The following is a 55716-nucleotide window of genomic DNA, read 5'->3' on the forward strand; positions in this document are numbered from 1 at the left end:
CTGTCTCGTCCACTTTGGTGTCCGCAATAATTTGGTGGGCACCAAATTACCCAAAACCTCAATTACCCGTCCAGAACGGCCACCACGAGGCGCTTACGGACAGTGCGGCGGCCGCTACCTTCCAGCGGCGCAGCCGGTCCTCCAGCCCGTTGGTGCCGCCATTGATGCGCCGCGTCAGCGCGATGAAATCGCCGCTGTCGGCCAGCGCGTTGCAGCCGTGCGCGCGCCACCACCATGCCGCCGAGCGCGCGGCCCAGGCGTCCTGTTCGAGCAGTTCGGGTGTGGCGGTCAGGTCGACGCCCAGCGCCGCACCGCAGGCCGCGTAGTTGGCGCGGCCGGTGATCTGGATCAGCCCCCGGCCGCGGAAGCGCTTGCCGTCGCCGGGCCGCACGTTGCCGAGCGCCATGGCTTTGCGCGAAGGCGGCTCGTACAGGGTCTGCGCCGGCGTCGGTCCCCACAGCTCATGGGTGAACTGGTAGCCAAGCGACTCGTGGCCGGTCTGTGCCAGGAAGGCGGCGATGCGTGCCGCGCCCGCGATGTCGTAGGCCTGCATGGCGTCGCTCAGCCGGGGGAACCAGCGCGCGCACTGCGGCTCGCTCAGGCCGGTGGCGGCACGGAATTGTTCTGGCGTCATCTGCATCGGCTGGTCTCCTTGTTGTGATGGCTGCGGCTGTCGTTGCATGTCCGGCTAATGCGCCGGCCACGTGCCGTTGGCCACCAGGGTGTCGATGGTGTGCTGCAGCGGCTCGGCGCTGACGCTGAATTCGCCGGCGAAAGGGCGATCGACGGCGAGCAGGAAGAAGAAGGCGAGGCCGATGGTGATGGCCCACGACGTGATCAGCGCCAGGTTGAACGGCGTGGCCGGCAGCACGTACAGCAGCACGAACGACAGCGCGCTGACGATGATGATCACGCCCCACAAGGTGTTGGGCATCGCGGCGTGCAGCGTCAGGATCCGTTGCTGGCGGTACTTCACCATCTCGTTGGCGCGCGTCAGCACCTCGGCCAGCAGCACCGTCTGGCGGTCGTCCAGCGGACGGATCCGGTTGGCGAGGTCGAACATCACGTCAAAGCGGCGCTCGGTATGCGGGTCGGGTTTGCCGTGCCGCTGCATCTGCGGCCATTCGTTGCGCACCACCATCACCAGGTAGGTGCGCAAGGCCAGCGCGGTGGCATCGGCCGCGCTGCTGTCGAAGGCGGCGAGGTCGCGCGCGAGCTCGCCCGCCGCAGCGGCTTCCGCTGCCACGGTGCGGTCGGCGGAGTTGTAGGTGTCCCAGACGTTGATCGCGGCGAAAGCCACCAGCAGCGAGTTGATGGTGGTGATGATCGACACCATGGACACCGCCATCGCGCGCTGCTCGGCGTCGAGCTCGATCAGCGCGAAGCGGCGGGCGATCGCATAGCCGACCAGCACCACGGCAACGATGCCCGAGACCACGATCGCGGCCATGCCGATGCTGGGGAGGCTGTAGAGGAACAACATGTCGCTCACTCCCCGCGCTGTTCGCGCGGCCCATTGCCGCGCACCGCGGTTTCGACGATCTCGACGATCCGCTGCAGCAGGCGATGCACCGCGGTTGCGGAGAAGCCGCCCAGCATCGACAGCGCCGGCTTGCCAAAGCTGCGCATGCCGGCCGAGTCGAACAATTGCGGCGGCAGCATCTCCACCAGGATCAGCCCGGACATCACGCCGAGGATGAGCTGCGCGGCGTAGGCGGCGTCGTACTTGGGGTCATAGGTGCCCTTGGCGATATAGCCGTGCACCTGGAACAGCGAGGCAAACGAGGCACCGAGGCCCGCGCAGAACAGCAGGAACAGCATGTTGAACAGCAGCGTGCGGCCCGACGAGGCCAGGATGCCCGAGCGCATGTTTTCCATCGACACCTCGGCGGGCAGGCCGGTCAGCACCACCGCCAGCAGGCAGCCCACCGCGGTGCCGGTCAGTGCGCGCACCAGCGGCACCGGGCCCAGGAATGCCAGTGGATGCGCGCGGCGGCGTTCATCATCGAGCAGCGTGATGCATTGTGGCGTGGCCGGCGCGATGGCGTGGGCAAGGTCGTGGTGGAGTTGCGCGAGCTGCTGCGTGGACGCGGCCAGAGGGGCGGGCGAGGCCGAAGCAGCCTCGGGTGCCGTGGCTGCTGCCGGCGGAGCAGCGGCCTCAGCCGCGGCAGCATCGCGCTCGCGGCCCAGCAGCAGGATCCAGCTGCCCGGCATCGCGATACCCAGCCGCAGCGCATGGCTTGCCATGGCCTCGCATTCGCGCCGCAGTTGTCCGTCAAGCGGCAGCAGGCAGGTGGGGCGGGGCGGCAGCTCACGCGGCAATGCCGGCGCCGAATTGGCCGCCACCGGGTTTGCCGCCACCGAATTTGCCGCGGCGGAAGCGGCGCGCCGCAGCGGCGCCGAAGTGAAGTCGAGAGTGCGCATGATGTCAGGGGACGGAGGAGGCGGCCCGGCGCACCGGGCCGCGTGGCCAGCGAAGGGAGCGCGTCGAGCTACTGCGGCCGGCCCAGCAGGCGCTGCAGGTTCTGCACCTGAGGTAACCCGCCACCGAAGCGGTTCTCAGGATCGTGCGCGACGATCGGCGAACTGATGGCGCGGATAAGCTGGAACAGCGCCGCGACGCGGCGCGGTCCGCGCGGCCCCATCCATGCGGCCAACTGCGGATCGGACAGCAGCAGCGCAGCCAGCCCCGCGATATGTGGCGCGGCCATCGACGTACCGGAGTCGGGCATGAAGGCCGCGCCGGGCACGGTGGAGATGATGCCCACGCCCGGCCCGCATACGGCAATCTGCGGGCCGAAGCAGGAGAACGTCGGCGCAAACAGCCCGGCGCGCGTGGCGGCGTGCTGCACCACCTGCGTACGCTCCCAGACGTCATGCGGCAGCTCGCTCTGCAGGCCCAGCGCCGATACGGCCAGCACCGACGGTGAGGCCGCCGGGTACTGCACCGGCCCGCCCGAGTTGCCGGCGGCGACGATGCAGGCCACCCCGCTATGCACCGCCTCGATCAGTTTCTGCTCCACCGCCTGCGACGGCTGCGGCGCGCCAAGGCTCAGGTTGACCACATCGATATCGTGGTCGATGCAGTAGTCGAGCGCCTGCAGCAGCGTGCTGAACTGACCGCCGGGGAAGATCTTGAGCGCGTGGATTTCAGCTTCGGGCGCGAAGCCGAGCATGGTGGCCTGGGCCTCGGCGCTGGCGCGACCAGGTTCCGTCGGCTGCGGCCGCGCGCCGATCACGCCGGCGCAGTGCGAGCCATGGCCGATGGTGTCGAGGCGCCAGGTGTCGTCGGTGCCGGTGCCGGTCAGGTCCATGCCGTTGCGGATATGCGCCAGCAGCGGATGCGCGGCATCGGCGCCGGAGTCGACCACCGCCACGCGCACGCCGCGGCCGCCGAAGCTGCGCGTGAGCCGGTCCAGCCCCATCAGCCGCTGGCCCCAGCCAAAGCGCGCCTGCGGCGGTACGTCGGGATTGGGCTGCGACAGCGGCGTCACGCGCACCACGTTGGGCTGGCCCGACACCACCTGGGGCGAGAGCAGGTACTTGTTCCAGTAGCCGCTGAGCGGCCGCACGAACAGCGAGCGCGCCGGGCCCGGCTGCTGCTGCACCAGCGTCAGCGTCGCTTCGCCGCTGGCGTTGGTGGTGGCGGTGGCGGGAAAGCCGTCGCCCGCCAGGGTGATGGCCACGCCCGCCAGCGGCGTGTCGCCGGTGCCCAGCACCCGCACCAGCACCTGGCGCGACACCGGGGCGTCGAAGGCCGACTGCGGATGCAGCCGGTCGGAGGTCTCGACTTCCGCCTTGCGGCCATAGCCGAGCGGATGGTCCTCCTCGACGATCATGTGCGGCGGCGCCGTGGCGTGCAGCATCTGCGCATGCGAGGCGTCGAGCTTGACCACGTAGGTATGGGCGGCCTCGTCGGGCCGCACCGAATGCAGGTGCGTGTTCTTGTGGCCTTCCACCACATGCACGACTTCAACGCCGGGCAGTTGCGTGACCGTGCTGTGCAGTTCGCCGGCCGACATCGGCGTGACGCCCGCCTGTTGCGCCAGCGCATGGCGCCGCGGCGCGATCAGATATTGCTTGCGGCCGGCGTCCAGCGCAACGGCATCGCTGCCGGCCGAGCCGCCATGGCCGTCGCCGCCGGCGCGCGTGGCGGCGCCTTTCTTCTCTCGTTCCATTTGCTTTCTCCACCGCGGCGCCGTGCGGCGCGCGACTTGTTCGGGCGGGCCGGCGCGGTTGCGCCGGCCCGCGGGTGAGGGCCCGTGGGAGCGCCGTCAGGCGCCTTTCGTCATGCGCAGGGCGTCATGCGTAGACCACCTGCGGCTGGGCCGAGAACGGCAGCAGGCCGCTCAGATGGCCAGCCACGGTGCCGATCTGCTGGCCCACGCTGGCGTTTCCGAGCAGCCCGCCCACGGCATGGCCGAGGGTGGGGGCCACCGCGCCGATCAGCGAGCCAAAGACGCCCTGCGGTGCCAGCGCAACCTGCGGCTGGGCCGAGAACGGCAGCAGGCCGCCGAGGTGGCCGGCCACGGTGCCGATCTGCTGGCCCACATTGGCGTTGCCCAGCAGGCCGCCGACGGCATGGCCGATGGTCGGGGCCACCGCACCGATCAGCGAGCCAAAGACGCCCTGGGGTGCCAGCGCGCCTTGCGGTGCCAGCGCAACCTGCGGCTGGGCCGAGAACGGCAGCAGGCCGCCGAGATGGCCGGCCACGGTGCCGATCTGCTGGCCCACATTGGCGTTGCCCAGCAGGCCGCCGACGGCATGGCCGATGGTCGGAGCCACCGCGCCGATCAGCGAGCCGAAGACGCCCTGAGGTGCCAGCGTGACCGTAGGCACCGCGGAGAACGGCAGGTAGCGTGCGGCTTCGCGGACGATGTTGCCGCCGTGAATGCCCACCGTCGGATAGCCCACTGCAGTGCCGGCTCCCTGGATGAGCGCCGGGGCATGCGCCGAGATGGCGGTGCCGATGGGACCGGTATGGCCTGCGTCGGGGAAGGGAATATGCTGGGCCAGCGATCCGGCTGCTGCGCCGGCGACATGGCCGAAGACCGGATGGCCGTAGTGCGTGAACACGGCCTGCACGCCGTCACGCACAGCCGGTGCCACCGCGTCGTTCATCGCGCTTTGCGGCACCAGCATCGGCTGCGCGGAGAACGGCAGCAAACTGCCCAGGCCGCTGACGAGATTGCCGAGAACGCCCTGCGGCGCCAGTACGGCGGTGTGGATGGGGTAGGTCATGACGACTCCTCTGAGTAACTGAGTTGGCTAAGAGCGGGCCGCGCCTGCATTTGCGCGGATGCCGCGCCTGCCGCGCTGCTGCGCATTTGCGGCAATCACGGGGCAGGCGGAATCATTCTTGGTTTTCCAGCGAGGCTGTCGCCATTGGGCAAATGCGGTATTGGCTGTGGATAATGCCGGGCAACAATCAGAATTAAATATCCCGCAGCATGAATAAGCTTTTAAATACAAAAGCCAGCACCTAGAATTCGCCTCTGCTGCCTGCATCCGGAAATTCCGGATCGCACTGTCGGGAAGTGCGAACCACCATGCCGGCGCAACACCGCAAGACATCAAAAACAAAGCAGTGATCTGGAGCCCGACCGGGCTTACCCCGGTTCCGCTCGTAGGTCCGAACTAGCCTTGCACTAAGGGTCCTGTGATGCACTGATGCACAGATAGACGCGCGGCTGCCGCTCCTGCGACGGAACCATTCGTTCCAACGCAACCGGAGCCCTCCGCATGAACCTCACCACTCGGGAAGAGACGGTGCTTGCCTGCATTGCCCGCGGCATGAGCGATCGCGAGATCGCCGCTCGTCTTTCTTTCTCCGTATCCACGGCGCGCAAGCACCGCGAGCATCTGCTCGCGAAAATGCAATTGCGAAAATCGTCGCAACTGACCATGTACTATCTCGCGCGCCATCGCGAGCTGTTTAAAAAAGCGGGCCGGATCCTGCGGATAATCCATTCTCGGAGCGGGAGCGCGAATACCTGCAATGGCTCGCGCGCGGCCTGAGCGACAAGGAAATCGGGCGCGCGCTCGGCATCAGCGACCAGACCGCGCGCACGCACCGGGCGCGGCTGCTGCAGAAGACGGGCGCAGGCAATGTCTGCGCCCTGCTTTTTTTGTGCGTGGAGAAGGGATGGCTGGAACTGCCGCAGGACGAGGCATGCGGAGCCTGGTGTGCGTAACGAATGCCCGGCACTGTTGCGCAGTACCGCATTTGCCCAATGGCACGGCGCAGTCGTGGCTTTCGACAATGGACCATGCAGCCGCCGCATGGCGACTAGCGTGCTGCGCGCCGGCGCCTGGCCGGTCTTCCGATCCCCGTCGCCGTGCAGGAGCCATCATGAATCGATGCAAGCCAACCGCCCGCTACCGCGTACTTGCCGCCGCCTGCGCGCTCGGCGCCAGCGCGGGCGCGGCCGCGCAGACGCTGCCCGCGCTGGGCGCGGACCTGGCGCAGACCTCCGTGTCCGGGCTGTCGTCCGGCGCGTTCATGGCAACGCAGTTCCACGTTGCCTATTCGGGCACGATGGTCGGCGCCGGCGTGGTCGCGGGCGGGCCGTTCTACTGTGCCGGCCTGTTCGCGCCCACGCCGCCCGCCACCGCGGCGGCAACGCAATGCATGCAACCGATGGGCGATACCGGCCCGGACGGGCAGGCCGCGCTGGACGCGGCGCGCACCTTCGCGCGCGATGGCCGCATCGACGCCGTGCAGAACCTGGCGCGCCAGCGCGTCTATGTGTTTGCCGGCACGCAGGACAAGACCGTGCTGCCGCGCGTGGCCGCGCAGGTGGGGCGCTTCTACACGCTCGCCGGCGTGCCGGCATCGCACCTGCAATACGTGGCCGACGTCGCGGCCGGCCATGCCTTCATCACCAACCAGGCCAGCGATGCCACATGCGCGGTCAGCGCGTCGCCCTACATCAACAACTGCGGGCTCGAGCAGGCACGGCAGATCCTGCAGTGGATCTATGGCGACCTGAAGCCGGCGGCGCGCCCATCGGGCGAGTTGCTGCGCTTTGACCAGCGCGCCTTCGATGCCGGCGGCAAGGCGCTGCTCGCCGACAGCGGCTATGTCTACGTGCCGGGCCAGTGCGGCAAGGGCGCTGCCGAAGGCGGCGCGGGTTGCCGCGTCCACGTTGCCTTCCATGGATGCCTGCAGGGCGCGCCCGCGATCGGTGAGCGCTTTGTGCGCGGCGCAGGCTACCTGGAGAGTGCCGACGCCAACCGCATCGTGGTGCTGTTCCCGCAGGTGGGCGCGTCCCGGCACAACCCGCTCGGCTGCTGGGACTTCTGGGGCTACACCAGCGACGACCCGGCACAGCCGGACTTCTTCTCGCGCGAAGCGCCGCAGATGGCCGCGGTCATGCGCATGGTCCGGCAACTCGGCGCGGCGCGCCAGTGAGCGCGGCCCGTCCGGGCCCGTCCGATGCATTGTTCAACCCGCAAGGAGATCCGCCATGCTGTCTATCCTGCAAGCCCAATGGGAGAGCGCCAGCCGTACCGCGCTGGACCTGACCCTGTGCCAGATGCAAGCCGCCACCGCGCTCGCGCAGGCGCCGTTCGGTGCCGCCGACCCACGGCTGGCGAGGACGCTGGCGCGCCAGATGCTGGCCACGCTGAACCGGTATGCCGAGGAGCGTGCCGCGCAGCAGTCGCAATGGTGGCGCGCCGAGCGCGACCGCCTCGATCTCGCCGCCGTCGCGCATGCCTGGCGCGGCCTCGACGCGATGGAAGCCGACCTGGCCGCGCGCACGTCGCAGGCCAGGGGCGCCTACAACGATGCCGTGCGCGAGGCGCTGGCGCGCTACCTGGAGGACGTGGGCGATGCGCGCGACGGCAACGACATCGGCCTGGCAACGCTGCGCGCGCTGACCGACTGGCAGGAGGCCGCCAAGACCTGCGCCACGCAGGCCGGCGCGATGGGCGCTGCGATCGTGCCCGCATGGACGCGATGGCTGCAGTCGGCGCTGGCGGAACCTGTGGCGGGGAGTGCGGTGGCGGGAGGGAAGGCGGAAGGAGGCTGAGCGCGGCGCTCAGGCGCTTGGTGCCGGTGCAGTCTAAGGCTTCGTAAACCAGCGCCGTGGATCAGGCCGCTACCCCTGGTGCACGCTCCCCTCTCCCGCGCGCGGGAGAGGGGTGGGGGTGAGGGCCGGAGCGTCAACGAAGCAAAACGCGTCGGTATGCCACCGCCTGCCCAGCCCGTCTCCCGCAAGCGGAAGAGGGGAGAAAACCGGCAGCATGGACGGCCCCTCAGCGCCGATCCCCCAGCACCGTCGCCCTGGTGAAATCCTCGATATTGTCCAGCAGCGCATCCAGCGCCTTGCCGGCCCCATCGATATCGCCTCTGGCGATCGCCGCCGCCACATTGGCATGCAGCTTGGCCATCTGCGGCAGGTCGGCCGCTTCCTTGTAATGCAAGTACCAGAAGCGCCGCGACAGCCCGTGCATCAGCCGCATCGCGCCTTCGGCGAACTCGTTGCGCGCGGCAGCCAGGCACAGTTCATTGAACTCGCGGTCGGCCCGCACGAACGAAACGTCGTCGCCGTTCTTGGCCGACCGGGCGAAATCTGTGGCCAGCCGCTTGAAGTGAGCCCGTTCGTCGGCGCTGGCGCGGCGCGCGGCGCTGCGGCAGATCAGCCGTTCGACTTCGCGGCGGGTTTCCAGCAGCCGTAGTTGCTTGCCCACGTCGATGGGCGGCACCAGCAGGCCGCGCTGCGGCAGCACCACGACCAGGTGTTCGCGCGCCAGGCGCTGGATGGCCTCGCGGATCGGCGTGCGGCCGATGCCGGTCATCTCGCTGAGCTGCAGTTCCGAGATCGACGAGCCGGGCGCCAGCCGCAGCGTGATGATGGCTTCCTCGATCTGTTCGTAGGCGAGGTCGGTCAGCCGGCCGCGCAGTCCGGGGGATTGCTCGGCCGCTTCGTCCTCGGCCGGAGGCGGGGCTGCCTTCTTGCGGGTTGCCATCTTGCCAGTCATTGCCGTCGGTAGAGTGCGCACCGGGCCAATTGTATATGACGTTCCGTGCAGTTCAGCGGTGGCGACGGCGCGGGCGGTGTTCGTATTCTTCATTGCCATATTCCTCCGTACTGCTATGATACAACTAATATATTAGGTGTGCGGAGACAGGATATGGATATTTTGCGCACCGGCGAGGGGCCGGTACGGGTCGTGGCGGTCCACGGCATCCAGGGCACCAACGCCGCGTGGCTGCCGCTGGCGCAGGCGCTGCGGCGCGAATGCCGCTTTGTGCTGCCGAACCTCTGGGGGCGCGGGACAGCGCCACGGCCGGCCTCGCCAGCCCACTGCACGCTGGAAAGCTATGGTGCGATGCTGCGCGAGGTGATCGATGCCGAAGTGGGCGATCAGCCCTATGTGCTGGCGGGCTGGAGCATGGGCGTCTCGGTGGCGCTGTGGCAAGCGGCGCATAGCCTGCGCCGCGGGCGCTGTCCCACCGGCCTGCTGTTGCTTTCCGGCTCCCCGCAACTGAGCGCGGCACCATGGTTCCGCGCCACCGAAGCGCCGCAACTGCTGGCCGAGATCGCCGCACGTGAGCGGCGCCTGGGGCTCACGCAGGCCGCCGACCACACTACCGTGGCATGGACCTGGCAGGCATTGCGCAGCGCCGACCAGCGCAAGCTGCTGCCGTCGCTGCGCCTGCCCGCGCTCGTTGTGCATGGCGACAGCGATGTCGATTGCCCCGCGCACCATGCGCGCGCGCTGGCCACGGGCCTGCCCGAGGCCACCCTGTTGATGCTGCCCGGTGCCGGCCACGGCATCCTGACCGCTAATACCGCCGCAGTCGCCGCCGCCGTGCGCGCCCAGCTGCCGCGCCTTGCGGCTGCCCCGGCTGTCGGAACCTATTTCCCAAGGAGTCAATCATGAGAGTTGAAGACCTGGTGTTCTTCTGCGCGCCTTCGCGCCTGATCGTCGGCCCCGGAACGCGCGCCGGGCTGCCGGCGCTGCTGGCGCAGCTCGGCTATCGCAGCGGGGTGCTGGTGACCGATACGTTCTTCACCGGCCACACCGCGTGGGTGCTGGAGTACGTAGATGCCGCACAGGCCATCGGCATCGAGACCGTGGTCTACGACGGCGGCATCCCCGATCCCACCACGACGCTGTGCGATGAAGCCACGGCAACGGTGCGCGCAAGCCTGGCAGGCCGTGCGCCCGACCATGTGATCGCGCTTGGCGGCGGCAGCAATATCGACCTCGCCAAGGCCCTGTGCCTGACGCTTCCCGCCGGCCGCGCCATCGGCAACTTCGCGGGCGCCATCGACAGCGCCACGCCGGTGCTGCCGCTGGTGGCGCTGCCGACCACCGCAGGCACCGGCTCCGAAGCGACGCCCGGCGCCATCCTGGTCGATCCCGCCAATGCCACCAAGATCGCCGTGATGGATAACCGGCTGCGCCCCGCGATCGCGCTGGTCGACCCTGAGTTCACCTACACCTGCCCGCCGCGCGTCACCGCCGATGCCGGCATCGACGCGCTGACGCACGCGATAGAGTCCTACCTGACCATCGATTCGTCCGCCTATGACCGCGCCGGCAATGCCGACCCCGGCTACAGCGGCCGCAACGGCATCACCATGCTGTTCGCGCGCGAGTCGATCAGGCTGTGCGCGCGCTATCTGCTGCGGGTGTACCGCGACGGCAGCGATACCGAGGCGCGCGTGGGCATGGCCTATGCCAGCCTGTATGCGGCGCTGTCGTATGGCAGCGCCGGGCTGAACGCCGTCCACGGCATTGCCTACGGCGTGGCTGGCATTACCCACAAGTCGCACGGCAGCACCAATGCGGTGGTATTGCCCTATGTGCTCGATGCGCTGGCCCACGAGCGTCATGCAGAGCTGCTGGAAGTGGCCGAGCTGTTCGGCATCGGGCACGGCAGCGAGGCCGAGCGCGTGCGGCGCCTGCCGGTAGTGATCAGGGAGCTGGTCGAGGCGCTGGGCATTCCGGGCAACATGGCCGAATTCGGCATCGCACAGGAGCAGCTTCCCATGCTGGTGCGCGACGCGCTGGGCGTGACGCGGCTGGCCAAGGCATTGCCGGTGGCGGACGTGGCGCAGCGCTATAGCGCGATCGTTCACAACGCCTGGCACGGCACGCTGCAAGGCGCGGCCGTCGCGGCCGACGACTCGCGACAGGCAGCCTGAGCGGCTCTGGCGGCCCCGGCTGCCGTTGCGGCACACCGGCGGGCCCTGCATGGGCCCGCCTTCACATCTCCAAAACCCATCCATCCGAGCCCACGGGGTTTTCCCTGAAAGCCGATGTTTATCACTTGCATGCTTCTACGATGCAACTAATATATTAGATAGATGGCGCCCCCGCGATGCCGTCATAGACTACACAGGAGACAGACATGGATATGTCGGCAGGCAGCCTCAGGCTGAGCGCCGGGATCGCTGCCCGGTTGGAACGCTTGCCCATGACGGGCTACCAGCGTTCGTTGTTTGGCATCATTGCCACGGCATGGTTCTTCGATTCGATGGACCTTGGCCTGATGACCTTCGTGCTCGGCTCGATCAAGGCAGAGTTCGGGCTCAGCGCGGCGCAGGCCGGCCTGCTCGCCAGCGCCAGCTTCCTCGGCATGTTCGGCGGCGCGGCCTCGGCCGGCATGCTGGCCGACCGCTTCGGGCGCAAGCCGGTGTTCCAGATCAGCATGATCTTCTGGGGCGTGGGCAGCCTGATGTGCGGGCTGGCTGACAGCGTCACGGCGCTGATGCTGTATCGCGTGCTGCTCGGTTTCGGCATGGGCATGGAATTCCCGATCGGGCTGTCGATGGTGTCGGAGATCGTGCCGGCCAAGAGCCGCGGCAAGTATGTGGCGATCCTGGAAGGGTTCTGGCCGATCGGCTTTATCGCGGCCGGCGTGCTGACTTATTTCCTGCTGCCGGTGATCGGCTGGCGCGGCATCTTTATCGCACTGTCGGTGCCGGCGATCTTTGTCTTCGTGGTGCGCCGCCGCGTGCCCGAGTCGCCGCGCTGGCTCGAAGAGGTGGGACGCAACCGTGAGGCCGACCACATCATGACGAACATCGAAAGCCACGTGCAGCGCGCCAGCGGCAAGCCGCTGCCGCCGGTCGACGATACCTTCGCGCCGCCGCAGCCGCGCGCACGCAAGGCGCTGTTTGCCGAGCTCTGGCATGGACCTTACGCAAAGCGCACGCTGATGCTGTGGACGGTCTGGTTCTTCGCGCTGCTCGGCTACTACGGCCTCACCACGTGGCTGGGCGCGCTGCTGCAGCAAGCCGGCTATGCCGTCACCAAGTCCGTGCTGTACACGGTCTATATCTCGCTGGCGGGCATCCCCGGTTTTCTGTTCTCGGCGTGGCTGCTGGAGAAGTGGGGGCGCAAGCCGACCTGTGCGCTGATGCTGATCGGCAGCGCGCTGGCCGCGTATGCCTACGGGCAGGCCGCGGTGCACCGGCTGCCGGTGGAGCAGCTCATCGCCGCCGGATTGTGCATGCAGTTCTTCCTGTTCGGCATGTGGTCGGTGCTGTATGCCTATACGCCGGAGCTGTATCCGACGCGCTCTCGCGGCACCGGCTCGGGCTTTGCGTCATCGATCGGCCGCGTGGGCTCGCTGGCCGGGCCCTATCTGGTTGGCGTGCTGCTGCCGGTGGCGGGGCAGGGCGGCGTGTTCACCATGGGTGCTTTGTCCTTTGCGGTGGCGGCCGTGGCCGTGATGCTGTTCGGGGTCGAGACCAAGGGCAAGGCGCTGGAGGAAGTCTCGCACTAGTCCGTTCCAACTGACTTATATGGCCCCTGGCGCAAGCCAGGGGCCTTTTTTGGCCATCTGGCGACCCCTTCGCCATTCCCATGACAACACCTCTGCCAGGGCCTGCATTCGCCTTGACACCCCATGATATCCGACTAATATATTAGTTACGTATCACCGAAAACGAGGAGACGACCATGATGACAGAACGCCAGCGCAAATTCCGCGAACAGTACAAGGCCGATATCAGCCCGCTCTACAACGGCCTGCTGCATATCGCGGTGATCTACGGCGTCGGCGCCGCCGCGCTGTATTACGGCTTCGGGCAGTTGCAGCATGCCGGCTGGGAGTGGGCGCTGGTGCTGCCCGTCTTCCTGGCAGGCAACTTCGTCGAATGGGCGATGCACAAATACGTAATGCATCGTCGCATCGACGTGTTCGCGCTGCGCGCGATCTACGAGCGCCACACGCGCCAGCACCACCAGTACTTCACCGATGAAGAGCCCACCATCGACACCACCCGCGAATTCCGCATCGTGTTCTTCCCGTGGCGCGTGCTGGCCACGCTGGGGGTCGGCGGCGGCGCGCTCGGCTATCTGGCCTCAGTGCTGATCAACAGCAATGCCGGCTGGATCGTGTTCATGACGATGGTGGCGCAGTACCTGGTCTACGAGACCTTCCACTACTGCTGCCACGTGCATGAAAACTGGTTCGTGCGCAATATGCCCTTTATCAACACGATCCGCCGCCACCATACCGCGCATCACAACATGGGCATCATGATGAAGTACAACATGAACCTGACGTTCCCGATCGCCGACTGGTTCATGGGGACCAGCGACCTGCGCCGCGGGCTGCTCGGGCACCTGTTCAACGGCTACAGTGAGAAGCACGTCAAGGAAGAGCTCAAGCCGATCATCAGCAAGTTCCGGCACGACCATTCGCGCGTTACGCTGGACGGTCCGGAGTTGACTGATGATGAGCGCAGTGTGATGGCGGCATGAGTGTTGGCTGTTGTTTGAAAAATGCCTGGCGCTAGCGGGTCTACTGAGCCGCCGATCATAGCCTCTGATCGGCGGCTCGCGCTGTTGGTGACATGTTGTCGTTGCTTGAGCGCTCTTGTTGTCTCTGATTGAGGGCTCGCGCCGTTGGTGACATGTTGTCGTCGGTCAACCGCCTGGTTCCGCCCCCCTGGGCGGGTCACTTTTTGTCCGAGTCCTCCATGTCAGGATAGATGTCGCCCCGCCGCCTTTCGATGAAGGACAATGGAGGGCGGAACCAAGCGGTTGACCGACGACAACATTGTCATCAAGAGCGTGAGCCGTCGATCATAGACAACGACAGCGGCAGAACAACGTCAACATGTCACCAACAGCGAGAGCCGTCGATTATCAAACAAGACCGCAATGCACTATCGTAATCAAACGCGGGCAGGCGGCTGCTGCATTGCTGCCACCTGCCCATTCGTTCAACCCGATCAGGAGTCAGTCAATGTCCTATATCGACGGATTCGTGCTGGCCGTCCCCCAGGCCAATCGCGAAACCTATCGCCAGGTGGCGCAGAAGGCGGCGGCGGTGTTCAAGGAGCACGGCGCGCTGAAGGTAGTGGAATGCTGGGGCGACGATGTGCCCGAAGGCAAGGTGACGTCCTTTACGATGGCGGTGCAGCGCAAGGACGATGAAGCGGTGGTGTTCGCGTGGATCATGTGGCCCTCGCGCGAGAAGCGCGATACCGGCATGAAGGCGGCGATGGAGGACCCGCGCCTGAAGGAAGGCATGGACCCGATGCCGTTCGATGGCCAGCGAATGATCTTCGGTGGCTTCGAGGTGATTGTCGAGGCGTAGGGCGTCGCTGAGAGGCAGCGCCGGCGTGGCAACGCCGGCGCGCGGGAAAGCCAGTTCAGATCAGATGGAAGACCATGCCAAGGGCGATCGCGCCGCCCAGGGTTTCCACTGCTGCGAGGGCAAGAAGGTTCTTCAGTACGAACGTTTCTTCTTTCTTCGTCACCATGGTCTGTCTCCCGGTCATTGGAATCGTTCTGGAGCCATCGACTACGCCATCGATTGCAGCAGGCTGTCGATGTGATGCCAGTAGACCGCAAGCGCGGGCGGCCCGGTAGCTGGCGAAAACCCGCTTGGAGAAAACCCCGATACCGCGAGGGTAGGGCAAAGGTGATGATTGATGGGCTTTAGCGGCCGGGCATGCCGCGTGCGCCGCTGGGCAGTGTTGCAGCGGCCCGCATTTGGGTGATGCCGGTCATTGCGCGATACGCCAAGATCGACGCGTGGGTGGTCGAATGATTTCCCCCGCTACCACTGCGCCCCGCTGCCTTCCCCGGCATGCGGGGCTTTTCTCTTTCCGAAGCGGCGCGACACCACAAAAAAACGGAGACAGCGATGAGGGTGATCACCGCACGCGAAGCGGCTGGCCTGGTACAGGACGGCTGGACCGTGGCCAGCGCGGGCTTCGTAGGCGCCGGCCATGCCGAGGCCGTGACCGAGGCGCTGGAGCAGCGTTTCCTGCACAGCGGCCTGCCGCGCGACCTGACGCTGGTGTATTCGGCCGGCCAGGGCGATCGCGGCGCGCGCGGCGTCAACCACTTCGGCAATGCCGGCATGACCGCCAGCATCGTCGGCGGCCACTGGCGCTCGGCCACGCGGCTGGCGACGCTGGCGATGGCGGAGCAGTGCGAAGGCTACAACCTGCCGCAGGGCGTGCTGACGCACCTGTACCGCGCCATTGCGGGCGGCAAGCCCGGCGTGATGACCAAGATCGGCCTGCACACGTTCGTCGATCCGCGCACCGCGCAGGATCCGCGCTACCACGGCGGCGCCGTCAACGAGCGCGCGCGCCAGGCGCTGGCCGGCGGCAAGGCGTGCTGGGTCGAGGCGGTCGACTTCCGCGGCGACGAGTACCTGTTCTACCCCAGCTTTCGCATCGACTGCGCGCTGATCCGCTGCACCGCGGCCGATACGCGCGGCAACCTCAGCACGCACCGCGAGGCCTTCCACCACGAACTGCTGGCCATGGCGCAGGCGGCCCACAACTCGGGCGGCATCGTGATCGCGCAGGTCGAAAGCCTGGTCGACCATCACGAGATCCTGCAGGCAATCCATGTACCCGGCATCCTGGTGGACTACGTGGTGGTCTGCGACAACCCGGCCAATCACCAGATGACGTTCGCCGAGGCCTATAACGCGGCCTACGTAACGCCGTGGCAAGGCGAGGCGGTGCAGCCACAGTCAGAAGACGCGGTGCCCGCCGCGGCAACGCTCGACGCGCGCACCGTCGTGCAGCGCCGCGCGGTGATGGAACTGGCCCGGCGCGCGCCGCGCGTGGTCAACCTGGGCGTCGGCATGCCGGCCGCGGTCGGCGCGCTGGCGCACCAGGCCGGCCTGGGCGGCTTCACGCTGACCGTCGAGGCGGGGCCGATCGGCGGCACGCCTGCCGATGGCCTGAGCTTTGGCGCCTCCGCCTATCCCGAGGCGGTGGTCGACCAGCCCGCCCAATTCGATTTCTACGAGGGCGGCGGCATCGACCTGGCCATTCTTGGCCTGGCCGAGCTCGATGGCCATGGCAACGTCAACGTCAGCAAATTCGGCGAAGGCGAGGGCGCGCTGATCGCGGGCGTCGGCGGCTTTATCAACATCACGCAGAGTGCGCGCGCGGTGGTCTTCATGGGCACGCTGACGGCGGGCGGGCTCGAAGTGCGCGCCGGGGACGGCCGGCTGGAGATCGTGCGCGAGGGCCGCGTGAAGAAGATCGTGCCCGAGGTCTCGCACCTGAGCTTCAACGGTCCCTATGTCTCATCGCTGGGCATCCCGGTGCTGTACATCACCGAGCGCGCGGTGTTCGAGATGCGCGCTGGCGACGATGGCGAGGCCCGCCTCACGCTGGTCGAGATTGCGCCGGGCGTGGACTTGCAGCGCGACGTGCTCGACCAGTGCGCCACCCCGGTGGCGGTGGCGCCGGACCTGCGCGAGATGGATGCGCGGCTGTTCCAGGCTGGCACCATGCGCCTGTAAGCCGCGCCGCAAACAACCGATCGATCAGGCGGGCCGGACTAGACCGGTCCGCATGCGCGGCGCCCTGTTGGCCGCCATATGGAGCTCAGGCCGGCTGCTGCCCGTGAGAGCGCGGCTGGCCCGGCTGCAGCGCAGGCAGTGACGGCAGCGCGGGTCCTTGCAGAGACGGCTGGCAAGCCGCTGCGGCCAGGCCAAGGAACTGGCTGGATGTGCGCAGGAACTGCTGGCAGGTCTGGCGGAAAAGCTCGAAATCCATGTGGTTCTCGGTTGACTTGGGCTGGCGCGAACCGGTAACAGCCAAAGCCGTCGCGCCGCCGGCATCATCCGTTGCCGATATGACAGTTTCTTGAAAACCCGCCAGACTACGGCGGCGTTGTCGCGCCAGGCGTACGGCCGCGCCGTGCTGGTCACTGCGCCGGCAGGGTGCTAAAATGTAAGTCTTTGATTCTCTTGGCCAAATGCTGCAAGCAGCATGGCCGCGCCGAAACCCCCTGCGGCGCAGGCGAGAGCCAGGGCGAGATGAGTTCCAGACGCGTATCCGTTTGTGCCGGGTTCGCCTCCCGCCAGACAACGATACCCATGACCACTACGACCGCACCAGAACCAATTAGCGCCGGCCAGTCCGAGGCGCAGACCGCCGTGCAGACCTTCGAGAGCTTCGGCCTCGACGCCCGCATCCTGCGCGCCTTGTCCGATCAGGGCTACACCACGCCCACGCCGATCCAGGCGCAGGCCATCCCCGTCGTGCTGCTCGGCAAGGACGTGATGGGCGCCGCGCAGACCGGCACCGGCAAGACCGCCGGCTTCGCGCTGCCGATCATCCAGCGCCTGCTGCCGATGGCCAACGCCAGCGCCTCGCCGGCGCGCCACCCGGTGCGCGCGCTGATGCTGACGCCCACGCGCGAGCTGGCCGACCAGGTCTACGACAATGTCGCGCGCTACGCCAAGCACACCGACCTGCGCAGCACCGTGGTGTTCGGCGGTGTCGACATGAACCCCCAGACCGATGCCCTGCGCCGCGGCGTTGAGATCCTGGTGGCCACGCCGGGCCGCCTGCTCGACCACGTGCAGCAGAAGTCTGTCAACCTGTCGCAGGTGCAGATGCTGGTGCTGGACGAGGCCGACCGCATGCTCGACATGGGCTTCCTGCCGGACCTGCAGCGCATCATCAACCTGCTGCCGGCACAGCGCCAGACGCTGCTGTTCTCGGCCACGTTCTCGCCGGAAATCAAGCGGCTGGCCGCCAGCTACCTGAAGCAGCCGGTCACCATCGAAGTGGCGCGCAGCAACTCGACCAACGAGAACGTGCGCCAGGCCGTGTACCAGGTGGAGGACGGCCACAAGCAGGCCGCCGTGGTGCACCTGCTCAAGCAGCGCGCCGAGCAGGGGCTGTCGCGCCAGTGCATTGTCTTCGTCAACAGCAAGATCGGCTGCTCCCGCCTGGCGCGGCACCTGGAGCGCGAGGGCATCAATGCCGCCGCGATCCACGGCGACAAGACCCAGACCGAGCGCATGCAGACGCTGGACGGCTTCAAGAGCGGCACCATCGACGCGCTGGTCGCCACCGACGTGGCCGCGCGCGGGCTGGATATCCCCGACATGCCGTGCGTGATCAACTTCGACGTGCCGTACAGCGCCGAAGACTACGTGCACCGCATCGGCCGCACCGGCCGCGCCGGCGCCAGCGGCGACGCGCTGTCGATCTACGTGCCGGGCAACGACGAGCGCCTGCTGTCCGATATCGAGAAGCTGATCAAGCGCAGCATCCCGCGCGGCAAGCTGGAAGGCTTCGACCCGACCGGCGCGCGTGCCCGCCAGGCTGACACCGAGCGCCGCCGCGAACGTGGCGATGTGCGCCGCCCGCGCAATGGCGACACCGAAGAGCGTCCACGCCGTCACGAACATGCCGGCAGCCGCCAGGTGTTCCGTCCCTCGGACGATCCTTTCTTTTCGCGCCCGTACGAGCCCAGCGCCAGCAGCACGCAGACCAGGCAGGCCGAAGAAGTCGCTGCCGCGCTGACCCGCGGGCGGCAGGCGCCCAAGCGGCCGGTGGCCGCCCTGCTGGGCGGCGTGCCGCGCAAGTCCTGATCCTGCCGTTGCCTGCAAATGGCAAAAAGCAAATGGCCCGCCTGTGCGGGCCATTTGCTTTTGTGGCGCACGGAACTGTCGGCTAGGCCCCCGGGGGCTGCGGCAGGGCCTCGAGCCGCTGGCGCCACGCCTCGGTGGCGCTTGCCAGCCAGTCCTTCACCCTTCCTTCGTGGTTGGCCACCCCCAGGTGGCTGCCGGCCTCGCGCAGCGCGTCCAGTGGCGCGCTGGTGTCGATCGGCTGCGCGCCGCTCTGCTTGCTGAGCTTTTCGCCGATCTCGTTGACCACCACCGGCACGTGCAGGTAAGCCGGCGTGGGCAGGCCCAGCAGGTGCTGCAGATGGATCTGGCGCGGCGTGGAGTCGAGCAGGTCGGCGCCGCGCACGATATGGGTGATGCCCTGGAGCCCGTCGTCGACCACCACCGCAAGCTGGTACGCCCATAAGCCGTCGGCGCGGCGCAGCACGAAATCGCCCAGCTCGGTTTCCAGGTCCTGGCATTGCCGGCCCTGCCAGCGGTCGTCGAAGCAGATGGTGGCGGCCGGGCCCTCCGGCACGCGTACCCGCCAGGCGCGCGGCAGCTTGCCGTTCAGCCCGTGGCGGCAGGTGCCGGGGTAGGCCAGGGTCTGGTGGCGCTCGCGCACATGCACCAGCGAATCGGCGATCTCCTTGCGCGAGCAGCCGCAGGCATAGAGCTGGCCAGCCGCGTCGAGCCGTCGCAGCGCGTCGGCGTAGTGCGGCTCGCGCCGGCTCTGCCACACCGGTGGCTCGTCCGGTGTCAGGCCCAGGCGCTCCAGCGTATGCAGGATGTCGTCGTCGGCGCCACGCACGCAGCGCGGCATGTCGATGTCCTCGATGCGCACCAGCCACTGCCCGCCGTGCGCGCGGGCATCCAGCCAGCTTGCCAGCGCGGTGACCAGCGAGCCCATATGCAGCGGCCCGGTGGGCGAGGGCGCAAAGCGGCCGCGATAGCCGCCGGTGATGACCGCCATGGCCTGCCCTCAGCCGGCGAATTCGGGTTGCTGCAGCAGCGCCTGCGCCAGGCGCGGGTCTTCCAGCTTGTTGGCCCACCACTGCAGCGCCTTGCCGCGGTTGCTGGTGCGCCAGGCTACCTTGAAGTTGCCGGGCGCGCGCACCTCCACGGTCTCGCGCGCCTGCAGCACACCGCTCTCGATATGCGGCTGCGCCATCGGCGCCGGCAGCCAGCCACAGCCCAGGCCGCGGATCTGCGCCTCGAGCTTGTCGCGCATGGTCGGCACCACCAGCACGTCCTGGCCGGCCAGCACGCCATGGGTGCGCGCCGGGAGGTTGCGCGAGGTATCGCCCACCGCGACGATGCGGTGCTTCGCGATCTGGAGGGTGGTCAGCGGCCCTTCCTCGGTCGCCAGCGGATGGTGCGCGGCCACCGCAAACACGAACGGCACCGACCCCAGCGGACGGATCTGGAAGCCCTGCGTGCTGGGCGCATCGTAGGCGCCGCCGATCACCAGGTCGGCGCGGTTGCTGACCAGCGCATCCCAGGCGCCGCCCAGCACCTCCTTGGAGAAGCGCAGCCGGGTGGCGGTGTTCTCGGCATAGAAGTCGTGGATCACCGGCAGCAGCGCGCGGAAGTTGATCAGGTCGTCGGCGACGATGGTCAGCGTCGCCTCCCAGCCGGTGGCCAGCCGCTTGACGCGGCGCGCCAGGTCGTCGGCGGCGTGCAGCAGGTGGCGGCCTTCGTCGAGCAGCGCGCGGCCGGCCGGCGTCAGCTCGGCACGGTGGCGGCGCCGGTCGAACAGCAGCACATCCAGGTCTTCTTCTAGCTTGCGCACCACGTAGGTCAGCGCGGAGGGGACTTTGCCCATCTCGTGCGCGGCAGCGGCGAAGCTGCCCTTGCGTTCGATGGCGTCGAGGACTTCGAGGGATTCTAGCGAGAGGGCCATGTTCAGAAATTCTGAATGACTGCTTCTAAGGTGGTTCCCGTAAATATACGCCTCAAGGCCTAAACTGCCTAGCATCAACAGCGAAACACATGCCACATCACGGTTACCCAGCCGGTGCTGACGGCAAGACGGGCCAAGGAGGGCCATCAAAATGATTGAAATCAGAAAGTCCGCAGAGCGCGGTTATGCCGACCACGGCTGGCTGAAGTCCTTTCATTCGTTCTCGTTCGCCGACTACTACGATCCCCAGCATGTGCAGTACGGGCCGCTGCGCGTGATCAACGAAGACCGCGTCGCGCCGGGCATGGGCTTCGGCACGCACGGCCATCGCGACATGGAGATCATCAGCTATGTGCTGGAAGGCGAGCTGGCTCACAAGGACAGCATGGGCAACGGCAGCGTGATCCGTCCCGGCGACGTGCAGCGCATGAGCGCGGGCACCGGCGTGCGGCACTCGGAATACAACCACGCCCAGCACGATACGACGCATTTCCTGCAGATCTGGATCATGCCTGACCAGAACGGCATCGAGCCGGGCTACGAGGAAAAGCACTTCGACGCGGCCGACAAGCGCGGCAAGCTGCGCCTGGTGGCCAGCCGCGATGGGACCGACGGTTCGGTGGTGGTGCACCAGGACGTGCGGTTGTATGCCGGGCTGTTCGATGGCGACGAAGCCGCGACGCTGGCGCTGGCCGCGGGCCGCCGTGCCTATGTGCATGTGGCGCGGGGGCGGGTGACGGTCAACGACAAGGTGCTGGAAGCGGGCGATGCGGCCAGGCTGGAGGCTGTGGGTGAGGTCGCGCTGTCTGGTGGGGATAATGCGGAGGTGTTGGTGTTTGATCTGCCTTGATCCCCTGCATGCTGCCGGTTTGCTCCCCTCTCCCGCTGGCGGGAGGGAGGAGCGTTCACCAGGGATGGTGGCTTGCGAACAGCCACTCTGTAGTCGGTACCCCGAAGCCCGCCACTCCGGCGGGTTTTTGCTTTTTACGCCGCCGCGGACAGGCACAGGTACCGCTGTGCTATCTTCTCGCTATGCATTGCGCCTGCACCGGCACATCGACCGCAGGCCAGCACGGGTCTATTCCCCTGATCACGACAGGGGGCGTCCCCGTGCCGACGCCCCCTTGGAACACCCTGTACCAAGATGACCTTTGTTTCCATTCTCCTGGCGCTGATCGCAGAGCAGTTCCGCGCCCTGGGCCGCAACAACCCGATCTACGAGATCGTGCGCGCGCTCGGCGAACGCGCCGAACACGCCTTCGACACCGGTCGGCCGCGCGATGCCGCGCTGGCCTGGTTCACCGTGGTGCTGCCGCTGACGCTGGCGGTGATCGTGGTGCACTACCTGCTGGCGTCGATCAGCGTGGCGCTGACGCTCGCGTGGAACGTGCTGGTGCTGTACATGACGCTGGGCTTTCGCCAGTTCAGCCATTACTTCACCGACATCCATGAAGCGCTGAACCGCGACGACGTCCATACCGCGCGCATGCTGCTGCACGAGTGGACCGGGCTCGACACCGTGGAGATGCCCGTCACCGAGATCGTGCGGCATACGCTTGAAGCCGCGATCATCGCCGTGCACCGGCATGTGTTCGGCGTGTTCTTCTGGTTCCTGGTGCCGATCGGTCCCGGCGGCGTGGTGCTGTACCGCACGGCCGAATACCTGGGCCGCCAGTGGAACCTGCCCTCGGCCGAGCGCAGCCCCGCGCTGGGCCGCTTCGCGGCGCGTGCTTTCTACTTGCTCGACTGGATTCCCTCGCGGCTGACCGCGATCGGCTTTGCCATCGTCGGCAACTTCGAGGATGCGGTCTACGCCTGGCGCAACCACGCGCGCAAGTGGAACGATGCGGTCAACGGCATCCTGCTTGCCAGCGGCGGCGGGGCGCTTGGCGTGCGGCTGGGCACGCCGCTGGCCGAGGACGATTCCACCGTGGTGCTGCGCGCCAGCGTGGCCGGCCCGGCGGTGGACTATGCGCCCGGCATGGAAGAGGACAACGGCGGTCCCGAGCCGGCCGCGCCCGAATTCGGCGCCGAGCCCGGCGTGCGCACGCTGCAGTCAGCCGTGGGCCTGGTATGGCGCGCGGTGGTACTGTGGATGCTGCTGCTGGCGATGCTGTCGCTGGCGCTGTGGGTGGGCTGAAACCTGGGTTTCAAAAAGAGGGGGGCGCGCGCTAGTCGCGGGCCGCGCCGCAGCGCCAGCAGGCGCCGAACTGCGACTCGTGCCATTCATGGCAGTGGCGGCATTGCCAGCTCGGACCCGGCACGGGATTGGCGGCGGCATTGAGCGCCGCCCACGCCTGCGCCTCCATCTCGTCATCGACCAGCCACACCTGTGGCGCGCTTTCGCGGAACGGGATTTCGCCGGTCGCGCCGGACAGCCAGGTATTACGCAATTCCGCCCGGATGCCGGCCGCCTGCAAGACGTTCTGGCAATGGGCCGCATGGACCAGCGAGGTGGCGGAAAGTAGCAGTTTCATAACAGCGCACCGCAATGATGCAGGTGCGCTTACCTTACCACGGCTTTACCAAGGTTTCTGCTGGCTGGATTCGTGCAGCAGCTGCGTATAGAGCTGGTGGCGGCGCTCGGAAATCGCGCCGGATTCGATCGCGGCCAGCACCCCGCACCCCGGCTCGTTCACATGGTGGCAGTTGTAGAAACGGCACTCGGTCAGGCGCGGCCTGAACTCGGGGAAGGCGCGCTCGAGCATGCCCTCGCTGAGGTGATACAGGCCGAACTCCTGGAAGCCCGGTGAATCGATCAGCGCACCCTGGCGGCCGTCGACCGTGCCCCAGTCCGCGGGCAGGTGATAGAGCCGCGTGAAGGTGGTGGTGTGCTTGCCGGAGTCGAGCTTGGCCGAGATCTCGCGGGTCTGTGCATCGACGCCCGGGATCAGCAGGTTCAGCAGCGACGACTTGCCCATGCCCGACTGGCCGATCAGGATGCTGGCCAGCCCCGCAAGGCGCGGCTTAAGCGTGGCCAGCGCTTGCGCCGGGTCGGCGCGCACCGACAGTTCCAGCATGTCGTAGCCCAGCCCGCGGTACAGCGCGAGGCGCCCACGCGCCTCTTCCAGCCTGTCAGGCAGGTCGGTCTTGTTGAGCACGATCAGCGGCCGGATCTCCATCGCCTCGGCCGACACCAGCGCACGCCCCAGCAGGTCTTCGGAGAAGCCCGGCTCGGTCGCCAGCACGATGATGACCTGGTCGATATTGGCGGCCAGCAGCTTGGACTTGAACTGGTCGGAGCGGTGCAGCAGGTTCTTGCGCGCCGAGACTTTGGTGATGACGCACTGGTCGGCGGCGGCGCGTTCCACGCTGACGTGGTCGCCCACGGCGCAGTCGCTTTTCTTGCCGCGCGGGAACGCATGCATGCGCGTGCCGTCGCCCAGCTCGACCACATAGTGGCGGCCGTGCGCGGCGATGATCAGTGCGGTTTCTGCGCTGGTACCGGCATTGCTGCCGCCGCCGGCGTTGCGGTGACGCGTGGCGCGGCTCATGCGTGCGCCAGCAGGCGGTCGATCCGCTGCGCGGCGGGCGGATGCGAGTAGTAGAAGGCGCTGTAAAGCGGATCGGGCGTCAGCGTCGAGGCGTTGTCCTTGTACAGCTTCACCAGCGCCGATACCAGGTGGCTGGCGTTGGTCTGGTCGGCGGCAAAGGCGTCGGCCTCGAACTCATGGCGGCGCGACGACTGGCTCGACAGCGGCCCCAGCAGGAAGGTGAACACCGGCAGCGTCAGGAAAAACAGCACCAGCGCCAGCGCGTTGTTGGACACGCCCAGGTTGGGCACCACGCCCAGCCCGGTGTAGAACCACGAGCGCGTGGCCAGCCAGCCCAGCAGCGCCAGGAACACCAGGCTCAGTGCAAAGGTGACGGCAATACGCTTGGCTACATGGCGGCGCTTGAAGTGCCCCAGTTCATGCGCCAGCACCGCCTCGATCTCGTCCCCCGACAGCCGCGCCAGCAGCGTATCGAAGAAGACGATACGCTTGGCCGCGCCAAAGCCGGTGAAGTAGGCGTTGCCGTGGGCGCTGCGCTTGCTGCCGTCCATCACGAACAGGCCCTTGCTGGCAAAGCCGCAGCGCTTCATCAGGGCCTCGATGCGCTCGCGCAGCGATTCGTCGGTGAGCGGCTCGAACTTGTTGAACAGCGGCGCGATGAAGGTCGGGAAGATCACCAGCAGGAACAGGTTGAACGCCATCCACACCAGCCAGGTCCACAGCCACCACAGCGAGCCGGCGCGCTCCATCAGCCACAGCACCGCCAGCAGCAGCGGCAGGCCGAGCGCGCACGCCACCACCAGCATCTTGACCATGTCGGCCAGCCACAGGCCAAAGGTCATCTTGTTGAAGCCGAAGCGCTCTTCGATGCCGAACTGGCCGTACAGCGAGAAGGGCAGGTCGACCAGCCCGCCGATCAGCGCCACGCTGGCCACCAGCGCCACGCTGTAGGCATAGCCCGGCCCGAACATATCGAGCCAGAACTGGTTGAGCCACTGCAGCCCGCCCAGCATGGTGAAGCCGATCAGCACCGCGGCGCCGGCCAGCACTTCTAGCATCGACAGGCGGGTGCGGGCGATGGTGTAGTCCGCGGCCTTCTGGTGCGAGGCCAGCGTGATGGTGTCGGCAAAACGCTCCGGCACCGCGTTGCGGTGCTGCGCCACATGGCGGACCTGGCGGGCGGCGAGCCAGAGCTTGGTCAGCACCATCAGCACCAGCGCGGCGAGAAAGACAATCGTGAACATCGGCAACAGCCTTGTGGGTTCGGGCGCCCGGCGTCGTGCGCGCGGGCGGCCGTGGGGACCGTGCAATCCGGGGCAGGATTGCCGGCGGTCCGGAATATCCGGGAAGGCTGGCAAACTGTGCGCCAGCGGGCATCCCGGACGGATATGCGAGAATTATAAATTGTTCGCGCCCCGCCCCGCCGCGGCCGCATCCCCCAATCCTTATCTTGCGCAGTCCCGATGACCACCCACGCCACCGCCAAATCCGTAAAAAGTGAAAACAACCTGATCTGGCTGGACATGGAAATGACCGGCCTGTCGCCGGACACCGACCGCATCATCGAGGTGGCGATCGTGGTCACCGACTCCGAACTCAATATCCTGGCCGAGGGCCCGGTGCTGGTGATCCACCAGAGCGACGCCGTGCTCGACGGCATGGACAACTGGAACAAGGGCACCCACGGCCGCTCGGGCCTGATCGACAAGGTCAAGGCTTCGACGCTGACCGAAGAGCAGGCCGAGGCTGAGCTGCTGGCCTTCCTCAAGCGCTGGGTGCCGGCCAACAAGTCGCCGATGTGCGGCAACTCCATCTGCCAGGACCGCCGCTTCATGGCGCGTTACATGCCCAGGCTGGAGGCGTTCTTCCACTACCGCAACCTGGACGTGTCGACGCTGAAGGAGCTGTGCAAGCGCTGGGAGCCGGTGATCCACAAGGGCTTCGTCAAGCGCCAGCTGCACACCGCGCTGGCCGACATCCTGGAATCGGTCGAGGAACTGCGCTACTACCGCACGCACTTTATCCGCCACATGGCGCCCGGTGCCGCGCCGGCCGCCGACGCGCCTTCAGCGGAGGCACCGGCTGCCGGCACGCCCGCCGAATAACCCGGGTCAGCCGCCACCCTCGATAACAACAACTCACCACCAGCGACGGGCCGCGCGCATTGCGGGGCCTGATTGCCGCTGCCGGGCGCCGCACGGTCCCCGGCGCGCTGCCCGTCCCGCCAGCCATGCTCGAGCGCATTGTCTCCATCATCACGCCGGTCATCCTGATCATCCTGGTCGGGTGGCTGTACGGGCGCAAGGCACATCCGGACATGGCCGGCATCAACCGCGCCACGCTGGACGTGATCGCGCCGCTGCTGGTGGTGTCGGCCTTTGTCAGCAAGGACTTCGTGCTGGCCGACCAACTCGTGCTGCTGGGCTGCGCGGTGGCGGTGGTGCTGGGCTCGGGCGTGCTGGCGTGGGGGCTGGCGCGGCTGCTCAGGGCCGATCCGCGCACCTTCGTGCCGCCGATGATGTTCAACAACTGCGGCAACATGGGCCTGCCGCTTTCGGTGTTTGCCTTCGGCCCGGCCGGGCTGGCGCCGGCGGTGGCGCTGTTCGCGGCGTCGAACCTGATGCACTTTACGCTCGGCATGAAGATCGTCAACCGGCACGCGTCGATGGCGCAGATCGCGCGCAACCCGATGGTGCTGGCCACCGTGGCGGGCGTGGGGCTGTCCCTGGCGCGGCCATGGTTCACGCTGCCCGACCCGGTCTACCAGTCAGTCAAGCTGCTGGGCGATGCCACCGTGCCGCTGATGCTGTTCGCGCTGGGCGTGCGCATGAAGGATGTGAGCCTGCGCAACTGGGGCATGGGACTGGTCGGCGCGGTGGCGTGCCCGCTGGCCGGCATTGCGGTGGCGCTGCTGCTGGTGCAGTGGGTGCCGCTGACGGAACTGCAGCGCGGGCTGCTGTTCGTGTTTGCGGCGCTGCCGCCGGCGGTGCTGAACTTCCTGGTGGCGGACCACTTCCGGCAGGAGCCGGACCAGGTGGCGTCGATCGTGCTGCTGGGCAATATCGCCGCGGTGGTGTTCGTGCCGGTGGGGTTGTACCTGGGGTTGCGCTGAGCGTGGAGAAAGGAAAGGCCCGCGCGGCTTGCGCCGGCGGGCCGGGTAGAGGGGGTAGCGGTGGGGTAGCGGCCGGGCGACTTACGCCGCGGGTTTGGCCCGCACCGCGTTCTTCGGCCGCCAGGCCTTGACCACCGCCTCGTCGGTTTCGATATACGGCCCGCCGATCAGGTCGATGCAATACGGCACCGCAGCAAAGATCCCTTGCACCACCGTCTTGCCGTCGGCGTCGCGCAGGCCTTCCAGCGTCTCGCGGATCGCGCGCGGCTGGCCTGGCAGGTTGATGATCAGCGCGGCGCGGCTGGCAGTCTCGCGGACCACCGCCACCTGGCGCGACAGGATCGCGGTCGGCACGAAATGCAGGCTGACCTGTCGCATCTGCTCGCCGAAGCCCGGCATTTCCTTGGTCGCCACGGCCAGCGTGGCCTCGGGCGTCACGTCGCGGCGCGCCGGACCGGTGCCGCCGGTGGTCAGCACCAGGTCGCAGCCGGCCACGTCGACCAGGTCGATCAGCGTGCGCGAGATCTGGGTCTGCTCGTCCGGGATCAGCCGCTCCACCGCCTGCCACGGCGTGGTCAGCGTGCGCCCGAACCAGTCGCGCAGCGCCGGGATGCCTTCGTCCTGGTAGGTGCCGGCCGAGGCCCGGTCCGAAATCGACACGAAGCCGACCACCAGTTCGTCGGGATGGTTGCGGGCGATCGGCTGCGTGGGCTGCGTGGGCTGCGTGGGCTGCGTGGGCTGCGTGGTCTGGGTCATGCTTCGGACTCCGGGGTAGGGGGTTGGTCCTCGGCGGCGCCGCGGTTGCCATCCTTGTCTTCGAGCGCCGTCTTGATCGCCTGGAACAGCTCGCGGAAATAGCGCGGCGGCTTGCCTTGCTCTTTTTCCCGGCGCGCGTTGCGGATGGTGTTGCGCAGCGCCTGCACGTCGATGCCGGGATGCTCGCCCAGGAAGCGCGTCAGCGCCGCGTCGTCGGCCAGCAGCAGTTCGCGCCAGCGCTCGATCAGGTGCATGCGTGCGGTCTCGGCCTTGCTGGTGCCCTTGAAGCCTTCCAGCGCGCGGCGGATGACCTCGACTTCGTCGTCGTCCAGGCCGCGCATGACCTTGCCGACATACTGCATCTGGCGGCGCTTGCCTTCGTGGCTGGTGATGCGGCGCGCCTGGTGGATGGCGTCGGCCAGCGCTTCGGGCATGGGCACACGCGCCAAACGGTCCTTGGCCAGGCCTTCCAGCTCGGCGCCAAGGTCCTGCAGGGCGGTCATGTCGCGCTTGCGCTGCGACTTGCTTTTCGGTTCGTCGTCTTCCGGTTCCGGCGCAAAGCCTCCAGGAAAGCGCGAGCCGTTCGGATTACGGGAATTTCGCGTCATGCCCGGCATTTTATCTTGCTATGATTGCCGCTTGGACTTTTGATGACACCCGCCCAGCATGGATCAGATCGCAGAACAGACCGCGCACTTCACCTACACCCAGGCCCAGCTCAAAGAGATGGCCGCCGATGTGCTGCGTGTGGCACGCGAACTGGGGGCGACCGACGCCGCCACCGAGATCTCCGAAGGCAGCGGCCTGTCGGTGTCGGTGCGCAAGGGGCAGGTGGAGACCATCGAGCAGAACCGCGACAAGGTGATCGGCGTCACGGTGATGATCGGCAAGCGCCGCGGCAACGCCAGCACCTCCGATTTCTCGCCGGCCGCGCTGCGCGCCACCGCCGAGGCCGCGTACAACATCGCCCGCTTCACCGCCGAGGATGAATGCGCCGGGCTGGCCGAGGAAGAACTGCTGGAGCGCGACCCGCAGGACCTGGACCTGTTCCACCCCTGGGCCCTCGACGCCGAAGCCGCGATCGATATCGCCACCCGCGCCGAGGCCGCCGCCTTCGCGGTATCGCCGCGCATCCGCAACAGCGACGGCGCCAGCGTGTCGGCGCAGCACTCGCAGTTCGTGCTGGCCACCACGCGCGGCTTCTCCGGCGGCTACCCGTATTCGCGCCACTTTATCTCGTGCGCGCCGATCGCCGGCAGCGGCAGCGGCATGCAGCGCGACGACTGGTACTCGTCCAAGCGCTCGCCGCTGACACTGGCCGCGCCTGAAGACATCGGCAAGTACGCCGCAGAGCGCGCGCTGGCGCGGCTGCAGGCGCGCAAGCTGACCACGCGCCGCTGCCCGGTGCTGTTCGAAGCGCCGCTGGCCGCGGGCCTGCTGGGCGCCTTCGTGCAGGCGGTTTCGGGCGGCGCGCTGTACCGCAAGTCGACCTTCCTGTGCGACTCGCTGGGCCAGACGGTATTCGCCCCGCACGTGCAGATCCATGAGCAGCCGCATACCCCCGGCGCCATGGGCAGCGCCCCGTTCGACGAAGAAGGCGTGCGCACCCACGAGCGCGACGTGGTCCTCGACGGCGTGGTGCAGGGCTACTTCCTGTCGACGTATTCCGCGCGCAAGCTCGGCATGAAGACCACCGGCAACGCCGGCGGCTCGCACAACCTGACGCTGTCGAGCAGCCTGACCGAGCCCGGCGACGACTTCCCCGCCATGCTGCGCAAGCTCGGCACCGGCCTGCTGGTGACAGAGCTGATGGGGCAGGGCGTCAACTACGTGACCGGCGACTACTCGCGCGGCGCGTCGGGCTACTGGGTCGAGAACGGCGTGATCCAGTACCCGGTCGAGGAAATCACCATCGCGGGCAATATGGGCGAGATGTTCAGGCAGATCGTTGCGATCGGGGCGGATGCGCTGGTGCGGGGGACCAAGGAAACGGGGTCGGTGCTGATCGAGCAGATGACGATTGCGGGGAATTGAGTACCGGTGTGTCAGCAAAACAAAAAAACAGGCCATGTGGCCTGTTTTTTTGTTAGCCAGCGGCATGACAACCGCTGGCGGTTTGCTCCCTCTCCCGCCTGCGTCGCCTGCGGGAGAGGGAGCACACAGACGGTCAGGCAAACGCCGCGGCATCGACCCGCGAATTACGATGCTTCCGAAGCCGGCCGCTCATACGTGACGAACGCATAGTCGAAGCCATTCGCCTCCGAATGATGCGTCTCCCGCGACGTCTCGATCCATTGCGAGCGGTCGATCGGCGGAAAGAACGCATCGCCTTGCACGTCGGCATCGATCTCGGTCACCACCAGCCGGTCGGCGCACGGCAGCGCCTCGGCATAAAGCTGCGCGCCGCCGATCAGGAAGATCTCGTCGACGCCCACGCACAGACGCTGGGCATCTTCCAGCGAGCCGGCCACCTCCGCGCCTTCGATGCGCAGGCCGGGGTTGCGGCTGACCACGATATTGCGCCGGCCCGGCAACGGACGGCCAAGCGAGTCCCAGGTCTTGCGCCCCATGATGATGGGGGCGCCCATGGTGGTGCGCTTGAAGTGGGCCAGGTCTTCCGGCAGGCGCCACGGCAGCTTGTTGTCGCGGCCGATGGTGTTGTTGCGGGCCTTGGCGACGACCAGTGTCAGCAGCGTCATACGGCCACCGGTGCCTTGATGGCGGCGTGCGACTGGTAGCCGGCCAGCTCGAAGTCTTCGTAGCGGTAGCCGAAGAGGCTGTCGGGCTGGCGCAGGATCTTCAGCTGCGGCAGCGGCAGCGGCTCGCGCGCGAGCTGGGTCTGCACCTGCGCGAAGTGGTTGTTGTAGAGATGGCAGTCGCCGCCGGTCCAGATGAAGTCGCCCACTTCCAGCCCGGCCTGCTGCGCGATCATGTGCGTGAGCAGCGCGTAGCTGGCGATATTGAACGGCACGCCCAGGAAGATATCGGCGCTGCGCTGGTAGAGCTGGCACGAGAGCCGGCCGTCGGCCACATAGAACTGGAAGAACGCATGGCAGGGCGGCAGTTTCATACGCGGGATGTCGGCCACGTTCCATGCCGACACAATCAGCCGGCGCGAATCCGGGTTGGCACGGATCTGCGCCATCACCTCCGTGATCTGGTCGATATGGCGGCCGTCCGGCGTGGGCCACGAGCGCCACTGCGAACCGTAGACCGGACCCAGTTCGCCGTTCTCGTCGGCCCATTCGTCCCAGATGGTGACGCCGTGCTCCTGCAGCCAGCGCACATTGGTCGAACCCTGCAGGAACCACAGCAGTTCATAGATGATCGACTTCAGGTGCAGCTTCTTGGTGGTGACCACCGGGAAGCCTTCGCGCAGGTCGAAGCGCATCTGGTAGCCGAATACCGAGCGCGTGCCGGTGCCGGTGCGGTCGGCCTTGTCGGTGCCATGCTCGTACACATGGCGCATGAAGTCGAGATACTGTTTCATCGGCGCGGGGCGGGACGGAAAGTGGCGCGGGCGCGGGCCCGCAAAGCACGCATTCTAAAGCAAAAGGGCCGCCCCTCCGGGCAGCCCTTGTTGCGCTGGCCGGGGCGCCTGCCCCGGCATCAAGCTCGGCCAGCCTTAGTGGCTTTCGACCGGTTGCTGCTGCTCGCGGCGCTTCTGCACCAGGTAGCCGGCGCCCAGCACGCCGCCGACGATCAGCACGTACAGGCCCCAGTTGACCACCGGGTTGGCCTCGAAGAAGGCCTTGACCAGCGGCTCGTGCACGATCATCTTGACCGCGGTGAACGCCAGCACGCCCGCGCCCAGGTAAATGATGATCGGGTAGCGGCTCATCAGCTTGAGCACCAGGCTCGAGCCCCACACCACGATGGGGATGCTGATCAGCAGGCCCAGCACCACCAGCAGGAAGCTGCCGTGCGCGGCGCCGGCCACGGCCAGCACGTTGTCAACGCCCATCACCGCGTCGGCGATGATGATGGTCTTCATCGCGCCCCACAGGGTCGACGCGCCCGAGCCGTGCGCGTCGCCGTCGCCCTCGTCGGACAGCAGCTTGTAGGCAATCCACACCAGCGCCACGCCGCCGATCAGCATCAGCCCCGGAACCTTCAGCAGCCAGACCACGCCGATCGTCATGGCCGAGCGGACCACCACGGCACCGACGGTACCCCAGATGATGGCCTTCTTCTGCAGGTGGGCGGGCAGGTTGCGCGCCGCCAGGGCGATCACGATGGCATTGTCGCCAGCCAGCACCAGGTCAATGACGACGATGGACAGCAACGCCGTCAGAAACTGCATCGTGAACAGATCGGTAAACTCCATGAATTCTCCTAAGGGTACGAATCAGCGCAAGCGCACAAATTGGGTTCGCCTGGATTCACGGAGCACGGGAGCGTGGGGCCGCCTTTGCAAACCATGAAATGCCAGGTTGCAAAGGTCTTGCTCGACCACTGGCGCGGTATGCGCACCGGTAGTCAGCACAACCGGAGACTGCGGTCCCGGAATGACGATTGTGCTAAGGGCATTGGGCCCCGGAGCTACTCCCCTTTGAGGACACGGCCCCACTGGGGCCGCGCTGGGCGGGATTATAAACGAACTGCACGCCATCTGGCCCATTGGGGGAGATACTGACTCAAGGTTTTTGAGTGCTGTATGGGCCGCACACTGGCATCCGGCGCTGCACGATCCGGCGGATGGGCCTATCCTTGAATCTCGGCTCCGCCCGATGCGTCCCGGACGGCACAGGCACGCGTTGCGGAGACCGGCGCGCACGACATGCACAGCGCGGCCTTGGGGAATACGCAGTGAAGCAGTAAACATTCGCGACCACACAAGGAAACGTCATGCCGGCTGTCCCGAACTCGCCGAACTCCCTCGCCCCTCAGAACAAGACCCCGCAGACCCCCCTTCGCAACCACCACCATAACGGCCACGCCAGCGCCCCGCCGCCCGTCGGGCAGCCCGCGCTGGTCGCACTGGCCAACGGCCATGCGCATCGCGCGCCGCCGCAGCCGGAATTCATGCAGCAGTACCGCGAGGACAGCGGCGCGCTGCGTGAGCAGGTGCTGACCGGGCTGCGCGCCCGGCACGCCGCGATCAGCCCCAAGTTCTTCTACGACGTACTGGGCTCGCGCCTGTTCGAGGCCATCACCGACCTGCCCGAGTACTACCCGACCCGCACCGAGGCTGCGATTTTCGCCAGCGCGGCGCCGGCCATCGCCGCGCGCGCAGGCAGCGGCTGCGTGCTGGTGGACCTGGGCGCCGGCAACTGCGAGAAGGCGGCGCGGCTCTTTGCCAGCCTGCGCCCGGCGCAGTACGTGGCGGTCGATATCTCGATCGAATTCGTGCGCGCGACGCTGTCGACGCTGCAGCAGCAGCATCCGGAGATTCCGATGCTGGGCCTGGGCGCCGACCTGTGCGCGCCGTTCGACCTGCCGTCTAGCGTCAGGCGCGGCAGGCGCCTGTTTTTCTATCCGGGCTCGAGCATCGGCAACTTCGCCCCGATGGAAGCACTGGCGCTGCTGCAGCGCCTGCGCGGTGCGGCCGGGCGGGGCGACGGCGTGCTGATCGGCGTGGACCTGCACAAGGACGAAGCCACGCTGGTGTCGGCCTATGACGATGCGCTGGGTGTCACCGCCGCGTTCAACCGCAACGTGCTGCGCAACGTGAACCGCATCGTCGGCACGGATTTCGTGCTGTCAGACTGGCGGCATGTGGCGAGCTTCGACCGCGAGGCCTCGCGCATCCAGATGCACCTGCAGGCCTGCCGCGACGTGCGCGTGCAGTGGGACGGCGGCGCGCGCGAGTTTGCCGCCGGTGAGCGCATCCATACCGAGGACTCGTACAAGTACCGGCCCGAGGATTTCGCGCTGCTGCTCGAAGCCGCCGGGTTTGACGACCCGGTGTACTGGACCGATCCGCGCGGCTGGTTCGCGGTGTTCCACGCGCGCGGCTGAGCGCCGCAGTTGGGCGGTCTGCCCCGGGGAACGCCGGCGGCAGGGGCGCCGGGCAGGGCAGGCGGGTAGTGTCATAATGGCCCTCATCGCCACCAGGGGCGTGCCGCGTGCTGCGTACGCCCCGCGGCCACGGCCTGTCCACTGTTCTCTTCCTGCGCGGACCTTCCCGATGAGCGGCTTTCCCATGCTTCCCGATCTCTATTTCACCGGCGGCAAGGCGACGTGGTCCGACCCGCGCCGGCTGCCGCGCGAAGGGCTGGCGCAGGCCCTGGTCGAGTCGCGTGCGCGCACGCTGGCGTGGCTCGCGCCGTTCGGCCAGACGCGCCGCGCCTGGGACGTGCCGCGCCAGTACGATGCCGACCCGCCGCTATGGACCCTCGGGCATGTCGCCTGGCATGCGGAGTGGTGGTGCCTGCGGGGCGTGCGACAGGTCCATCGCGGGGGCGTGCCGGTACCGGTGGCCTCGGTGCCGTCGCTGCTCGACGGCGCCGACGAATGGTTCGATCCGGACCGCATCGGCCCCGACGAGCGCTGGGAAGTCACGCTACCCGATGTGTCCGTGGTCAAGCGCTATGCCGCCGAGGTGCTCGACGGCGTGCTGCGCCGGATCGCGCTGCTGCCCGATGACAACGACCTGACGCTGTACCCGTTTCGCCGCGCGCTGTTGCACGAGGATGCGCAGGGCGAGGGTGTGGCCGCGCTGTTGCAGGCGCTGGCCATGGCGCCGACCGAGCCTGTCGGCGCCGGCCTGGCGGCGGTCGGGGGCGGCACGCTGCATTTCCCCGGCGGACGCTTCACGCTGGGCTGGAGCGATCCCGATGGCTTTGCGTGGCCGGATGAGTTGCCGCCGCAACCCACTTATGTGCCGGCCTTCGAGATGGACATGGCGCTGGTCAGCAACGCGCAGTTCCTGGAGTTCGTCGAGGACCGCGGCTACGAGCATCCGGCCTGGTGGTCGGCGTCGGGGCGGCAGTGGCTGATGACGCAGGAGCGCTCGGCGCCGCGCTACTGGTCGCGCCATCCCGGCACACGTGCATGGATGGTGGAGCGCTTCGGCACGCTGCGCACGCTCAATCCGGACGAAGCGGTGCGCCATGTCACGCTGTACGAGGCGCAGGCGTGGTGCGTGTGGGCCCGCCGGCGGCTGCCGGCGGAATCGGAATGGGAGCTTGCCGCCACGCAGAACCGCGGGCTGCAATGGGGCGCACTGCGTGAGTGGACGGCGACGCCGTATGAGCCGTATGCGGGCTTTACCGGGGGGCCGTCCGACGGCGAACTGGCGGGGCGCTTTGGCGCGTACCAGGCGGTGCGTGGTGTGTCGTTCGCCAGTCCGGCGCGGCTGCGCCATGTGCGGGCGTGGTGGGCGCTGTTGCCGGAGGATGATTTTGCGTTTGTGGGGTTTCGGAGTTGTGCGTTGTGAGTCGACTGGCGTAAGGCGAGGGCATGAAAAAAGGGCACCCGAAGGTGCCCTTTTTTTGCTTGCGCAGTCAGCGTGCTGTCGGTCGCCCACCCCTCTCCCAGCCCTCTCCCCCTGAGGGACCCTGAGGGGGGAGGGAGAACACCTTGGTTAGGCTAGTTCGGACGGCTTGGGAACACCCAAAACCGTTGGCCGCGCTCGCACGTGGTTGGTGTTCTTACCGCTCGTAACGCGACCGGCTGTTGCGATTGCCGTTGCCGTTGCCGCCAAAGCCGCCACCGAAGCTGCGGTTGCCGTCGCGGTTGCCATCACGATTGCCAAAGCTGCGGCCTTCGCCGTTGCCACGGTAGCCGCCGCTGCCCGCGCGGTTGCCGTCGCTGAAGCTGCGCGCGGCGCCGTCGCGGTTGCCGAAGCCACCGCGATTGTCGTCGCCGAAGCTGCGGCCGCCTTCGCGGTTGCCAAAGCCACGTGCGCCGTCGCTGGCGCCGCGGTAGCCGGGGTTCTGGCCGCCCTGGCCGCGATAGCCGCCGCCTTCACGGTTGCCGAAGCCCCCGCGGTTGTCGTCGCCGAACGGGCGCGCGCCTTCCGCGCGGTTGCCGAAGCCGCCACGGCTGTCGCCGCCGAACTTGCGGTCGCCGAAGCTGCGTTCGCCGCCACGGTAGCCGCCGCCATTGCCGCCGCGGAAATCACCGCGGCCACCACCCGGCTTGCCGCCGAAGTTCGAGCGCGGCTTGGGCGAGCGGCGCGGCTCCAGGCCTTCGATCACCGAAGCGTCTACGCGCTGGTTGGTGAAGCGCTCGATGCGGCGCCACTGGAACATGTCGTTGTGGTTGACCAGGTTGATGGCGATGCCCGAGCGGCCCGCGCGGCCGGTACGGCCGATGCGGTGCACGTAATCCTCGGCCTGCTTGGGCAGGTCGAAATTCACCACGTGGGTGATATCGGGCACGTCGATGCCGCGCGCAGCCACGTCGGTGGCCACCAGCACGCGCAGGTTGCCGCGGCGCAGTGCGGTCAGGGTACGGTTACGCGCGCCCTGGGTCATGTCGCCGTGCAGCGCGCCGGCCGAGAAACCGGTGTCGGACAGGCGTTCGGCCAGCGAATCGGCATCGCGCTTGGTCGCGGTGAAGACGATGGCCTGCTTGAGCGTCGCGTCGCGCAGCAGGTGGTCCAGCAGGCGCTCCTTGTGCGACATGTCGTCGGTGAAGTGCAGGCGCTGCTCGATATGGCTCTGGTCGGCGCGGGCCGCGGCGATCTCGATGCGCTGCGGGTCGCGCAGCTGGCGCGAGGCGAGCTGGCCGATGCGCGCATCCAGCGTGGCCGAGAACATCAGCGTCTGGCGCGAAGCCGGCGTAGCGTTGACGATGGCGTCGATGTCGTCGGCAAAGCCCATGTCGAGCATGCGGTCGGCCTCGTCGAACACCAGCATCTGCAGCGCCGACAGGTCGATGCGGCCGGCGTCGATATGGTCGAGCAGGCGGCCCGGCGTGGCCACCAGGATGTCAGGCATCTTGGCCAGCGCGGCCAGCTGCTTGGGGTAGGGCATGCCGCCCAGGATGCTGGCGCAGACGATGCGGCGCAGGTTGCGGCCATACTTGGCGGCGGCCTCGGTCACCTGCAGTGCCAGTTCGCGCGTCGGGGTCAGCACCAGCAGCGCCGGCTGGGCCGGCGACGGGCGGGGACGCTTGCCCTTCATGCGCTTGGCGGGCTCGGTCGGGCGCTGCGGCGCCGGCATTTCGCTGATGCGCTGGATCGCGGGCAGCATGAACGCGGCGGTCTTGCCCGAGCCGGTCTGGCTCGAGACCAGCAGGTCGCGGCCGGCCAGGAAGGCGGGAATGGCCTGGGCCTGCACCGGCGTCGGCGTGTTGTAGTTCAGTTCGGAAAGGGCGCGCAGGATGGCCGCATCGAGGCCAAGCGTGGCGAAACCGCTCTCAGTCTGGATAGCGGCCGGCGCTTCAATTGCCGGCGCGCTGTTGAGCATCGCGTCGAGCTTGTCGAGCGGGCTCTGGGTATTCTGCGCAGCGTCGGAAGTGATCGAAGCGTCGGTCGCGGAGGCAATAGCTTGCTCCGCACGAATGTCGTGCTGGGTCATGTCGGAATGGTCAAATAAATGCATGGCACCCCGGTAAAGCACAATGGGGTGGGCGCAGTGCAAAGTCTTAAAAAGGCTTCGGCGCCAATCGGTGAGGCCGTTACGACAGACACAGCTGGCAGTACGGCGGCAGGCAGGGCTTTGGCTGGTACCGCTTAAGCGGTCCGGCTATGTCCCTGGCAGGCAAACAGCTCAGGTTTCAGGCTGTTCAACAGGATCGGAGACGAGGCGACGTCAGGTGAGCGGTGCGTTCTGCTGGGCCGCTGGCGCGCAGGTGATTTACCAGGCGTCCGGCAACGAGGAAACAGAGCTTGGGAGGGCAGCGGATTCGCCGCGGCATTCAGGTGAAGCAGGTGCCGGGCGCTCGGCGGATCTCACAGTTGCGAAACTCACGCGGCGGATTATAGCAGAGCGCGCGTTTTTTGTTGCACTGCGAAAACGTAACCGGATATGTCAGCCCGCGATCACCTGGCGCCGCGGCACGCCGTCGCAGCGATGTCCGGCCAGGGTTGAAAGGGGCCGGCACCCGCCTATACTTTAGGCGCGAGCACACAGGATGCCCGCACGGGGCGGACGAAACGTTCCCGCTTGACCTCCTCCAGCGGCATTGGGCCGCTGTTCGCGGCAAGCATTGCGGTCATTGCCCCCACGCGCCAGTCTTCCCGCGACTCTCCGGGTGGTCCGGATGGGCGTCCGCGTCATGGGCGGAATCATGGGAAGCCTGCCTGGAACAGAATGACCGAATTGCTGACCGCGTGGACACAGGTGGTCCGGGCCCGTCCGCAGCCAGCCCGCCAGTCACTGGCGGGCTTTTCTTTTGGGGCTTCGGTACTTGCCGCTCAGTCCTCGGCATCCTTGTTGGCTGCCTTGCGCGGCAGCCGGCCCAACGGCTGCTCGCGCGGCATCGCCACGCGCTTGCCCGGCAAACCGCCCGGGTAATCAACGATGCGCGCGGCGCCCGAGCGCCGCGATCCATGCCATGCCTGGCCGCCGGCGGTGCGCCCGCCGCCCAGGATGGCGGTCATGGCCTGCCGGTCGAGATCCATGCTGTCGGGCAAATCCTTGATGACGATCACTGCCATGGCTGACTCCATCATGCGGAACCACAGCCATGCGGCCGCGGGACCGCTTCAGTATAGGCGAGGCGGTCCGCGCAGATGCCCGCGGGCCCGCCTCGCAGTGCGCTCAGACGGCGGCGAAATTGCCGCCCCATTGCGACGGGTCCACGTTGACGCGCACCGGGCCGAAACCGGGGCCGATGCTGCCGACGTTGTTGAGGGTGTTGACGTTGATCGCCTGCAGCTGCGCGATGTTCTGGTTGACGTTGACGTTGACATTGGCCAGCGGGCCGACGCTGCCGATGCCGCGGCTGAGCCACGAATTGCCGCCGCGCACGGCGCACAGCGAGGCACGGTCGAGTTCCTTGCTCAGGGCAAGATCGCGGACGAGGATCGATGACATGGTGGTGCTCCTTGGATCGGGATGCCAGGGGCAGCGGGCGCGAAGATTGGTCGATCCGCGCGCCTGCTGCGGCCAGGGCGTATCAGGCGAAGATGTTGTTGGTGGCGTTCTGGTTCGTACGCACGTTGGACGTGACGTGGTCCAGGAAGGCCGAGCCGTTGCCGTTCAGGTTGGTCACGGTCTGCATCTGCGCGATTTCCTGTACGGCGTTGATGCGGTTGTCGAACGACAGCTTGATCGGCGTGTAGACGGCGGCGAAGGGCAGGTAGGCCAGGCCGCCGCGCACGGCGTGCATGCGCTTGCTGTCGAGGGTTTCGGCGGCGGACAGGTCCTTGATGGTCAGCGTGGTCATGATGGTCTCCGGTATCGGCAAGTACGTTGGGGGCTGGGGGCGCGAGGGCTCAGCCGTAGATGTTGTTGGTGGCGTTCTGGTTCGTACGCACGTTGGACGTGACGTGGTCCAGGAAGGCCGAGCCGTTGCCGTTCATGTTGGTGACGGTCTGCATCTGCGCGATCTCCTGCACGGCCTTGATGCTGTTGTCAAACGACAGCTTCACCGGGCTGTACACCGCGGCGAACGGCAGGTAGGCGAAGCCGCCGCGCACGGCGTGCATGCCCTTGCGATCCAGGGTTTCGGTGGAGGACAGGTCTTTGATGGTCAGCGTGGTCATGATGATCTCCGGTAGAGGAAGGTATTGCCTTGGGTTGGTTTCGAGCATCGTTTAGTGTCGCGCTCGGTGGGGATATCGCAGGGAGCGTGCCAGGACCACGTCCAGTCGCGCAGGCCGCGCGCAACTGCCTGAAAACAAGGGGTTTTCGCCGGCCATGTCGGCTTGCGCGCACCGCTTAACGAGGCGCGTGAGGCTGCGGTAGTGACGGGTGCCGCCGAACAGCCTGGGCGTCGGTGTTGGCGATGCTGCGACAGTCGCGCGCGATGCCTGCCGGCGTTGGCCACGTTGCGGCGCGCGCTGCGTTGCAAGCCGACCGCGCATGGTTTGCGCATGCCATGGGTGCGCACTAGTATCCATCGAGAGCAGGGCTTTTTCCGCAGCGCGGGACAGCCTGCCAGCAACCATGTCAGGGCATGCCGTGGCCAGTCTCAAAGACCTGATCCGCAAGTTCCAGAACGGCGGCCTCTCCGACGACGAGTTCGTCGCGTCGTTCGAGACGGCGCTGGCGCAGGACCCCACCACGCCCAGCCAGGCGGCGCGCGTGATCATCGAGGAAAACACGCGTTTCCCGTTTCCGCCCGCGGTGTACGCCGAAGTCATGCGCCGCATCGAGCGCCGCGAAGCCACCCTGTATGGTTCCGCCACCGAAGCCACGCGCCTGGCCACCGGGCCGGCAACGGGCTCGCTGTATGCGACATCGCCCGAGCCGGGCACGCTGCCGCAGGCCGCGCATACCAAGGGCGTGGGCGATACGCTGAACGGACGCTTCGTGCTGGAAGAATGCCTGGGCGTGGGCGGCATGGGCACGGTGTACAAGGCACTGGACCTGCGCAAGCTCGAAGCCTCGGACCGCAAGCCCTATATCGCGATCAAGGTGCTGAACCTGCAGTTCAGCGGCCATCCCAAGTCGCTGATGGCGCTGCAGCGCGAGGCGCGCAAGGCGCAGACGCTGGCGCACCGGAATATCGTCACCGTCTATGACTTCGATCGCGACGGCCCGGTGGTCTTCCTGACCATGGAGTACCTGTCGGGCAAGTCGCTGAACCATGTGCTCAAGGCGCCGGACTTCACCGGCATGCCGATGGCGCGCGCGATGTCGATCATCAACGGCATGGGCAACGCGCTCGCTTACGCGCACGAGCGCGGCTTCGTGCACTGCGACTTCAAGCCCGCCAATGTCTTCCTGACCGACAGCGGCGAGGTCAAGGTGATCGACTTCGGCATCGCGCGCGGCTTCCTGCCGCCGGCTGATGAATCGGACCGGACCGTGTTCGATCCCGGCTCGCTGGGCGGCATGACGCCGGCCTACGCCAGCCCCGAGATGTTCGAGCACCGCGAGCCTGATCCACGCGACGATATCTACGCGCTCGCCTGCGTGACCTACGAGCTGCTGACCGGCAAGCATCCCTATCAGCGGCTGGGCGCCAACCAGGCGCGCGACGCCGCACTCAAGCCGGTGCAGCCGCCACAACTGAGCCGCACGCAATGGAAGACGCTGCGCGAGGCGCTGTCGCTCGACCGCGAGACGCGCACGCCCACCGTCGCGCGCTTCCTGCAAGGCATGAGCGCCGTGCCGATGGCCGCCGCGCCAAGCCGCTTGCCGCTGATGGCGGGCGGCGCCGTGGCCCTGCTGGCCGGCGTGGCGGCAGTGGGCTATTACGCCTGGGAGTCGCAGCGGCGGGCCGGGCCGCCTGCGGTCGCGACCCGCACCGAGACCGCGGTGCCGCTGGCCACGCCATCGCCTGCGCCGCCGCCGCCGCCGCTTGCGGCCAAACCGCCCGCACCGCCCAGCCCGGCCGTGCTGTCGATGGCCGATGTCGGCAAGGTGCTGGCCGCGGTGCCGTGCTCGCTGCTCGCCGCCAGCGAGCAGGCCCAGACGCTGCGCGTGCGCGGCTTCCTTGGCGAGAGCGTCGGCCCCGCGCGGCTGCGCGAGCAGCTCGGAGCGTTGCCGGGCGTGAAGAACGTGGCGATCGACACCCAACCGCTCGCGCCAGACAAGTGCGACGTGGCCACGCTGATCGCGCCGTACTGGTCGGGCAGCCGCCAGGGCGGCAATGCCTCATCCAATGCCTCGTCGCTAAAGCTGCGCGGACAGGGCACACAGCTGGTCGAGGGCTCGCCGCTGGTGCTTGACCTGCGCACGCCGGCGCAGGACTCCTACGTCTATGTCGATTACTTCGCCGCCGATGGCAAGGTCGCACACATGGTGCCAAGCGCGCGCGTGGCCGCGCACCAGGCGCCGCCGGGCCATACCGCCACGATCGGCGATGGCGGCGACTGGGTCGTCTCTGGCCCCTTCGGCACGGAGCTGGTGGTGCTGCTGACCACGCCGGCCCCGCTGTTCGAAGGGCGCCGCGCCGAGGTCGAGGCACGGCAGGACTACCTGCGCGCGCTGGAAAAGCCGCTGGCGCAGATGGCGCGCACCTATGGCCGCGATCGCATCAGCGCGGACCTGGTGCAGATCTCCACGCGCGCGCGCTGACCCTCACGACATCCGGCTTGCGCGTTGCGCCAGCCGCTACTTCATGTCGCGCGCCACGCGAAAGCCGTTCTGCGACTGCCGCACGCTGGGGCTGTACTTGAAGCGCGTCGAGGACACCATATAGCTGGCGCCCTCGCGCCACGAGCCGCCACGGATCACGCGCGTGCCGCAAACGTTCTCGTTCCATGCGCGCCCGTCGGTGGGCGCACCCTTGTACGAGCTGTGCCAGCAATCGGCCACCCATTCCCACACGCTGCCGTTGACGTCGTGCAGGCCGTAGGGATTGGCCGCGAACGAGCCGACCGTTGCCGGGGCGTCCTGGCTCCACGGATCGCCGCATTCCTTGCAGTTGGCGTTGCCCTTGCGCATCTGGTCGCCCCACCAGAATGCGCTGGACGTGCCGCCGCGCGCCGCGTATTCCCATTCCGCCTCGGTCGGCAGCCGGTAGGTCTTGCCGGTGGTCTTGCTGAGCCAGGCCACGTACTGCTGCGCATCGTCCCAGCTCACATCGCGCACCGGCGCGTTCTTCGCGCTGTCGGCGACGGTCGGGACGCGCTGGCAGGCGCCGGCCTCGACGCAGGCATTCCATTGCTCGACCGTGACCTCATAGCGGCCGATCGCGAACGGCTCGCCGATGGTGACGTGATGCGGGGGCTTCTCGGCGGGATCGCTGGCGCTGCTGCCCATGGTGAAGCTGCCGGCGGGCACCGTGACCAGCACCGGACACGCGGGGCAATCGCGGATTTCGCCGGCGCGCGGCGTGACACTGACCGCGCCGCCTGCCGCCGTGCCGGAACGGGGCGCTGCCGCGACCGCGGGCGGTGATGCGGGACGCGCTGCGGGAGGAGACGCCGCCGGCGCGCGCGACACCTGGCCGCCGGCGGATGTGCCCGCGCGTGGCGGCGGTGACGCGGGGGCCGGTTTCGATGGCGCGGGCGCGGGTGCCTGCGCCTTGGAGGCCGCGGCAAGCCGCTCCAGCCGCGCCTTGGCCAGTCCCGCGAATTTGCCGTTGGGGTACTGCTTCAGGTAAGCCTCGTAGTCCGCGGCATGGTTGCTGTTCTTGATCGAGTCCCAGAAGGTGAGCTCATATTGCTCGTCGGTGTTCTTGGGCATGATGCCGGCGAGCAGCAGCGGTTCCGTGGCTCGCATGTCGACCGCGGCGGTGGCTGCCTGCGTGGGCAGCGGCGCGGTGGCGAAGAGCCCGGCCATTGCGGCCAGGCGCACGACTGGTAGTTTGCGCCACATCTTCACACCTCACTGGGGCCGCGGCGAACCCGGTGCATGCGAGCGCATGCCTGGGGGCGCATTGTGGTGTTGCCGAGACGTCGACCGGCTTGCTTCAAGATAGCACAGCGCTTGTGTTGCGGGCGGGGCGTTGCGATGCCTGGCGGACACTCAGGGGTCGCATTTTCCGGGCTTGCGTCCTAACCTGAATGTCGAATCGCCGAGCGCTGACCAACAAGCAACAAGAAGGGCTTTCGGGACAACGTGATCGGGTTTCGGACAGATCTCCGGGAGGCGCCGCGTATGTCCAGTCGATTCCTGTTCCGCCTGTTGGCGGCCGCCGCACTCGTTGCGGCCCCGTCGCTGTCGCTGTCGACCGCGGCGCCACCCAATGCCGAGGTCTACATCATCTGGCCGCACGACGGCACCGTCATCAGCGGCGGCAAGTTCTGGGTGCGCATGGGCCTGCGCAACATGGGCGTCTGCCCCAAGGGCGTGGAACTGCCGCGCTGCGGCCACCACCACCTGCTGGTCGACACCGAGCTGCCGCCGCTGGACAAGGAAATCCCGTCCGACAAGAACCACCTGCACTTCGGCGCGGGCGAGACCGATGCGCGCGTTGAATTGCCGCCCGGCAAGCACACGCTGCAATTGCTGATGGGCGATGCCAAGCACGTGCCGTTCGAGCCGCCGATCTATTCGAAGAAGATCACGATCACGGTGCGCTAGCGGCACAGCGCGCGTTGCGCGGTGCGACCAGCACACAGGGGAGAGCGCCATGTCCAGACTACTCGCCGCCGCTGCCTTCGCCGCCAGCCTGCTGCTGTCCGCAGCGGTCCAGGGCGGCTCGACGCCGGCGCCGCCCAACGCCTATCTCTATATCGGCTGGCCCAACGACGGGCAGACCATGCCCGCCGGCAAGCCGTTCAAGGTGTGGTTCGGGTTGCGCAACATGGGCGTGGCGCCCAAGGACATCAAGTATCCCAACACCGGCCACCATCACTTGCTGATCGATGTCGAGCTGCCGCCGATGGACAAGGAAATCCCCAACGACCGCAACCACCTGCATTTCGGCGCGGGCGAGACCGAGACCATGATCGAGCTGCCGCCCGGCAAGCACACGCTGCAATTGCTGATGGGCGACGACAAGCACATCCCGACCGACCCGCCGGTTTATTCGAAGCGCATCACGATCTACGTGAAGTGAGTCGGGCGTGGTTTATCACGGCGGCGCGCGAGCGCCGTTTTTTTTGACCTGCACGATGCCGACAGTGTCGTGCCGCAGCCAACATCAGCGCCGCATCTGTTGGTGGCGGCCCGCCACCGCCGCACGCGCCGCGGCTCAGTGAAAACCCGCGGCCAACGCTGCCGTTCAACGCAAAACCCCCGTGTTTACAGGCCTTTGCGCGATACCGGCGCACGCGGCCGCGCTGTTGGCACGCTCCCTGCAATATCTCAACCGAGCGCGACACCAACCCGATGCTCGAACCCAACCCAAGGCAACACCTTCCTCTACCGGAGATCATCATGACCACGCTGACCATCAAGGACCTGACCACCATCGACACCCTGGACCGCAAGGGCATGCTCGCCGTGCGCGGCGGCCGCCTGCTGCTGCCGTTCGCCGCCGTGTACCAGCCGATCAGCGTCGCGTTCGACTCGCGCCTGGACGCCACGCAGCAGATCGCGCAGATGCAGACCGTGACGAATATGAACGCCAATGGCTCGGCCTTCCTCGACCATGTCCGCTCGAATGTGAATACCAACCAGAACGCCAGCAACAATATCTATCGTTGAGAAGCTTGTTGAGATGGCGCCGCGCCGCGGGGGGCGTCCCCCGCGGCGCTTTTGTTGAGCCTCTCCGTTGATCCAATCCGTAGATTCCCTCCGTTGACCCCATGCAGATCGGGGTTGGAGCGCGCGCCCGCGCGCACCACAATACAGACAGACTTCGCGGCCGCCGGCACGCTTGCGTGTTGCCCACACACGCACCCGCCCGCCGCTGTCGCACGCAGGAAGACATCGTGCCCGCATCCCTCACCGCCCCGTCGAACCGCGCTGCATGGCTGACCGCACTGGCCGCCTGCGCCGCACTGCTGGCGGGCTGCGCCGATTTCCGCCCCCCGGTTTACCAGCGCCCCGAAACCCCGGCCAAGGCCGAATGGACACGCCAGGGCTCGATCACCGTGTCGCCGGCCGAAGCGGTGCAGCCCAACTGGTGGCAGGGCTTCAACGATCCCTACCTGAACAAGCTGATCGAGCAGGCGCTGGGCGGCAACTACGACATCAAGGTGCTGGCGGCGCGCATCCGCGTGGCCAACGCGCAGATCAGTGAAGCTCGTGCCCCCGGTTTGCCGGTGGTCGACATCGGCGCCGGCGCAAGCTTCGACAAGAGCACCGGGCAGAAGTCGACCACGACCTATAACGTCGGCACGCAGCTCAACTGGGACATCGATATCTGGGGCAAGGTGGAGAAGGGCGTGCAGGCGCAGACCGCCGAGTTCCGCGCCACCGAGGCCGACTGGCGCGCCGGCTACCTGACGCTGGTGTCCGGTGTATCGACCACTTACTTCCAGATCCTGCAGTTCGACGAGCAGATCGAGCAGCAGTCGGGCACCGTTGCGAAGAACGGACAGATCCTGACCACCTTCGAGGCGATGTACCAGAACGGGCTGGTCCCCAAGATCCGCGTGATGCAGCAGCAGGCGGAAATCAACCGCCTCAACAAGGACCTGATCGAGCTGCGCCGTTCTCGCGATGTGGCGGAAAACGCGCTGGCCACGCTGGTGGGCGTGCCGGCGGGCAACCTGAAGGTGCCGCCAGGCCGGCTGCAGGACCGCGTGCAACCGCCCGCGGTGCCCGCCGGACTGCCGTCGCAGTTGCTGGCGCGCCGCCCGGATGTAGTGGCCGCCGAATACCGCGTGCTGGCCGCCTACAACATCGTCGGCCAGGCGCGCCTGGCGCAATTGCCGAGCATCAGCCTGACCGCGCGCGGCGGCACCGCCAGCTTTGCGCTGAGCAGCCTGCTCAAGTCCTTCACGTTCGGCCTGATGCCCAGCATCAACCTGCCGATGCTCGACCCCGGCGTGCGGGCGCGCGTGAAGACCACCGAAGCGCAGGTGGGCGTGGCGGAAAACGAATATGGCCGCACCGTGATGACCGCGTTCGAAGAGGTGGAGACCGCACTGGTCAACGTCGATGCGCGCAAGAAGCAGCGCGTCGAGCTGCAGCAGCAGGTCGAGCAGCTGCGCGTGGTATCCGCGCAGATCGAGGCGCAACTGAAGGAAGGCGTGGTGTCGCAGCTCGAAGTGTTCGAAACCGAACGCTCGCTGCTGGCCGCGCAGTTGCAGTTGTTGGCGGTCCACCAACAGATCCTGGCCGACACCGTCACGTTGTACAAGGCGCTTGGCGGCGGCTGGCCCGACACGGAAGTGCGCAACGCGGCCTCGCAACCTGCGCAATAAGGCGCAATCAGTGAGGACAGCGGTGCCGGTCCCGCAGCAACGTGATGCCGGCGCACGCAACGCGTTGCGTACTGCGCGCGGTATCGCCGCGATAGCGCCGTGCTTGCCGTAACGAATGCGCCGCTGCAACGCCACTGTGCGTGTCGCGCAGCCGATTGACTAGCCTTAGCCGTCGCCTACTATGTTCTTACTCGCTTCACCCCGCCTGCCCGGCCGCCGTGGCCGCCGCGCTGTTGGCTTCCTGGAAACATGGCCCCTGACGAAGCACTGATCATGGAAATGCCGGTGAAAATGGCTAAGGGGTTTGCACGCGAGTTCGCTCACGACGCCGCGCAGGACTTCGATATATTCCTGACGCCCGTGTCGCGCCCGGAACTGGGCGAGATCCGCATCGACGAAGACCTGTTCGCGGTCGGCCGCACCGAGCTGCCGTTCGCCGCCTACCCTGAAGACCTCGCCGCGCCGCTGTCGCGCCGCCATGCCCGCATCTTTGCCGAGCATGGCGCGGTCTACGTGGCCGATCTCGGCAGCAAGAACGGCACGCGCGTGAATGGCGCCGCGGTGGCGCGCCAGCCGGCACGGCTGAGCGACGGCGACGAAGTGGCCTTCGGGCCGGCGTTGTCGTTCCGCGTCAGGCTGTCGCCGCGCGCGCCGCAGCCCGAGCCGCCGCGCGTGGCGCTGACGCTGGTGCCGGAGCGCGCCGATGTCGGGCTGCAGCCGATCCACGTGGACGGCTTCCCGTACCTCATCAGCAAGACCGACGATGCCTTCGCGCGCTACCGCGACAGCTATCCGCAGCAGGTCAATTACCTGTCGCGGCGACACGCGCATGTGTACCTGAAGGGCGGCGTGCCCTTTGTTGAAGACCTGGGCAGCACCAACGGCACCTTCGTCAACGGCAGGCGTCTCGCGGACCATGGCGTGCCGCTGGACGATGGCGACCTGATCGCGTTCGGCGGCAGCCATTTCGTCTACAAGGCGCAGGTCGAGCGCGCCGGCGATGCCGACGTCACCGCTACGCATTCGATGCTGCAGCCTGTCGCTCCCGCAACGGACGCGCTACCCGCAGCGACTGCGGCGACAGCGGCAACTGCGGCGCGCGACGATGACGACCGGACCACCTTCGTCGGCGCACCCGATTCCTTCCTCGACATCTTCTGCGTCGACTACGCCGGGCAGCAGGACGACGAGGTCAACGCCGATGCCGAGGCGCAGGCCGCCGCGGCGACCGCAGCCCATGAAGCCGCGCATCCCCGCCGCAAGCGCGGCCGCGCCGCGCTGCTGATGGCCGAAGCGGCCCGGTCGTTCGGACTGAAGGATGCCGCACGCACGCGGCGCGCGGCGCGATGGGGCGGTGCGTTGCTGCTGGTCGCGATCGTGGCGGGCGCGGCGGTCTACTGGCGCGGCGCACCGGAGCGCGAGGTGCAGGCACGGTATGACGCCGGCGACCACGCGCGCGCGGCACAGGCCGCCGGCGAATACCTGGCGCGCTATCCAGATGATGCCCGGATGCAGAGCATCGGCACCGAATCGCTGCTGCGCGCCTACGTGCCCGATTGGGCAGCAAAACTGAGGGCCGGCGATTTCAGCGGCGCCGACGCTGCGCTCGCCCGGATGCGCCAGCTCAGCGAGCACAACGCCGACGCGCGCCCGCTGGTGGCCGAGCTCGACTGGATCGGCCGGCTCGAGCGCTTCACTGCGCGGCGCGGCGCCGACACGCCGATCCGCCTCTATACCGACGAGACGCCCATCCGCCAGCTACTGGCGCACTGGAACCAGGACACCGCCGCGCACCAGCGCGCGCTCGGCCGCATTGCGGGCGATGTGCCGGCATTCCGCGAGCTGTATGCCGATTCGCTCAGCGATGTGCGCCGACTGCAGAACGATGCTTCGGTCTACCTGGCGGCGATCGAGCGGCTCGACGCCACCATTGCCACCGAACTGGGCCGCGACCGCCCCGAGGCGCTGCAGCCGGTCATCGCCGAATACCGCGACAAATACCCGCGCCTGGCCGGCCTCGATCGCATCCAGGCCGACCTGGACCGCTACACCGCGCTGATGCAGGCCCTGCGCGCGCGCCGGCCCGGGCAGGTGGTGACACGGCTGGCCGACAGCCGCTTTGCCACGCCGCCGTTCCAGGCCCAGTTCGGCAAGCTGGCCGCGCGCCTGCCGCCGCCGGAAGTGGCGCGCCAGTACGCCAGCGCCGCCAGCGCATGGCAGCAGGGCGACAGCGCCACCGCGCTGGCAGCGCTGAAGCGGATCGGGGCGGGCCCGTGGGCCGACGACGTGGCGCGCGACCTGGCGCACAAGCAGAAGGTGGCGGCGCAGTATGCCGAGCTGCAGTCCGCGCGTGGCGGCAAGGGCTACGAGGATCGGCTGCTGGGGTTCTACGCGATGCTCGATGCCGATGAGGACCGCTACTTCGCCAAGGCCGTCGAGGCCGACGTCAACAGCGTGCGCGACAGCGCGCTGCGGCGCGCGCGCGAGCTGATGAGCAGTGCCGTCGCCGCGTGGAAGCAGTACCGCAGCAACGGCGTGATCGGCAGCGAGCAGCGGCTGGAGCCGGGAATCTCGGCGAAATTCCGCGCGCAGGCGCGGCTGCTGTCGCAGGCACAGGAAGACGCGCGCCAGGGCATGCGCATCTTCACGCAGTTGCGCGCGGGCGAGAGCGCCGACCTGGCGCAACTCGCGAAGGTCGAGGAAGAAATCCGCGCCGAGGCCGACCAGCAGCGGCACGCACTGAGAGAGTTGCGTACCGTGCTCGATCCCGCGGTGCTCAAGACCAAGCTGGAGCTGATCGGCGGCGAGGACACCGGCAAGGCGCCCGCGTCGCAGCCAGGCGCGGCCGCGGCGTCACAGCAAGCGGGGCAGCCATGAAGGACGATGCCCGCGAAGGCGGACTGAAGCCGCTGGCCGAGGCGCTGGAGGACCACAGCGCCGAAGGCATCGGCCTGCTGAGCGCCGAGCCGTCGCGGCTGGGCCTGCTGACGATCGTGACCACCTTTGCGCTGGTGCTGTGCGGGCTGGTGTGGTCCTTCGTCGGGCATGCCGATGTCATCGTCACCGCGCAGGGCGCGCTGGCACCCGAGTCCGAGGTGCGGCGCTTCTATGCGCCGGTGGACGGCGAACTGGCGGACCTCTATGTCGCCGAAGGGCAGCCCGTGTCCAAGGATGACGTGCTGGCGCGGCTGAACGCGCGCGGCGCGATCGAGGCCGCCGCGAATGCGCTGGAAGCGCAGCTCAAGCTGGAAGACTCCGAGCGTGAATGGAAGCAGTTCCCGGAGAAGAAGGGTCTGATGGAGCGCAGGGCCGCGGCGCTCAAGCAGCAGATCGACGTGGCCACGCGCCAGCATGAGAACCGCCTGGCCGAAGGTACCACCAAGCTGGCCGAGCAGCAGCGCGCGCAGTTGCAGGAAGCGCGCAGCAACCTGGAAAACGCGCGGCGCGCGCGCGAGTTCGCGCGGCAGGAACAGGATCGCTATGCGCGCCTGCTGGCGTTGCCGGGCGGCGGCGGGGTGTCGCAGTCGCAGGTCGATGCCAAGCGCGCCGCGGCGCAGGACGCCGAAAACAATCTACGCGTGGCGCAGTCGCGTCTGTCCGAGCTGGATGCGCGGCTGGGCCGCGAACTGACGCAGGCCAGCGCCGAGCTGGAAAGCAGCGGCCAGGACCTGGCCGGGCTGCGCGTGCAGTACGACGCGGCGCTGCGCGAGATCGCCAGCACCGAGGACAAGCTGCGCCTGCAGGTGCAGACCGCGCGGCTGGTGGCCGATGCCGCGGCGCGGATCCGCTTCGAGAATATCGACAAGGACAACTTCCTGCTGATCCTGGCGCCGGTGTCGGGCGTGATCACCGACGTTACCTCCACCCAGCGCGGCGACAAGGTGCAGGCCAATACGCCGCTGGGCGGCATCGCGCCCAAGGACGCGCGCCCGGTGGTGAAGATCGTCATCGCCGAGCGCGACCGCGCCTTCCTGCGCGAGGGCCTGCCGGTCAAGCTCAAGTTCAACGCGTTCCCGTACCAGCGCTACGGGATCATCGACGGCACGCTGGAATTCATCTCGCCCGCGACCAAGCCCGGGCCTGACAAGCAGCCGGTCTACGAGGGCCGCGTGCGGCTGGCGCGCGACTACTACGCAGTGGCCGACACGAAGTATCCGTTGCGCTACGGCATGACCGCCACGGCGGAGATCGTGGTGCGCGAACGCCGCCTGATCGACCTGGGGCTTGACCCCTTCCGTGAGGTGGCCGGGTAGTGTGGCCGGGTAGTGCAGCCGGAGGGAAACATTAGAACAGCAGCCTTCCTGCGCATTGCAGGGGGATCGTCAAAGGAGCCGACAACATGACTGGCATTGTCCGTATCGACGACGAGGTGCTCGGCGTCGAGGAATTCGTGCGGCTGCTCAAGCTGACCGGGCAGTTCGAGGGCCTGGTCGAGCAGATGGTGCGCGACAAGCTGACCGTGCACGCCGCCAAGCGGCAGGGCATGGTCATCACGCCCGAGGAAATCCAGGAGCGCGCCGACCAGTTCCGCCGTGTGCAGGGGCTGCACCGCGCGGCCGACATGAATCACTACCTGGATGCGCTGAACGTCAGCCTGGACGAGTTCGAGGCCTTTATCACCGACAACCTGTACCAGGAGCGGATGTTGGCGCAGGTGTGCAGCGACGAGGCGGTGCAGGAATACTTTGCGCTCAACTCGCCGCGCTTTGACAGCATCGAGGTCAGCCATATCGTGGTTGACAGCGAGGGCAAGGCCAGGGAGCTGATCTCCTACCTGCAGGACGATCCCGAAGCGTTCGCCGAGATGGCGCGCGAGCATTCCATCGCCGACACGCGCGAGCGCGGTGGCGAGATCGGCAAGGTGCTGCGCGGGTCGCTCAAGACTGATATCGAGGCCAAGGTCTTCAACGCCGAGCCGGGCGACCTGCTGGGGCCGTTTCCGGCGGCGGACCGCTCGTTCTTCGAAGTCTTCCTGGTGCGCGACAAGCATCCGGCCACGCTCGACAGCGACGTGGCGGTGGAAGTGCGCCGGCTGCTGCGCGAGGACTGGCTGATGGCCAGGGCGCAGGAACATGTCATCGAAGCCCGCTAGCGAGGCCGGCGAGCCCGCTGCGCCTGCCGCGCCGGAAAAACCGGAAGCGGCTTCGGCGCTGGCCGCTTTCCTGGCCAACGTCGAGATCCTGTCGGTGCTGACGCCGGAGGAGCTGTCGCGGCTGGCCGAAGCCGCGCAGGTGCTGACCTTCGGCTTCGGCGACACGGTCTGCAATGCGGGCGAGGCGGCGCCCGGCCTGTTTATCGTCAAGTCCGGCTCTGTGCGTGTGTTTAACGAGGAGCACGGCAAGGAAATCAGCATGGGCGTGCGCAAGACCGGCGAAGTCTTTGCGGATATCGCCTTGCTGCGCGAGTACCGGCACGAATCGTCGGTACGCGCCTCGGGCAAGACCGAGCTGCTGATGATCCCGCGCAGTGCGGGCGAGCCGGTGGTGGCCGGCAATCCGGCCGCGCTCGCATTCATCACCAGCTATGTCGCGATCAGCTCGGCCGGCGGCTTTGTCGCCCGGCTGTTTGACCTGCGCGGCAAGCTCGACAAGCAGGAGCTGGAAGACGCGGTGCGCAGCGTGGGCGTCAAGCGCGTCGCGGCCGGCAAGGAGATCCTGAAGCAGGACGGGCGCGAGGACCGGCGCCTGTACGTGGTGCGTCAGGGCACGGTGCGCATCGTGCGCAGCGAGGAGGGCAGCGAATATCCGCTCGCCACGCTGGGCCAGGGCGATATCTTTGGCGAGCGCGCCTGTGTGATGCGCCAGGAGCAGCTTGCCTCGGCCATCGCCGAGACCGACGTGCGCCTGCTGGTGATCCCCGAGAAAACGGTGCAGCTCATCCTTGAGCGCAACCCGCGCCTGCGCGAGGTGGTGGAGGAGCGCATCCGCGCGCTCGACCGCGAGCTGCATCGGCAAAAGAAGCTGGCCGAGCGGCGCAGGCGTCCGGTGCTGCTGGACCTGCATTCCAAACCGGAGCTCGGCGAAAAGCTGATCCGCCGCTTCGCGCTGGTGGAGCAGGCCGAGGAGATGGATTGCGGCGCCGCCTGTCTGGCGATGATCTGCCGGCACTACGGCATCCCGATGACGCTGGGCAAGCTGCGCGAGCTGGCCAACGTGACCACGCAGGGCGCCACGCTCGACAGCCTGGCGCGGGCCGGCGAATCGCTCGGCTTCACCACGCGCGGGGTCCAGTGCACGCGCGACTCGCTGATGGGGTTCGAGCTGCCGTTCATCGTGCACTGGGAGGGCTACCACTACGTGGTGGTGTACGGCATCTCGTCGCGCTGGGTGTGGGTGGCCGATCCCGCCATCGGCTTCCGCAAGATGAGCGCGGAAGAGTTCGAGCGCGGCTGGAGCGGTACCTGCCTGCTGTTCTCGCCGGGCGAGAGCATGACGCAGTTGTCGGTGTCGCGCTCGCCGTGGCTGCGGTTTATCGGCTACCTGGCACCGTACAAGAAGATCCTCGCGCACCTGTTCCTGGCGACCTTCGTGATCCAGATGCTGGGCGTGGTGCCGCCGCTGATCATCCAGAACATCCTGGATGGGGTGGTGGTGCACCAGAACGTGGGCCTGCTGCACCTGCTGATCGCCGGGCTGATCATCTCCAGCGTGTTCTCGCAGCTGATGTCGACGATCCGCGCGTATCTCGCCAACTTCATGGTGCGCAACATGGACTTCGCCATGATGTCGCATTTCTTCAAGCACACGCTGTCGCTGCCGCTGTCGTTCTTCGCCAAGCGCAAGACCGGCGACATCTTCGCGCGCTTCCAGGAAAACCAGACCATCCGCGCCTTCCTGACGGAGTCGACGGTGACCACGGCGCTGAACCTGCTGATGGTGTTTATCTATTTCACCATCATGTTCCTCTACAACGTCAAGCTGACGCTGTTGCTGATCGCCTTCGTGATCCCGATCGCGGCGCTGACGGTGGTGGTGACGCCGAAGGTCAAGACCTATGCCCGCGAGGTGTTCGCCGCCTCGACCGACGCCAAGTCCTACCTGATGGAAACGCTCGGCGGCGCCGAGACCGTCAAGGGCATGGGCATCGAGCGCCCGGTGCGGCTGCGCTGGGAGCGCAAATACGCCAAGGCGCTGGAGGTGCAGTACAAGGCCCAGGCCTTTCATATCCTGGTGGGGCTGATGAGCCAGCTGCTTAACGCCGCCACCACCATCGCGGTGCTGTGGGTGGGCGCGACGCTGGTGCTGGAGCGCGAGCTGACCATCGGCCAGCTGATCGCCTTCAACGCCTTCATGGGCAGCGTGCTGGCGCCGCTGATGGGGCTGGTGGCGCTGTGGGGCCAGCTAAACGATGCCGGCGTGGCGATGGAGCGGCTCGGCGACGTGCTCGACCTGGAGCCCGAGCAGAAGCCGCAGGACGTGCTGTCTCGCGTGATGCTGCCCGACCTGCAGGGCGAGATCGTGATGAAGGACCTGTACTTCCGCTATGGCGGCGAAGACACGCCCTACGTGCTGGAGAACATCAGCTTCGCCATCCGCCCGGGCGAGATGGTGGCGATCGTCGGGCGCAGCGGCTCGGGCAAGACCACGCTGGCCAAGCTGCTGGTGGGCTTCTACAAGCCGACCGAGGGCTCGATGACGGTGGACGGGTACGACCTCAACGTGATCGACGCGGCGTTCTACCGCGCGCAGGTGGGCTACGTGATGCAGTCCAACCTGCTGTTCTCCGGCACCATCGCCGAGAACATCGCCTGCGGCGACGACAGTCCCGACCGCCGCCGCATCGAGGAAGTGGCGCGCATGGCCGACGCGCATCCCTTTATCAGCAAGCTGCCGCTGGGCTACGAGCAGGTGGTGGGCGAGCGCGGCATCGGGCTCTCCGGCGGGCAGATCCAGCGGCTGTGCATTGCCCGCGCCCTGTACCACGACCCGCGGCTGCTGGTGTTCGACGAAGCCACCTCGGCGCTCGATACGCAGTCGGAGAGCAATATCCTGGCGAACATGCAGGAGATCCTGCGCGGGCGCACCGCGGTCATCATCGCCCACCGGCTCAGCACCATCATGCAGGCCGACAAGATCCTGGTGCTGTATGAAGGCGCCATCGTCGAGCAGGGCCGGCATGAGGAGCTGCTGGCGCGCAAGGGCATGTATTTCCAACTGGTGCAGAAGCAACTGAGCTCAGCATGAAGCTATACAACCAGGGTGCCACCCCCGCCTCGGTCACGTCCCCGGTGTCGTTCGCGGGGCTGATCGAGAAGATCGAGATCCTGCGCTCGACGTTGCGCTGGGCGTCGCGGCTCGACCGTCCCGAGATCGAGAAGCTGCTCAAGCAGACCACCACGCTGCGCGACGAGGTGATGGGGCTGTCGCACAAAGAGCGCTTCGTGCAGGCGGCCTCGGCGGCCGAGGCGGCGCCGCCGCAGGCAGAAGTCGAACGCATGCCGCGCGAGCGCCGCCAGGCATTGCTGGAGCGCAGCTTTATTTTCGAAGGGACGTTTGGCGACAACCCCAGGCTGCTGGAAGCGCTGGAGATCGCCGAGAAAGCCGCGCCGACCGACCTGCCGGTGCTGATCGACGGCGAGAGCGGCACCGGCAAGGAGCTGATGGCGAAGGTGATCCACGCCAACGGCGCGCGCACCGACAAGCCGTTTATCTCGGTCAACTGCGGCGCGATCCCCGACAGCCTGCTCGAATCCGAGCTGTTCGGCCACAAGAAGGGTGCCTTCACCGGTGCCAGCAACGATCGGCGCGGCAAGTTCGAGAGCGCGCATACCGGCACCATCTTCCTGGACGAGATCGGCGAGTTGCCGCTGCCGGGACAGGT

51 protein-coding genes (1 of these 51 only partly in view) are annotated in these 55716 nt (G+C 67.6%); 28 read left to right on the forward strand and 23 right to left on the reverse strand.

Annotated features, from left to right (window positions below):
- Positions 1–58: 58 nt before the first annotated feature.
- The 5 genes from AB1I47_RS12715 to AB1I47_RS12735 form a co-directional block, all read right to left on the reverse strand.
- Positions 59–634: a glycoside hydrolase family 19 protein gene (locus tag AB1I47_RS12715; protein ID WP_354684191.1), complete on the reverse strand. Its 576-nt coding sequence runs from the start codon at positions 632–634 to the stop codon at positions 59–61.
- Positions 635–688: 54 nt separating this feature from the next.
- Positions 689–1483: a bestrophin-like domain gene (locus tag AB1I47_RS12720; RefSeq protein ID WP_354684113.1), complete on the reverse strand. Its 795-nt coding sequence runs from the start codon at positions 1481–1483 to the stop codon at positions 689–691.
- A 5-nt stretch (positions 1484–1488) separates the two neighbouring features.
- Positions 1489–2424 carry a hypothetical protein gene (locus AB1I47_RS12725; RefSeq protein WP_354684114.1) on the reverse strand — a complete coding sequence of 312 codons (936 nt, stop codon included), beginning with the start codon at positions 2422–2424 and terminating at the stop codon, positions 1489–1491.
- Positions 2425–2492: 68 nt separating this feature from the next.
- Positions 2493–4178 carry a S8 family serine peptidase gene (locus AB1I47_RS12730; protein WP_354684115.1) on the reverse strand — a complete coding sequence of 562 codons (1686 nt, stop codon included), beginning with the start codon at positions 4176–4178 and terminating at the stop codon, positions 2493–2495.
- 124 nt (positions 4179–4302) lie between these two features.
- The gene (locus AB1I47_RS12735) at positions 4303–5241 is read right to left on the reverse strand and encodes a hypothetical protein (RefSeq protein ID WP_354684116.1); all 939 of its coding nucleotides are present in this window, start codon (positions 5239–5241) and stop codon (positions 4303–4305) included.
- Positions 5242–5742: 501 nt separating this feature from the next.
- Here AB1I47_RS12735 and AB1I47_RS12740 point away from each other — a divergent pair.
- The 4 genes from AB1I47_RS12740 to AB1I47_RS12755 all read left to right on the forward strand — a co-directional run bounded on the left by AB1I47_RS12740 (position 5743) and on the right by AB1I47_RS12755 (position 8036).
- Positions 5743–6018, forward strand: coding sequence for a response regulator transcription factor (locus AB1I47_RS12740; RefSeq protein ID WP_354684117.1), 276 nt, complete (start codon positions 5743–5745; stop codon positions 6016–6018).
- A complete protein-coding gene (locus AB1I47_RS12745; RefSeq protein ID WP_354684192.1) occupies positions 6015–6194 on the forward strand; it encodes a LuxR C-terminal-related transcriptional regulator in 180 nt (59 codons plus the stop codon). The genes AB1I47_RS12740 and AB1I47_RS12745 overlap by 4 nt, the downstream gene beginning before the upstream one ends.
- A gap of 158 nt (positions 6195–6352) precedes the next feature.
- Entirely contained in the window at positions 6353–7414 is a 1062-nt protein-coding gene (locus AB1I47_RS12750; protein ID WP_354684118.1) for an extracellular catalytic domain type 2 short-chain-length polyhydroxyalkanoate depolymerase, read from the forward strand.
- A 55-nt stretch (positions 7415–7469) separates the two neighbouring features.
- Positions 7470–8036, forward strand: a complete 567-nt coding sequence (locus tag AB1I47_RS12755) for a hypothetical protein (RefSeq protein WP_354684119.1) — start codon at positions 7470–7472, stop codon at positions 8034–8036.
- 226 nt (positions 8037–8262) lie between these two features.
- Here the strand turns inward: AB1I47_RS12755 and AB1I47_RS12760 are convergent, their stop codons facing one another.
- The gene (locus tag AB1I47_RS12760; protein WP_354684193.1) at positions 8263–8988 is read right to left on the reverse strand and encodes a GntR family transcriptional regulator; all 726 of its coding nucleotides are present in this window, start codon (positions 8986–8988) and stop codon (positions 8263–8265) included.
- Between the two features lie 153 nt (positions 8989–9141).
- Between AB1I47_RS12760 and AB1I47_RS12765 the strand changes: the two genes are divergently transcribed.
- From AB1I47_RS12765 to AB1I47_RS12790, 6 genes are all read left to right on the forward strand, one after another.
- Positions 9142–9894, forward strand: coding sequence for an alpha/beta fold hydrolase (locus AB1I47_RS12765; RefSeq protein WP_354684120.1), 753 nt, complete (start codon positions 9142–9144; stop codon positions 9892–9894).
- On the forward strand, positions 9891–11165 hold the full coding sequence (locus AB1I47_RS12770; protein WP_354684121.1) for an iron-containing alcohol dehydrogenase: 1275 nt from the start codon (positions 9891–9893) through the stop codon (positions 11163–11165). The genes AB1I47_RS12765 and AB1I47_RS12770 overlap by 4 nt, the downstream gene beginning before the upstream one ends.
- 206 nt (positions 11166–11371) lie before the next feature.
- On the forward strand, positions 11372–12751 hold the full coding sequence (locus AB1I47_RS12775) for an MFS transporter (RefSeq protein ID WP_354684122.1): 1380 nt from the start codon (positions 11372–11374) through the stop codon (positions 12749–12751).
- Between the two features lie 176 nt (positions 12752–12927).
- Positions 12928–13734 carry a sterol desaturase family protein gene (locus tag AB1I47_RS12780; protein ID WP_354684123.1) on the forward strand — a complete coding sequence of 269 codons (807 nt, stop codon included), beginning with the start codon at positions 12928–12930 and terminating at the stop codon, positions 13732–13734.
- Positions 13735–14221: 487 nt separating this feature from the next.
- Positions 14222–14575, forward strand: coding sequence for a DUF1428 domain-containing protein (locus AB1I47_RS12785; RefSeq protein ID WP_354684124.1), 354 nt, complete (start codon positions 14222–14224; stop codon positions 14573–14575).
- Positions 14576–15127: 552 nt separating this feature from the next.
- Positions 15128–16756: an acyl CoA:acetate/3-ketoacid CoA transferase gene (locus AB1I47_RS12790; protein WP_354684125.1), complete on the forward strand. Its 1629-nt coding sequence runs from the start codon at positions 15128–15130 to the stop codon at positions 16754–16756.
- Positions 16757–16841: 85 nt separating this feature from the next.
- Here the strand turns inward: AB1I47_RS12790 and AB1I47_RS12795 are convergent, their stop codons facing one another.
- On the reverse strand, positions 16842–17012 hold the full coding sequence (locus AB1I47_RS12795) for a hypothetical protein (RefSeq protein ID WP_354684126.1): 171 nt from the start codon (positions 17010–17012) through the stop codon (positions 16842–16844).
- 323 nt (positions 17013–17335) lie between these two features.
- On the opposite strand from AB1I47_RS12795, the gene AB1I47_RS12800 reads away from it, so the two are divergent.
- Positions 17336–18844: a DEAD/DEAH box helicase gene (locus AB1I47_RS12800; RefSeq protein WP_407935829.1), complete on the forward strand. Its 1509-nt coding sequence runs from the start codon at positions 17336–17338 to the stop codon at positions 18842–18844.
- Between the two features lie 82 nt (positions 18845–18926).
- On the opposite strand, the gene gluQRS is transcribed toward AB1I47_RS12800, so the two are convergent.
- Together gluQRS and AB1I47_RS12810 are read right to left on the reverse strand one after the other, a co-directional pair.
- Complete coding sequence (gene gluQRS / locus AB1I47_RS12805; RefSeq protein WP_354684128.1) at positions 18927–19832, reverse strand: tRNA glutamyl-Q(34) synthetase GluQRS; 906 nt, start codon at positions 19830–19832, stop codon at positions 18927–18929.
- Between the two features lie 9 nt (positions 19833–19841).
- Positions 19842–20762 carry a LysR family transcriptional regulator gene (locus AB1I47_RS12810; protein ID WP_354684129.1) on the reverse strand — a complete coding sequence of 307 codons (921 nt, stop codon included), beginning with the start codon at positions 20760–20762 and terminating at the stop codon, positions 19842–19844.
- Positions 20763–20913: 151 nt separating this feature from the next.
- On the opposite strand from AB1I47_RS12810, the gene AB1I47_RS12815 reads away from it, so the two are divergent.
- Together AB1I47_RS12815 and AB1I47_RS12820 are read left to right on the forward strand one after the other, a co-directional pair.
- Positions 20914–21612 (forward strand): pirin family protein, encoded by a 699-nt coding sequence (locus AB1I47_RS12815; RefSeq protein WP_354684130.1) that lies wholly within the window; start codon positions 20914–20916, stop codon positions 21610–21612.
- 294 nt (positions 21613–21906) lie between these two features.
- Entirely contained in the window at positions 21907–22902 is a 996-nt protein-coding gene (locus tag AB1I47_RS12820; RefSeq protein WP_354684131.1) for a CobD/CbiB family protein, read from the forward strand.
- 31 nt (positions 22903–22933) lie between these two features.
- Here the strand turns inward: AB1I47_RS12820 and AB1I47_RS12825 are convergent, their stop codons facing one another.
- Genes AB1I47_RS12825 through AB1I47_RS12835 form a run of 3 tightly spaced genes read right to left on the reverse strand, consistent with a single transcriptional unit; the run spans position 22934 to position 25500 of the window.
- Complete coding sequence (locus tag AB1I47_RS12825) at positions 22934–23239, reverse strand: putative signal transducing protein (protein WP_354684132.1); 306 nt, start codon at positions 23237–23239, stop codon at positions 22934–22936.
- Positions 23240–23284: 45 nt separating this feature from the next.
- Positions 23285–24256 (reverse strand): ribosome small subunit-dependent GTPase A, encoded by a 972-nt coding sequence (gene rsgA, locus AB1I47_RS12830; protein WP_354684133.1) that lies wholly within the window; start codon positions 24254–24256, stop codon positions 23285–23287.
- The gene (locus tag AB1I47_RS12835; RefSeq protein WP_354684134.1) at positions 24253–25500 is read right to left on the reverse strand and encodes a M48 family metallopeptidase; all 1248 of its coding nucleotides are present in this window, start codon (positions 25498–25500) and stop codon (positions 24253–24255) included. Before AB1I47_RS12835 ends, rsgA begins: the two co-directional genes overlap by 4 nt.
- Positions 25501–25719: 219 nt before the next feature.
- Here AB1I47_RS12835 and orn point away from each other — a divergent pair, with 219 nt between their 5' ends.
- Positions 25720–26361, forward strand: coding sequence for an oligoribonuclease (orn, locus tag AB1I47_RS12840; RefSeq protein ID WP_354684135.1), 642 nt, complete (start codon positions 25720–25722; stop codon positions 26359–26361).
- 125 nt (positions 26362–26486) lie between these two features.
- Positions 26487–27368: an AEC family transporter gene (locus AB1I47_RS12845; protein WP_354684136.1), complete on the forward strand. Its 882-nt coding sequence runs from the start codon at positions 26487–26489 to the stop codon at positions 27366–27368.
- A gap of 81 nt (positions 27369–27449) precedes the next feature.
- Here the strand turns inward: AB1I47_RS12845 and mog are convergent, their stop codons facing one another.
- Positions 27450–28124, reverse strand: coding sequence for a molybdopterin adenylyltransferase (gene mog, locus AB1I47_RS12850; RefSeq protein ID WP_354684137.1), 675 nt, complete (start codon positions 28122–28124; stop codon positions 27450–27452).
- Complete coding sequence (gene yjgA / locus AB1I47_RS12855) at positions 28121–28732, reverse strand: ribosome biogenesis factor YjgA (protein ID WP_354684138.1); 612 nt, start codon at positions 28730–28732, stop codon at positions 28121–28123. Before yjgA ends, mog begins: the two co-directional genes overlap by 4 nt.
- Positions 28733–28790: 58 nt before the next feature.
- On the opposite strand from yjgA, the gene pmbA reads away from it, so the two are divergent.
- Positions 28791–30158 (forward strand): metalloprotease PmbA, encoded by a 1368-nt coding sequence (gene pmbA / locus AB1I47_RS12860; RefSeq protein WP_354684139.1) that lies wholly within the window; start codon positions 28791–28793, stop codon positions 30156–30158.
- Between the two features lie 164 nt (positions 30159–30322).
- Here the strand turns inward: pmbA and AB1I47_RS12865 are convergent, their stop codons facing one another.
- The 3 genes from AB1I47_RS12865 to AB1I47_RS12875 form a co-directional block, all read right to left on the reverse strand.
- The gene (locus AB1I47_RS12865; protein ID WP_354684140.1) at positions 30323–30823 is read right to left on the reverse strand and encodes a dihydrofolate reductase; all 501 of its coding nucleotides are present in this window, start codon (positions 30821–30823) and stop codon (positions 30323–30325) included.
- Positions 30820–31614: a thymidylate synthase gene (locus AB1I47_RS12870; RefSeq protein WP_354684141.1), complete on the reverse strand. Its 795-nt coding sequence runs from the start codon at positions 31612–31614 to the stop codon at positions 30820–30822. The genes AB1I47_RS12865 and AB1I47_RS12870 overlap by 4 nt, the downstream gene beginning before the upstream one ends.
- A gap of 135 nt (positions 31615–31749) precedes the next feature.
- Positions 31750–32451 carry a TerC family protein gene (locus AB1I47_RS12875; RefSeq protein ID WP_354684142.1) on the reverse strand — a complete coding sequence of 234 codons (702 nt, stop codon included), beginning with the start codon at positions 32449–32451 and terminating at the stop codon, positions 31750–31752.
- A gap of 521 nt (positions 32452–32972) precedes the next feature.
- On the opposite strand from AB1I47_RS12875, the gene egtD reads away from it, so the two are divergent.
- Both egtD and AB1I47_RS12885 read left to right on the forward strand, forming a co-directional pair.
- The gene (gene egtD / locus AB1I47_RS12880) at positions 32973–34085 is read left to right on the forward strand and encodes an L-histidine N(alpha)-methyltransferase (RefSeq protein ID WP_354684143.1); all 1113 of its coding nucleotides are present in this window, start codon (positions 32973–32975) and stop codon (positions 34083–34085) included.
- Between the two features lie 169 nt (positions 34086–34254).
- Entirely contained in the window at positions 34255–35505 is a 1251-nt protein-coding gene (locus AB1I47_RS12885; protein WP_354684144.1) for an SUMF1/EgtB/PvdO family nonheme iron enzyme, read from the forward strand.
- A gap of 214 nt (positions 35506–35719) precedes the next feature.
- Here the strand turns inward: AB1I47_RS12885 and AB1I47_RS12890 are convergent, their stop codons facing one another.
- From AB1I47_RS12890 to AB1I47_RS12910, 5 genes are all read right to left on the reverse strand, one after another.
- Positions 35720–37594: a DEAD/DEAH box helicase gene (locus AB1I47_RS12890; RefSeq protein WP_354684145.1), complete on the reverse strand. Its 1875-nt coding sequence runs from the start codon at positions 37592–37594 to the stop codon at positions 35720–35722.
- Positions 37595–38433: 839 nt separating this feature from the next.
- Positions 38434–38676, reverse strand: coding sequence for a hypothetical protein (locus tag AB1I47_RS12895; protein ID WP_354684146.1), 243 nt, complete (start codon positions 38674–38676; stop codon positions 38434–38436).
- A gap of 103 nt (positions 38677–38779) precedes the next feature.
- Positions 38780–39055 carry a hypothetical protein gene (locus tag AB1I47_RS12900; protein WP_354684147.1) on the reverse strand — a complete coding sequence of 92 codons (276 nt, stop codon included), beginning with the start codon at positions 39053–39055 and terminating at the stop codon, positions 38780–38782.
- An 82-nt stretch (positions 39056–39137) separates the two neighbouring features.
- Positions 39138–39407, reverse strand: a complete 270-nt coding sequence (locus AB1I47_RS12905; protein WP_354684148.1) for a hypothetical protein — start codon at positions 39405–39407, stop codon at positions 39138–39140.
- 49 nt (positions 39408–39456) lie between these two features.
- Positions 39457–39726 carry a hypothetical protein gene (locus tag AB1I47_RS12910; protein ID WP_354684149.1) on the reverse strand — a complete coding sequence of 90 codons (270 nt, stop codon included), beginning with the start codon at positions 39724–39726 and terminating at the stop codon, positions 39457–39459.
- A gap of 403 nt (positions 39727–40129) precedes the next feature.
- Here AB1I47_RS12910 and AB1I47_RS12915 point away from each other — a divergent pair, with 403 nt between their 5' ends.
- Positions 40130–42208 (forward strand): serine/threonine-protein kinase, encoded by a 2079-nt coding sequence (locus AB1I47_RS12915; protein WP_354684150.1) that lies wholly within the window; start codon positions 40130–40132, stop codon positions 42206–42208.
- Between the two features lie 36 nt (positions 42209–42244).
- Here the strand turns inward: AB1I47_RS12915 and AB1I47_RS12920 are convergent, their stop codons facing one another.
- The gene (locus AB1I47_RS12920; protein WP_354684151.1) at positions 42245–43453 is read right to left on the reverse strand and encodes a formylglycine-generating enzyme family protein; all 1209 of its coding nucleotides are present in this window, start codon (positions 43451–43453) and stop codon (positions 42245–42247) included.
- Between the two features lie 282 nt (positions 43454–43735).
- Between AB1I47_RS12920 and AB1I47_RS12925 the strand changes: the two genes are divergently transcribed.
- The 9 genes from AB1I47_RS12925 to AB1I47_RS12965 all read left to right on the forward strand — a co-directional run.
- A complete protein-coding gene (locus AB1I47_RS12925) occupies positions 43736–44161 on the forward strand; it encodes a DUF4399 domain-containing protein (protein ID WP_354684152.1) in 426 nt (141 codons plus the stop codon).
- Positions 44162–44210: 49 nt separating this feature from the next.
- Entirely contained in the window at positions 44211–44639 is a 429-nt protein-coding gene (locus AB1I47_RS12930) for a DUF4399 domain-containing protein (RefSeq protein WP_354684153.1), read from the forward strand.
- A gap of 320 nt (positions 44640–44959) precedes the next feature.
- The gene (locus AB1I47_RS12935; RefSeq protein ID WP_354684154.1) at positions 44960–45229 is read left to right on the forward strand and encodes a hypothetical protein; all 270 of its coding nucleotides are present in this window, start codon (positions 44960–44962) and stop codon (positions 45227–45229) included.
- Between the two features lie 101 nt (positions 45230–45330).
- Positions 45331–46896 (forward strand): efflux transporter outer membrane subunit, encoded by a 1566-nt coding sequence (locus tag AB1I47_RS12940; protein ID WP_407935830.1) that lies wholly within the window; start codon positions 45331–45333, stop codon positions 46894–46896.
- Between the two features lie 249 nt (positions 46897–47145).
- On the forward strand, positions 47146–49773 hold the full coding sequence (locus AB1I47_RS12945) for an FHA domain-containing protein (RefSeq protein WP_354684156.1): 2628 nt from the start codon (positions 47146–47148) through the stop codon (positions 49771–49773).
- Positions 49770–51149, forward strand: a complete 1380-nt coding sequence (locus tag AB1I47_RS12950) for a beta-barrel domain-containing protein (RefSeq protein WP_354684157.1) — start codon at positions 49770–49772, stop codon at positions 51147–51149. Before AB1I47_RS12945 ends, AB1I47_RS12950 begins: the two co-directional genes overlap by 4 nt.
- A gap of 86 nt (positions 51150–51235) precedes the next feature.
- A complete protein-coding gene (locus AB1I47_RS12955; protein ID WP_354684158.1) occupies positions 51236–51988 on the forward strand; it encodes a peptidylprolyl isomerase in 753 nt (250 codons plus the stop codon).
- The gene (locus AB1I47_RS12960; RefSeq protein WP_354684159.1) at positions 51969–55079 is read left to right on the forward strand and encodes a peptidase domain-containing ABC transporter; all 3111 of its coding nucleotides are present in this window, start codon (positions 51969–51971) and stop codon (positions 55077–55079) included. Before AB1I47_RS12955 ends, AB1I47_RS12960 begins: the two co-directional genes overlap by 20 nt.
- On the forward strand, positions 55076–55716 hold the start of the coding sequence (locus tag AB1I47_RS12965; RefSeq protein ID WP_354684160.1) for a sigma-54 interaction domain-containing protein. The gene runs 679 nt beyond the window's last position; only the first 641 of its 1320 coding nucleotides appear in the window; the start codon lies at positions 55076–55078; its stop codon lies beyond the right edge, outside the window. Before AB1I47_RS12960 ends, AB1I47_RS12965 begins: the two co-directional genes overlap by 4 nt.

This window comes from Cupriavidus necator, from assembly GCF_040578825.1.
Lineage (GTDB): Bacteria > Pseudomonadota > Gammaproteobacteria > Burkholderiales > Burkholderiaceae > Cupriavidus > Cupriavidus necator_E.

What these genes read in the sequence shown, in the direction of transcription:
- AB1I47_RS12715 (WP_354684191.1), bottom strand. Translation starts at nt 634, where the DNA reads ATGACGCCAGAACAATTCCGTGCCGCCACCGGCCTGAGCGAGCCGCAG.
- AB1I47_RS12720 (WP_354684113.1), bottom strand. Translation starts at nt 1,483, where the DNA reads ATGTTGTTCCTCTACAGCCTCCCCAGCATCGGCATGGCCGCGATCGTG.
- AB1I47_RS12725 (WP_354684114.1), bottom strand. Translation starts at nt 2,424, where the DNA reads ATGCGCACTCTCGACTTCACTTCGGCGCCGCTGCGGCGCGCCGCTTCC.
- AB1I47_RS12730 (WP_354684115.1), bottom strand. Translation starts at nt 4,178, where the DNA reads ATGGAACGAGAGAAGAAAGGCGCCGCCACGCGCGCCGGCGGCGACGGC.
- AB1I47_RS12735 (WP_354684116.1), bottom strand. Translation starts at nt 5,241, where the DNA reads ATGACCTACCCCATCCACACCGCCGTACTGGCGCCGCAGGGCGTTCTC.
- AB1I47_RS12740 (WP_354684117.1), top strand. Translation starts at nt 5,743, where the DNA reads ATGAACCTCACCACTCGGGAAGAGACGGTGCTTGCCTGCATTGCCCGC.
- AB1I47_RS12750 (WP_354684118.1), top strand. Translation starts at nt 6,353, where the DNA reads ATGAATCGATGCAAGCCAACCGCCCGCTACCGCGTACTTGCCGCCGCC.
- AB1I47_RS12755 (WP_354684119.1), top strand. Translation starts at nt 7,470, where the DNA reads ATGCTGTCTATCCTGCAAGCCCAATGGGAGAGCGCCAGCCGTACCGCG.
- AB1I47_RS12760 (WP_354684193.1), bottom strand. Translation starts at nt 8,988, where the DNA reads ATGACTGGCAAGATGGCAACCCGCAAGAAGGCAGCCCCGCCTCCGGCC.
- AB1I47_RS12765 (WP_354684120.1), top strand. Translation starts at nt 9,142, where the DNA reads ATGGATATTTTGCGCACCGGCGAGGGGCCGGTACGGGTCGTGGCGGTC.
- AB1I47_RS12770 (WP_354684121.1), top strand. Translation starts at nt 9,891, where the DNA reads ATGAGAGTTGAAGACCTGGTGTTCTTCTGCGCGCCTTCGCGCCTGATC.
- AB1I47_RS12775 (WP_354684122.1), top strand. Translation starts at nt 11,372, where the DNA reads ATGGATATGTCGGCAGGCAGCCTCAGGCTGAGCGCCGGGATCGCTGCC.
- AB1I47_RS12780 (WP_354684123.1), top strand. Translation starts at nt 12,928, where the DNA reads ATGATGACAGAACGCCAGCGCAAATTCCGCGAACAGTACAAGGCCGAT.
- AB1I47_RS12785 (WP_354684124.1), top strand. Translation starts at nt 14,222, where the DNA reads ATGTCCTATATCGACGGATTCGTGCTGGCCGTCCCCCAGGCCAATCGC.
- AB1I47_RS12790 (WP_354684125.1), top strand. Translation starts at nt 15,128, where the DNA reads ATGAGGGTGATCACCGCACGCGAAGCGGCTGGCCTGGTACAGGACGGC.
- AB1I47_RS12795 (WP_354684126.1), bottom strand. Translation starts at nt 17,012, where the DNA reads ATGGATTTCGAGCTTTTCCGCCAGACCTGCCAGCAGTTCCTGCGCACA.
- AB1I47_RS12800 (WP_407935829.1), top strand. Translation starts at nt 17,336, where the DNA reads ATGACCACTACGACCGCACCAGAACCAATTAGCGCCGGCCAGTCCGAG.
- gluQRS (WP_354684128.1), bottom strand. Translation starts at nt 19,832, where the DNA reads ATGGCGGTCATCACCGGCGGCTATCGCGGCCGCTTTGCGCCCTCGCCC.
- AB1I47_RS12810 (WP_354684129.1), bottom strand. Translation starts at nt 20,762, where the DNA reads ATGGCCCTCTCGCTAGAATCCCTCGAAGTCCTCGACGCCATCGAACGC.
- AB1I47_RS12815 (WP_354684130.1), top strand. Translation starts at nt 20,914, where the DNA reads ATGATTGAAATCAGAAAGTCCGCAGAGCGCGGTTATGCCGACCACGGC.
- AB1I47_RS12820 (WP_354684131.1), top strand. Translation starts at nt 21,907, where the DNA reads ATGACCTTTGTTTCCATTCTCCTGGCGCTGATCGCAGAGCAGTTCCGC.
- AB1I47_RS12825 (WP_354684132.1), bottom strand. Translation starts at nt 23,239, where the DNA reads ATGAAACTGCTACTTTCCGCCACCTCGCTGGTCCATGCGGCCCATTGC.
- rsgA (WP_354684133.1), bottom strand. Translation starts at nt 24,256, where the DNA reads ATGAGCCGCGCCACGCGTCACCGCAACGCCGGCGGCGGCAGCAATGCC.
- AB1I47_RS12835 (WP_354684134.1), bottom strand. Translation starts at nt 25,500, where the DNA reads ATGTTCACGATTGTCTTTCTCGCCGCGCTGGTGCTGATGGTGCTGACC.
- orn (WP_354684135.1), top strand. Translation starts at nt 25,720, where the DNA reads ATGACCACCCACGCCACCGCCAAATCCGTAAAAAGTGAAAACAACCTG.
- AB1I47_RS12845 (WP_354684136.1), top strand. Translation starts at nt 26,487, where the DNA reads ATGCTCGAGCGCATTGTCTCCATCATCACGCCGGTCATCCTGATCATC.
- mog (WP_354684137.1), bottom strand. Translation starts at nt 28,124, where the DNA reads ATGACCCAGACCACGCAGCCCACGCAGCCCACGCAGCCCACGCAGCCC.
- yjgA (WP_354684138.1), bottom strand. Translation starts at nt 28,732, where the DNA reads ATGACGCGAAATTCCCGTAATCCGAACGGCTCGCGCTTTCCTGGAGGC.
- pmbA (WP_354684139.1), top strand. Translation starts at nt 28,791, where the DNA reads ATGGATCAGATCGCAGAACAGACCGCGCACTTCACCTACACCCAGGCC.
- AB1I47_RS12865 (WP_354684140.1), bottom strand. Translation starts at nt 30,823, where the DNA reads ATGACGCTGCTGACACTGGTCGTCGCCAAGGCCCGCAACAACACCATC.
- AB1I47_RS12870 (WP_354684141.1), bottom strand. Translation starts at nt 31,614, where the DNA reads ATGAAACAGTATCTCGACTTCATGCGCCATGTGTACGAGCATGGCACC.
- AB1I47_RS12875 (WP_354684142.1), bottom strand. Translation starts at nt 32,451, where the DNA reads ATGGAGTTTACCGATCTGTTCACGATGCAGTTTCTGACGGCGTTGCTG.
- egtD (WP_354684143.1), top strand. Translation starts at nt 32,973, where the DNA reads ATGCCGGCTGTCCCGAACTCGCCGAACTCCCTCGCCCCTCAGAACAAG.
- AB1I47_RS12885 (WP_354684144.1), top strand. Translation starts at nt 34,255, where the DNA reads ATGAGCGGCTTTCCCATGCTTCCCGATCTCTATTTCACCGGCGGCAAG.
- AB1I47_RS12890 (WP_354684145.1), bottom strand. Translation starts at nt 37,594, where the DNA reads ATGACCCAGCACGACATTCGTGCGGAGCAAGCTATTGCCTCCGCGACC.
- AB1I47_RS12895 (WP_354684146.1), bottom strand. Translation starts at nt 38,676, where the DNA reads ATGGCAGTGATCGTCATCAAGGATTTGCCCGACAGCATGGATCTCGAC.
- AB1I47_RS12900 (WP_354684147.1), bottom strand. Translation starts at nt 39,055, where the DNA reads ATGTCATCGATCCTCGTCCGCGATCTTGCCCTGAGCAAGGAACTCGAC.
- AB1I47_RS12905 (WP_354684148.1), bottom strand. Translation starts at nt 39,407, where the DNA reads ATGACCACGCTGACCATCAAGGACCTGTCCGCCGCCGAAACCCTCGAC.
- AB1I47_RS12910 (WP_354684149.1), bottom strand. Translation starts at nt 39,726, where the DNA reads ATGACCACGCTGACCATCAAAGACCTGTCCTCCACCGAAACCCTGGAT.
- AB1I47_RS12915 (WP_354684150.1), top strand. Translation starts at nt 40,130, where the DNA reads ATGTCAGGGCATGCCGTGGCCAGTCTCAAAGACCTGATCCGCAAGTTC.
- AB1I47_RS12920 (WP_354684151.1), bottom strand. Translation starts at nt 43,453, where the DNA reads ATGTGGCGCAAACTACCAGTCGTGCGCCTGGCCGCAATGGCCGGGCTC.
- AB1I47_RS12925 (WP_354684152.1), top strand. Translation starts at nt 43,736, where the DNA reads ATGTCCAGTCGATTCCTGTTCCGCCTGTTGGCGGCCGCCGCACTCGTT.
- AB1I47_RS12930 (WP_354684153.1), top strand. Translation starts at nt 44,211, where the DNA reads ATGTCCAGACTACTCGCCGCCGCTGCCTTCGCCGCCAGCCTGCTGCTG.
- AB1I47_RS12935 (WP_354684154.1), top strand. Translation starts at nt 44,960, where the DNA reads ATGACCACGCTGACCATCAAGGACCTGACCACCATCGACACCCTGGAC.
- AB1I47_RS12940 (WP_407935830.1), top strand. Translation starts at nt 45,331, where the DNA reads ATGCAGATCGGGGTTGGAGCGCGCGCCCGCGCGCACCACAATACAGAC.
- AB1I47_RS12945 (WP_354684156.1), top strand. Translation starts at nt 47,146, where the DNA reads ATGGCCCCTGACGAAGCACTGATCATGGAAATGCCGGTGAAAATGGCT.
- AB1I47_RS12950 (WP_354684157.1), top strand. Translation starts at nt 49,770, where the DNA reads ATGAAGGACGATGCCCGCGAAGGCGGACTGAAGCCGCTGGCCGAGGCG.
- AB1I47_RS12955 (WP_354684158.1), top strand. Translation starts at nt 51,236, where the DNA reads ATGACTGGCATTGTCCGTATCGACGACGAGGTGCTCGGCGTCGAGGAA.
- AB1I47_RS12960 (WP_354684159.1), top strand. Translation starts at nt 51,969, where the DNA reads ATGTCATCGAAGCCCGCTAGCGAGGCCGGCGAGCCCGCTGCGCCTGCC.